At 63.5% G+C, this 47,073-nt stretch carries 48 protein-coding genes and 1 tRNA gene (1 of these 49 only partly in view); 23 read left to right on the top strand and 26 right to left on the bottom strand.

Features of this window, described 5'->3' with window-relative positions; all coding sequences use genetic code 11:
• Positions 1-215 (top strand): hypothetical protein (locus tag NMG80_RS37830; RefSeq protein WP_436798602.1); only part of this gene is annotated, 215 nt, incomplete at its 5' end.
• Here the strand turns inward: NMG80_RS37830 and prfA are convergent.
• The 3 genes from prfA to NMG80_RS12470 all read right to left on the bottom strand — a co-directional run bounded on the left by prfA (position 173) and on the right by NMG80_RS12470 (position 5,162).
• Positions 173-1,252 carry a peptide chain release factor 1 gene (gene prfA, locus NMG80_RS12480; RefSeq protein WP_254018360.1) on the bottom strand — a complete coding sequence of 360 codons (1,080 nt, stop codon included), beginning with the start codon at positions 1,250-1,252 and terminating at the stop codon, positions 173-175. The genes NMG80_RS37830 and prfA overlap by 43 nt on opposite strands.
• A gap of 204 nt (positions 1,253-1,456) precedes the next feature.
• Positions 1,457-3,727, bottom strand: coding sequence for a phosphoenolpyruvate--protein phosphotransferase (gene ptsP, locus NMG80_RS12475; RefSeq protein WP_254018359.1), 2,271 nt, complete (start codon positions 3,725-3,727; stop codon positions 1,457-1,459).
• A gap of 181 nt (positions 3,728-3,908) precedes the next feature.
• Complete coding sequence (locus tag NMG80_RS12470) at positions 3,909-5,162, bottom strand: aspartate kinase (RefSeq protein WP_254018358.1); 1,254 nt, start codon at positions 5,160-5,162, stop codon at positions 3,909-3,911.
• A gap of 357 nt (positions 5,163-5,519) precedes the next feature.
• On the opposite strand from NMG80_RS12470, the gene ubiG reads away from it, so the two are divergent.
• Complete coding sequence (gene ubiG / locus NMG80_RS12460) at positions 5,520-6,269, top strand: bifunctional 2-polyprenyl-6-hydroxyphenol methylase/3-demethylubiquinol 3-O-methyltransferase UbiG (protein ID WP_254018356.1); 750 nt, start codon at positions 5,520-5,522, stop codon at positions 6,267-6,269.
• 28 nt (positions 6,270-6,297) lie between these two features.
• Here ubiG and NMG80_RS12455 read toward each other — a convergent pair whose 3' ends face one another.
• On the bottom strand, positions 6,298-7,224 hold the full coding sequence (locus NMG80_RS12455; RefSeq protein ID WP_254018355.1) for a DMT family transporter: 927 nt from the start codon (positions 7,222-7,224) through the stop codon (positions 6,298-6,300).
• A 98-nt stretch (positions 7,225-7,322) separates the two neighbouring features.
• On the opposite strand from NMG80_RS12455, the gene NMG80_RS12450 reads away from it, so the two are divergent.
• Positions 7,323-7,808: a MarR family winged helix-turn-helix transcriptional regulator gene (locus NMG80_RS12450; RefSeq protein WP_254018354.1), complete on the top strand. Its 486-nt coding sequence runs from the start codon at positions 7,323-7,325 to the stop codon at positions 7,806-7,808.
• Between the two features lie 23 nt (positions 7,809-7,831).
• On the opposite strand, the gene NMG80_RS12445 is transcribed toward NMG80_RS12450, so the two are convergent.
• From NMG80_RS12445 to NMG80_RS12420, 6 genes are all read right to left on the bottom strand, one after another.
• Positions 7,832-8,110: a helix-turn-helix domain-containing protein gene (locus NMG80_RS12445; protein WP_027153345.1), complete on the bottom strand. Its 279-nt coding sequence runs from the start codon at positions 8,108-8,110 to the stop codon at positions 7,832-7,834.
• Positions 8,079-8,354, bottom strand: a complete 276-nt coding sequence (locus NMG80_RS12440) for a BrnT family toxin (protein ID WP_254018353.1) — start codon at positions 8,352-8,354, stop codon at positions 8,079-8,081. Before NMG80_RS12440 ends, NMG80_RS12445 begins: the two co-directional genes overlap by 32 nt.
• 248 nt (positions 8,355-8,602) lie before the next feature.
• Positions 8,603-9,028: a DUF1178 family protein gene (locus tag NMG80_RS12435; RefSeq protein WP_077372759.1), complete on the bottom strand. Its 426-nt coding sequence runs from the start codon at positions 9,026-9,028 to the stop codon at positions 8,603-8,605.
• A complete protein-coding gene (locus NMG80_RS12430) occupies positions 9,025-9,906 on the bottom strand; it encodes a carbon-nitrogen hydrolase family protein (RefSeq protein WP_254018352.1) in 882 nt (293 codons plus the stop codon). The genes NMG80_RS12435 and NMG80_RS12430 overlap by 4 nt, the downstream gene beginning before the upstream one ends.
• Before the next feature lie 2 nt (positions 9,907-9,908).
• Positions 9,909-10,187, bottom strand: a complete 279-nt coding sequence (grxC, locus tag NMG80_RS12425) for a glutaredoxin 3 (protein ID WP_254018351.1) — start codon at positions 10,185-10,187, stop codon at positions 9,909-9,911.
• 44 nt (positions 10,188-10,231) lie between these two features.
• Positions 10,232-11,017 (bottom strand): ComF family protein, encoded by a 786-nt coding sequence (locus NMG80_RS12420; protein WP_254018350.1) that lies wholly within the window; start codon positions 11,015-11,017, stop codon positions 10,232-10,234.
• A gap of 53 nt (positions 11,018-11,070) precedes the next feature.
• Between NMG80_RS12420 and NMG80_RS12415 the strand changes: the two genes are divergently transcribed.
• Positions 11,071-11,958: a methyltransferase domain-containing protein gene (locus NMG80_RS12415; protein ID WP_254018349.1), complete on the top strand. Its 888-nt coding sequence runs from the start codon at positions 11,071-11,073 to the stop codon at positions 11,956-11,958.
• Positions 11,959-11,991: 33 nt separating this feature from the next.
• Here the strand turns inward: NMG80_RS12415 and NMG80_RS12410 are convergent, their stop codons facing one another.
• The 5 genes from NMG80_RS12410 to argJ form a co-directional block, all read right to left on the bottom strand.
• Entirely contained in the window at positions 11,992-12,171 is a 180-nt protein-coding gene (locus NMG80_RS12410; RefSeq protein WP_254018348.1) for a Flp family type IVb pilin, read from the bottom strand.
• Between the two features lie 98 nt (positions 12,172-12,269).
• Entirely contained in the window at positions 12,270-12,605 is a 336-nt protein-coding gene (locus tag NMG80_RS12405; RefSeq protein ID WP_254018347.1) for a hypothetical protein, read from the bottom strand.
• 116 nt (positions 12,606-12,721) lie between these two features.
• Positions 12,722-13,144 carry a (deoxy)nucleoside triphosphate pyrophosphohydrolase gene (locus NMG80_RS12400; protein WP_254018346.1) on the bottom strand — a complete coding sequence of 141 codons (423 nt, stop codon included), beginning with the start codon at positions 13,142-13,144 and terminating at the stop codon, positions 12,722-12,724.
• Positions 13,141-13,920 (bottom strand): GNAT family N-acetyltransferase, encoded by a 780-nt coding sequence (locus NMG80_RS12395; RefSeq protein ID WP_254018345.1) that lies wholly within the window; start codon positions 13,918-13,920, stop codon positions 13,141-13,143. Before NMG80_RS12395 ends, NMG80_RS12400 begins: the two co-directional genes overlap by 4 nt.
• Positions 13,920-15,161, bottom strand: coding sequence for a bifunctional glutamate N-acetyltransferase/amino-acid acetyltransferase ArgJ (gene argJ, locus NMG80_RS12390; protein ID WP_254018344.1), 1,242 nt, complete (start codon positions 15,159-15,161; stop codon positions 13,920-13,922). The genes NMG80_RS12395 and argJ overlap by 1 nt, the downstream gene beginning before the upstream one ends.
• Positions 15,162-15,357: 196 nt before the next feature.
• Here argJ and NMG80_RS12385 point away from each other — a divergent pair, with 196 nt between their 5' ends.
• Positions 15,358-16,008, top strand: a complete 651-nt coding sequence (locus tag NMG80_RS12385; protein ID WP_254018343.1) for a TetR/AcrR family transcriptional regulator — start codon at positions 15,358-15,360, stop codon at positions 16,006-16,008.
• A 280-nt stretch (positions 16,009-16,288) separates the two neighbouring features.
• Here NMG80_RS12385 and NMG80_RS12380 read toward each other — a convergent pair whose 3' ends face one another.
• A complete protein-coding gene (locus NMG80_RS12380) occupies positions 16,289-17,221 on the bottom strand; it encodes a peptidylprolyl isomerase (RefSeq protein WP_254018342.1) in 933 nt (310 codons plus the stop codon).
• Between the two features lie 252 nt (positions 17,222-17,473).
• Between NMG80_RS12380 and secA the strand changes: the two genes are divergently transcribed.
• The 4 genes from secA (at position 17,474) to NMG80_RS12360 (ending at position 24,330) form a co-directional block, all read left to right on the top strand.
• Positions 17,474-20,206, top strand: a complete 2,733-nt coding sequence (gene secA, locus NMG80_RS12375; protein WP_254018341.1) for a preprotein translocase subunit SecA — start codon at positions 17,474-17,476, stop codon at positions 20,204-20,206.
• Positions 20,207-20,531: 325 nt separating this feature from the next.
• Positions 20,532-21,932, top strand: a complete 1,401-nt coding sequence (locus NMG80_RS12370) for a lipopolysaccharide biosynthesis protein (RefSeq protein ID WP_254018340.1) — start codon at positions 20,532-20,534, stop codon at positions 21,930-21,932.
• Positions 21,932-23,212, top strand: a complete 1,281-nt coding sequence (locus NMG80_RS12365; RefSeq protein ID WP_254018339.1) for a GNAT family N-acetyltransferase — start codon at positions 21,932-21,934, stop codon at positions 23,210-23,212. The genes NMG80_RS12370 and NMG80_RS12365 overlap by 1 nt, the downstream gene beginning before the upstream one ends.
• A 509-nt stretch (positions 23,213-23,721) precedes the next feature.
• Positions 23,722-24,330: a hypothetical protein gene (locus NMG80_RS12360; protein WP_436798600.1), complete on the top strand. Its 609-nt coding sequence runs from the start codon at positions 23,722-23,724 to the stop codon at positions 24,328-24,330.
• 100 nt (positions 24,331-24,430) lie between these two features.
• On the opposite strand, the gene NMG80_RS12355 is transcribed toward NMG80_RS12360, so the two are convergent.
• Positions 24,431-24,515: transfer RNA gene (locus NMG80_RS12355), tRNA-Leu, on the bottom strand.
• 287 nt (positions 24,516-24,802) lie between these two features.
• Here NMG80_RS12355 and NMG80_RS12350 point away from each other — a divergent pair.
• Together NMG80_RS12350 and NMG80_RS12345 are read left to right on the top strand one after the other, a co-directional pair.
• Positions 24,803-25,390: a YqaA family protein gene (locus NMG80_RS12350; RefSeq protein ID WP_254018337.1), complete on the top strand. Its 588-nt coding sequence runs from the start codon at positions 24,803-24,805 to the stop codon at positions 25,388-25,390.
• A gap of 87 nt (positions 25,391-25,477) precedes the next feature.
• Positions 25,478-25,996, top strand: coding sequence for a disulfide bond formation protein B (locus tag NMG80_RS12345; RefSeq protein ID WP_254018336.1), 519 nt, complete (start codon positions 25,478-25,480; stop codon positions 25,994-25,996).
• Between the two features lie 152 nt (positions 25,997-26,148).
• On the opposite strand, the gene NMG80_RS12340 is transcribed toward NMG80_RS12345, so the two are convergent.
• Both NMG80_RS12340 and NMG80_RS12335 read right to left on the bottom strand, forming a co-directional pair.
• Positions 26,149-26,706, bottom strand: coding sequence for an HNH endonuclease (locus tag NMG80_RS12340; protein WP_023797250.1), 558 nt, complete (start codon positions 26,704-26,706; stop codon positions 26,149-26,151).
• Positions 26,707-26,917: 211 nt separating this feature from the next.
• A complete protein-coding gene (locus tag NMG80_RS12335) occupies positions 26,918-27,577 on the bottom strand; it encodes a DNA-3-methyladenine glycosylase family protein (RefSeq protein ID WP_254018335.1) in 660 nt (219 codons plus the stop codon).
• 96 nt (positions 27,578-27,673) lie between these two features.
• On the opposite strand from NMG80_RS12335, the gene gluQRS reads away from it, so the two are divergent.
• On the top strand, positions 27,674-28,549 hold the full coding sequence (gene gluQRS, locus NMG80_RS12330) for a tRNA glutamyl-Q(34) synthetase GluQRS (protein WP_254018334.1): 876 nt from the start codon (positions 27,674-27,676) through the stop codon (positions 28,547-28,549).
• Between the two features lie 386 nt (positions 28,550-28,935).
• Positions 28,936-29,811, top strand: a complete 876-nt coding sequence (locus tag NMG80_RS12325) for a DMT family transporter (protein ID WP_254018333.1) — start codon at positions 28,936-28,938, stop codon at positions 29,809-29,811.
• A 54-nt stretch (positions 29,812-29,865) separates the two neighbouring features.
• On the opposite strand, the gene NMG80_RS12320 is transcribed toward NMG80_RS12325, so the two are convergent.
• Positions 29,866-30,717 carry a YihY/virulence factor BrkB family protein gene (locus NMG80_RS12320; RefSeq protein ID WP_254018332.1) on the bottom strand — a complete coding sequence of 284 codons (852 nt, stop codon included), beginning with the start codon at positions 30,715-30,717 and terminating at the stop codon, positions 29,866-29,868.
• Between the two features lie 57 nt (positions 30,718-30,774).
• Between NMG80_RS12320 and NMG80_RS12315 the strand changes: the two genes are divergently transcribed.
• From NMG80_RS12315 to NMG80_RS12285, 7 genes are all read left to right on the top strand, one after another.
• A complete protein-coding gene (locus tag NMG80_RS12315) occupies positions 30,775-31,641 on the top strand; it encodes an SDR family oxidoreductase (RefSeq protein WP_254018331.1) in 867 nt (288 codons plus the stop codon).
• A 23-nt stretch (positions 31,642-31,664) separates the two neighbouring features.
• A complete protein-coding gene (locus NMG80_RS12310) occupies positions 31,665-31,856 on the top strand; it encodes a twin transmembrane helix small protein (RefSeq protein ID WP_023797244.1) in 192 nt (63 codons plus the stop codon).
• Positions 31,857-31,876: 20 nt separating this feature from the next.
• The gene (locus tag NMG80_RS12305; protein WP_254018330.1) at positions 31,877-32,458 is read left to right on the top strand and encodes a cob(I)yrinic acid a,c-diamide adenosyltransferase; all 582 of its coding nucleotides are present in this window, start codon (positions 31,877-31,879) and stop codon (positions 32,456-32,458) included.
• 25 nt (positions 32,459-32,483) lie between these two features.
• Positions 32,484-33,287 carry a rhomboid family intramembrane serine protease gene (locus NMG80_RS12300; RefSeq protein ID WP_254018329.1) on the top strand — a complete coding sequence of 268 codons (804 nt, stop codon included), beginning with the start codon at positions 32,484-32,486 and terminating at the stop codon, positions 33,285-33,287.
• Positions 33,288-33,623: 336 nt separating this feature from the next.
• Entirely contained in the window at positions 33,624-34,373 is a 750-nt protein-coding gene (locus NMG80_RS12295; RefSeq protein WP_023797241.1) for an electron transfer flavoprotein subunit beta/FixA family protein, read from the top strand.
• 160 nt (positions 34,374-34,533) lie between these two features.
• Positions 34,534-35,463: an electron transfer flavoprotein subunit alpha/FixB family protein gene (locus NMG80_RS12290; protein WP_254018328.1), complete on the top strand. Its 930-nt coding sequence runs from the start codon at positions 34,534-34,536 to the stop codon at positions 35,461-35,463.
• Between the two features lie 117 nt (positions 35,464-35,580).
• Positions 35,581-36,459 (top strand): 3-hydroxybutyryl-CoA dehydrogenase, encoded by an 879-nt coding sequence (locus NMG80_RS12285; RefSeq protein ID WP_254018327.1) that lies wholly within the window; start codon positions 35,581-35,583, stop codon positions 36,457-36,459.
• 628 nt (positions 36,460-37,087) lie between these two features.
• On the opposite strand, the gene NMG80_RS12280 is transcribed toward NMG80_RS12285, so the two are convergent.
• The 4 genes from NMG80_RS12280 to NMG80_RS12265 all read right to left on the bottom strand — a co-directional run bounded on the left by NMG80_RS12280 (position 37,088) and on the right by NMG80_RS12265 (position 41,170).
• A complete protein-coding gene (locus NMG80_RS12280) occupies positions 37,088-38,953 on the bottom strand; it encodes a CHASE2 domain-containing protein (RefSeq protein WP_254018326.1) in 1,866 nt (621 codons plus the stop codon).
• Between the two features lie 5 nt (positions 38,954-38,958).
• The gene (locus NMG80_RS12275) at positions 38,959-39,495 is read right to left on the bottom strand and encodes a FecR domain-containing protein (RefSeq protein WP_254018325.1); all 537 of its coding nucleotides are present in this window, start codon (positions 39,493-39,495) and stop codon (positions 38,959-38,961) included.
• 483 nt (positions 39,496-39,978) lie between these two features.
• Positions 39,979-40,617 (bottom strand): NrsF family protein, encoded by a 639-nt coding sequence (locus NMG80_RS12270; protein ID WP_254018324.1) that lies wholly within the window; start codon positions 40,615-40,617, stop codon positions 39,979-39,981.
• Position 40,618: 1 nt separating this feature from the next.
• On the bottom strand, positions 40,619-41,170 hold the full coding sequence (locus tag NMG80_RS12265; protein ID WP_254018323.1) for a sigma-70 family RNA polymerase sigma factor: 552 nt from the start codon (positions 41,168-41,170) through the stop codon (positions 40,619-40,621).
• A gap of 206 nt (positions 41,171-41,376) precedes the next feature.
• On the opposite strand from NMG80_RS12265, the gene NMG80_RS12260 reads away from it, so the two are divergent.
• The 3 genes from NMG80_RS12260 (at position 41,377) to NMG80_RS12250 (ending at position 45,217) form a co-directional block, all read left to right on the top strand.
• Entirely contained in the window at positions 41,377-42,384 is a 1,008-nt protein-coding gene (locus NMG80_RS12260; RefSeq protein WP_254018322.1) for an iron ABC transporter substrate-binding protein, read from the top strand.
• A gap of 176 nt (positions 42,385-42,560) precedes the next feature.
• Positions 42,561-44,138, top strand: a complete 1,578-nt coding sequence (locus NMG80_RS12255) for an ABC transporter permease (protein ID WP_254018321.1) — start codon at positions 42,561-42,563, stop codon at positions 44,136-44,138.
• A complete protein-coding gene (locus NMG80_RS12250) occupies positions 44,135-45,217 on the top strand; it encodes an ABC transporter ATP-binding protein (protein WP_254018320.1) in 1,083 nt (360 codons plus the stop codon). The genes NMG80_RS12255 and NMG80_RS12250 overlap by 4 nt, the downstream gene beginning before the upstream one ends.
• Positions 45,218-45,265: 48 nt before the next feature.
• On the opposite strand, the gene NMG80_RS12245 is transcribed toward NMG80_RS12250, so the two are convergent.
• Together NMG80_RS12245 and ugpE are read right to left on the bottom strand one after the other, a co-directional pair.
• The gene (locus NMG80_RS12245) at positions 45,266-46,333 is read right to left on the bottom strand and encodes a sn-glycerol-3-phosphate import ATP-binding protein UgpC (RefSeq protein WP_254018319.1); all 1,068 of its coding nucleotides are present in this window, start codon (positions 46,331-46,333) and stop codon (positions 45,266-45,268) included.
• 7 nt (positions 46,334-46,340) lie between these two features.
• Positions 46,341-47,073: the 3' portion of a sn-glycerol-3-phosphate ABC transporter permease UgpE gene (ugpE, locus tag NMG80_RS12240; protein WP_254018318.1), read on the bottom strand. 116 nt of this gene lie beyond the right edge of the window; 733 of the gene's 849 nt are visible here — the last part of the coding sequence; the start codon falls outside the window, past its right edge; its stop codon occupies positions 46,341-46,343.

Raw genomic sequence — 47,073 nt, 5'->3', positions numbered from 1 at the left:
TGGATTTGAGGTTCCTGCTATTTGTTGGCATCAGCGTTCAGGAACCTCAAATCCACCACACTAGATACCAGCAACTTGCCGGTGTGACTTTGAATCCGAAATTCGTCATTGCGCTGCTCCAACGTGATACGAATTTCGAATTCAAAGCCACACCGGCCTACCGGGCAGCCTGTCAGCCATCGAGGCCGATATCGGCGAGCAGCTTCGACTGGTGATCGGCGATCAGCGCGTCGATGATCTCGTCGAGTTCGCCCATCATCACCCGGTCGAGCTTGTAGAGCGTCAGATTGATGCGATGGTCGGTGACGCGTCCCTGCGGGAAATTATAGGTGCGGATGCGCTCCGAGCGATCGCCCGAACCGACCTGCGATTTGCGCGATTCGGAGCGTTCCTCGTCAGCCTTGCTGCGCTCGAGGTCGTAAAGCCTGGCGCGCAGGATCTGCATGGCTTTTGCCCGGTTCTGGTGCTGCGACTTCTCCGCCTGCACGACCATGATGCCGGTCGGCAGATGGGTGATGCGCACTGCCGAATCGGTGGTATTGACGTGCTGGCCGCCCGAACCCGAGGCGCGCATCGTATCGATGCGGATGTCTTCGGCCCTGATTTCGATGTCGACCTCTTCCGCTTCGGGCAGCACCGCAACCGTCGCCGCCGACGTGTGGATGCGCCCGCCGGCCTCGGTCGCCGGCACGCGCTGCACGCGATGCACGCCGGACTCGAATTTCAGATGGGCAAAGACCCCCTTGCCTGAAATCGTGGCGATGATTTCCTTGTAGCCGCCGACCTCGCCCTCGCTGGCCGACGCCGTCTCGAAACGCCAGCCGCGTGCCGCGGCATAGCGTTCGTACATGCGAAACAGATCGCCGGCAAAGAGAGCCGCCTCGTCGCCGCCGGTGCCGGCGCGGATTTCGAGGATGGCGTTCTTGTCGTCGGCGGCATCCTTGGGCAGAAGCAGGATTTGGATGTCCTTCTGCAGCGCCTCGATGCGTTCCCTCACCTCGGGCAGATCGGCCTCGGCCAATGCCCGCATTTCGGCATCGATGCTTTTGTCGGCGAGCATCGCCTGCAGGTCGGCCTGTTCATGCTCAGCGGTGCGTAGCGCCCTGATCTTTGCCACCATCTCCTGCATGTCGGCATATTCCGACGCCATCCTGACATAGGCGTCCGCTGCCGGCCCGGCCGACATTTGCGCTTCGAGCATGTCGAAACGCTTGACGACTTGATCCATGCGGTCGCGGGGCAGGTTGATCATAATCCTGGAACTTCGATACGATTCACGTCAGGGCGAGTCGAAAATGGCGAGTTTCGAGAACCGGCCTACGCCGGCCGTAGCCTTCATAGGGCGGAGGCATCGATGAGGGCTTCGGCCGGCGAAGGCCGGCGCGGAATGTACATTTAGGTACATGAGCACCGGAAGCGCAGAAAATCGACATTTGCAGGCCGTCCTCACGTGAATCTATAACGGAATGGAGCGGTCGTCGGCAAAGGCCTGCAGCAGTGCCCGCATCGGCAACCCCTGTGCCGGCGCCATGAGATTGTCGTCGAAGAACGCTTCCAGCTCGGCCAACGGCAGTTCCGTCAGCATCGCCTTGACCGGACCGATCGAGGCCGGCGACATCGAGATCGATCGGTAGCCAAGGCCGATCAGCGCCATCGCCGAGATCGGCTTGCCGGCCAGCTCGCCGCACAAGGTCACCGGGGTTTGATTGCGCACCCCGGCATCGGCAATCTGCTTCAGCGCGCGCAGGAACGGCGTCGACAGCACATCGAAGCGGTCGGCAAGCTGCGTGTTGCCGCGATCGACCGCCATGACGAACTGGAACAGATCGTTCGAGCCGACCGAGACGAAATCGACGGCCATCATCAGCTCATCGAGCTGGAACAGCAGCGAAGGCACTTCCAGCATGGCCCCGAGCTTCAGGCTGGTCGGCAGATGATGGGCAAAACGCGACAGATGCCGCACTTCACGATCGATGATTTCGCGCGCCTGGGCGATCTCGCCGAGCTCCGTCACCATCGGCAGCATCAGCTTCAGTTCACGCCCGCCGCATGCTTTCAAAAGTGCGCGGATCTGGGTGCGCAACAGGCCCGGCCGGTCGAGCGTCAAGCGGATGGCGCGCCAGCCGAGCGCCGGGTTCTCTTCCTGAATCGTGTCCTTGAAATAGGGCAGCACCTTGTCGCCGCCGATATCGATGGTGCGGAAGGTCACCGGCTTGCCGCGCGCCGCGTCGAGCACGTCACGGTAGAGCCGTTCCTGGGCTTCCGCCCGCGGAAAGGTCGAGGCGACCATGAATTGCAGCTCGGTGCGGAACAGGCCGATGCCGGCGGCGCCGGCCTCCGCAAGCTGCGGCAGATCGACGGCCAGGCCTGCATTCATCAAAAGGTCGACCTGGACGCCGTCCCTGGTCATCGACGGCTTCTTGCGCAGCTCGCGATAGACCTCCTGCCGCCGCGCCCGGAAGCGGACCTTTTCGGCATAGGCGGCTTCGAGGTCGGGCTGGGGGCGAAGGTGGATCGCGCCTTCTTCGCCGTCGACAATGATGGCGTCGCCGTTTTCCGCCATGGAAACGGCGCCCCTCATCTGGCCCGCGGCCGGTATGCCCATGGCCCGCGCCACGATAACGACATGGCTGGTCGCCGCGCCGTCCTCGAGCACCAGTCCGCGCAGCTTGTCTCTGGGATAATCGAGCAGTTCGGCAGCCCCCATCGAGCGGGCGACGATAATGGCGTCCTTCGGCAGCGAGGCCGCGACATCGTCCGGCCCCCGCCCCATCAACTGGCGCAGCAACCGGTTGGCGAGATCGTCGAAATCGCTCATTCGCTCGCGCAGATACGGATCGGTCATGTGCAGCATGCGGGCACGCATGTCGCTCTGCACTTTTTCCACCGCTGCTTCCGCCGTCAGGCCGTTGCGGATCGCCTCTTCCAGCCGGCGCACCCAGCCGCTGTCGTTGGCGAACATGCGATAGGCTTCGAGCACCTGGCGGTGCTCACCCTCGAAGGCGACTTCGCGGCGTTCCAGCATGTCGTCGATGGAGAGCCTGAGCGAACCGAGGGATGCATCGAGCCGCCTGATCTCCTCATCGCTGTCCTCGTTGAACAGATTGGTGACGACGATGCGCGGCTCGTGCAGCACGACATGACCAAGCCCGACGCCCTCGTTGAAGGACAGGCCGGTAAAACTCACCGGGCGGCGCAGGTCGAGTTCGAGCCCGGGCCGGGTCAGCCGGGCAAGGTCACCGGTCGCGATCATCTCGGCGATCACCATCGCCGTCGTTTCCAGCGCCTCGACCTCGTCGTCGCGATAGTGGCGCATGGTCTTGTTTTGGACGACCAGCACACCGAGCGTGCGCCCTGCCCTGAGCACTGGCACGCCGAGGAAGGAATTGTAGATCTCTTCCCCCGTCTCCGGCAGGTAGGCGAAGGCTGGATGTTCCTGCGCGTTGGAGAGATTGAGCGGCCGTGCTGAGGCCGCGATCGTGCCGACGAGGCCTTCCCCCAGCCTGAGCTGCGCCAAATGGACGGCGTTCGGGTTCAGACCCTCGGTGGCATAGAGTTCGAGCACCGAATCGGCGCGCAGCACATAGAGCGAGCACACTTCGGCGACCATATTGGCGGCGATATCGCGCACAATGCGGTCGAGCCGCTCCTGCGGCTCCAGCGGCTCCTGCATGAGCTCGCGAAGCCGTTTCAGCAAAACGCGCGGGCCACTGGCCGTATCACGCATCGCGGCTTGTTCTCCAATGGACATTTTGCCCGCCGCAGTTTCCCCCGCGGCCGGCGCTCACGCAACAACTCAATTAGAGCGCCATGCGTCCAATTGGACGCCAAAGGACGCTCTAAGGCTTTCGATCTGCTGCATCGTGCTTTTCGAAGATCGACTCCGATTCTCGGGCCGATGCAGTCTGCTACTGCTTATCCAGACCGTAGACGGAATGCAAAGTGCGAACCGCAAGTTCGGTATAGGGACCGTCGATCAGGATCGAAATCTTGATCTCGGAGGTGGTGATCGCACGGATGTTGATCGCCTTGTCGGCCAGCGCCTTGAAAGCGGTGGCGGCGACGCCCGCATGGCTCCTCATGCCGATGCCGATGACGGAGACCTTCGACATGCCGGCTTCCGACTGCACGACGTCATAGCCGATCGTGGTCTTCAGCCGCTCGAGCACGGCAAGCGCCTTGTCGACATCGCCGGACGGCACGGTGAAGGTCATGTCGGTGAACTTGCCGTCTTCGGAAATGTTCTGCACGATCATGTCGACATTGATGTTGGCCTCGGCCAGCGGCCCGAAAATGCCGGCGGCGACGCCCGGCCGGTCGCCGACACGGCGCAATGAAATCTGCGCTTCGTCCTTGGCGTAGGCAATTCCGGTGACGACCTGCTGTTCCACGATCTCTTCCTCGTCGCAAATAAGCGTTCCGGGCGGATTGAGCAAATCCCCCATTCCGGGCGCGTCGGGATCGTCGAAGGACGACCGCACGAAAGTACGCACCCTGTGCACCATGGCAAGCTCGACCGAGCGCACCTGCAGGACCTTGGCGCCGAGCGAGGCCATTTCAAGCATTTCCTCGAAGGAAATCTTGGCCAGCCGCCGCGCTTTCGGCTCGATGCGCGGGTCGGTGGTGTAGACCCCATCGACATCGGTGTAGATGTCGCAGCGGTCGGCCTTGACCGCTGCCGCGATGGCGACAGCACTGGTGTCGGAGCCGCCGCGGCCGAGCGTCGCGATGCGATTGTCCGGCCCGATGCCCTGGAAGCCGGCGACCACCGCCACCTGGCCCTCGCCGAAGCGCTTGATCAGGAACGCGCCGTCGATGTCGAGAATGCGCGCCGCGCCATGCGCATTGTCGGTCTTGATCGGGATCTGCCAGCCTTGCCAGGAACGCGCATGGACGCCCATGTTCTGCAGGGCGATCGCCAGCAGGCCGGCGGTCACCTGCTCGCCGGAGGCGACGACGACGTCATATTCGCGCGCATCGTGCATGGGCGAGGCTTCGCGCGTCCACTGCACGAGCTCGTTGGTCTTGCCGGCCATCGCCGAGACGACCACCGCGACCTCATGGCCGGCATCGACCTCGCGTTTGACATGACGCGCCACATTGCGGATGCGGACGATGTCGGCGACGGAGGTTCCGCCGAATTTCATCACGATGCGCGCCATGGAAGCGAAATGCCTTTGACTGGGTGCCGGAGCGGCGGCCGAAAAACGGAAAGGCAGCGTCGGGCTGGGCCAGCCGCTGAATTCGCGGCCTCCTTAGCCAAATGCTTGGGGTTTCGCAAGGCGTGCCGCCGCTTGCCTGCCGCCTGCCACCTGGGCGACGAAGGCGACATGCGAGCGCAAAGCGCGTGCCCGAATGCCTGTCGCATAGGCGCAGCGGGCAGCAGCCGAAATTTGCTGCCTTGACATTCGCTGGCTCCCGACCGACTTCCTAGCGCACCAGAGCGCGATCAGCAAAAGTGGTATCCGGTTTTGCGCCCGATCGCGCTCTGAACTTTTGAGTCTGCGGGAGACCACACGATGCCAGAACCCCGACGATCGACGATCGATGCCGGAGAAGTGGAGCGCTTTTCCGCCCTTGCCGCCGAATGGTGGAATCCGAACGGCAAATTCCGCCCGCTGCACAAGTTCAATCCGATCCGCCTTGCCTATATACGCGACCAGGTTGCGGCGCGCTTCGGCCGCGACCCGCGCGCGGCGCGGCCTTTCGAGGGCCTGCGCTTCCTCGACATCGGCTGCGGCGGCGGGCTGTTGTGCGAGCCGATGGCGCGGCTTGGCGCCGAAGTGGTCGGCGCCGACGCATCCGCCACCAACATTGAAGTGGCCAAGCTGCATGCGGCGGAGGTGGGCGTAACGGTGGATTACCGTGCCACGACGGCGGAGGATCTGGCTGACGCCGGCGAGAAATTCGACGTCATCCTCAACATGGAAGTGGTCGAGCATGTTGCCGACATCGACCTGTTCGTGGCCAAATGCGGCGAGATGCTCAAACCCGGCGGCATCATGTTCGTCGCCACCATCAACCGCACGCTGAAGGCGCTGGGCCTGGCCATCATCGGCGCCGAATATGTGCTGCGCTGGTTGCCGCGCGGCACCCACCAGTTCGGCAAGCTGGTGCGGCCCGACGAACTGGAAAAGGCGCTAACCGGCGCTGGCCTGGCCATCATCGACCGCACCGGCGTCACCTACAATCCGCTCGCCGACCGCTGGCAGCGGTCGAAGGACATGGACGTCAACTACATGGTGCTGGCGGAGAAGGCACCAGCCTGAACTTTCTCAACGAAACGTCTGAACCTTCTCACGCCGCCGCCTTCTCACCCGTCTGGCTTTGCGCCTGTGTGATCTGGCTTTGCGCTTTGGTGGTGATGAACACGCCGGCGACAATGATGGCAGCACCGGCCCAAGTCAGCAATCGATAGTGCTCGCCAAGAAAGATCGTCCCGGCAAACAATCCGACCGCAGCTGCGACATAGCCGATCTGGCTGAGATAGACCGGGCCGCCGACCGCCTGCAGCCGGAAGAAGAAAGCGAACATCGCCGCGGCTGACGCGACCTGCCCGACGACCACCAGCGGCACGCCGGCGAGCAGGGCGAGCGAACCGCCGCCCTGCAGCGTGAAGATGCCGCAAACAAGCAGTGCAGCCGATGCCAGATGGCTGCCGACGGCAAGCTCGATCGGTCCGGTTCCTAAGGGCCAGTCGACCGAGCGGTAGATATTGCCGGCGGCAAGGCTGACCGGGATGAGCAGCCCCACCGCCACCCAGAAAAATTCGGCCGGCTGGCCGGCCTCGCCACGCGTCACCGCCACCATGACAGCTCCAACGAAGCCGACGACAATGCCGACGACGCCAAGCAGATTGGGGCGCCGAGCGCCGAGCAGGATCGAAAACACCAGTGTGACCACCGGCGACAGCGTGAACATGATACCGGTGTAGCCAGCACCGAGATGCGGAATGGCCGAGAACATCAAGAGATTGGGGAAGGCGTAGGACACCGCCGCGGTCACGAAGAAATAACGCAGCCTGTGCGGGTTGAGCCGGATGCGCTGCCCGCGCAGCAGCAGGACGCACAAAAGCACGCCGCCGGCGCCGAGCGAGATGACGAGGGCCCAGACCATGGCCGAAACGCCGGCCGCCGTGGCGATCTTACCGAACGGCAGCGTCAGGCCGAGCAGGCCGCCGGTGACGACCAAAAGGCCGAGCGCTGAATCCCAGAGAAATTTCATAACGAACCTTGTTGTCTTTGCGGCTCTTGGCCAGCATTGTGTCTTGAGGTAAGATAATGCAAAGATTCTTAACATCAAGATATTTAACGGTGATATAGATGGATCGCGCCGCGAAGGCCATCGAGCAGTGGAAACGAGAGCGGCCGGATTTGGATGTCTCTCCGATGGCCGTGCTTGGACGGTTGAACGAAGCCTCGTCGCTGATAGCACGAGAACGCCTCGCTCCGCTGTTTGCGCGTTTCGGGTTGCAGACCGGGGAATTCGATGTGCTGGCGACGCTGCGCCGTTCCGGATCACCTTACGCGCTGACGCCAACCGCTCTCTACGAAGCGACGATGGTGACGTCGGGCGCCATGACCAACCGGCTCGACCGGCTCGAAAAGTCAGGATTGATCATGCGCGGGCCGCATCCCAACGATCGGCGCGGGGTTGTCGTGCAACTGACCGGAAAAGGTCTGGCATTGGTCGATGAGGCGGTCGCCGCTCACGTCGCCAACGAACACGAGATACTTTCCGGCCTGTCGCGCGCCGAACAGGACACACTTGCTCGCCTGCTTGAGAAGTTGATAGGGAGCGTCAGCTAGTGGCGGCCGGCAGGCAACGCCAGCTATGCGACCGCTTTTGCCACCATGTCCGGATGCTGGCCGATCACCCGCACATAGGCGATGGCGAAATCCGGCGCCGTCGCCCGCGCCTGCTCCCAGTCGCGCAGCGTGCCGACCGGGACCCGGAAGCGGCTGGCGAATTCGGCTTGCGACAGGCCAAGCCCAGTCCTCGTCCTGCGGATCAGGCGGGCGCGCTGGCCCCGGTCCAGTGCTTCGGCCGTCACGTCGAAATCTTCGGCGTCGGTCGGGTCAGCAGGCAGCGTGATGTGCTCTTTCTTCACCCTTGTTGCTCCTTCTCACCGAGATGAACCGAGGCAAGTCGCCCCGCCAGACGAAAACGCCGGTGAACAGCTTCTCCCCGACGAAACCGACCACCTTGAACCGTTCCTCGCCGTCGATCTCGCGGATCGAGGGGATAATCAGGTGGTTGTCGTCCGCAAAAATCCGGTCGCCAAAGGCCAGCGGAAGCTTGTGCTTTTCGCGGTTGACCGCATCCTTGACGGGGTCGAACCTGTCTTCCGTCATGAGGCTCGACTCTACGGGATTCCCGTATTGGACGCAACCCTTTATCCGCTCGTGGGCTAACATCGGTTTTAGGATTTTGCGACGCGGCAGCTATGCAGATTTTGCGACTGTCGCGAAATCCCGATTAAAGCGACAGTTTAGCGCCCGATTTTTGCAACGTTCGCATAAATCGATTGTGCGACATGGTCCAAGGACTGCAACGGGTCGAAGCGGAATCCCTTCCCGGTACCAACCGTCACACCAGTCTGTCAGTTACGATCCTCCGGGAATACCGGCACCGGCATGAATTCGACGCCGTCCTCGGCCAGGCTCTTGGCCTCCTCCAGTGTCGCCTCGCCATAGATGCCGCGCGGATCGCTCTCGCCGAAATGGATCTTGCGGGCTTCCTCGGCAAACTTGTCGCCGACATAGTCGGCGTTCTCGCGCACCTTCTCGGCCATCGCCTTCAATTGCGCCAGCGCCTGCTTCTGGGCCTCGCCCATGGCGAGCGCGATCTTTTCTCGGCTGCGCCCGGTGGAGACGGCCGGTGCCATCAACGCCTTCTCGACCCTGTGCGAGCCGCAGGTCGGGCAATCGACGAAGCCACGCTTCTTCTGGGTATCGAAATCGTCGTTGCTGCGAAACCAGCCCTCGAATTCGTGCTCGTGCTCGCAGATCAGGGAAAACCGGATCAAGATGCTGCACTCCTGAGCGGCAGCGCCTCAGCCTGTCCGCCGTTTACGGCAAAATCCCGCGCATTCCTTAGGTTCGGGATTTTCTTGCGCGCGGCGGCCGACTGCGCCGGGTCGATCTCGGCGACGATCACCGCCGGTTCGTCATGTGCTGCTTCGGCGACGATGCGACCCCACGGATCGACGATCAGCGAATGGCCATAGGTCTCGCGGCCGTCCTCGTGCAGTCCGCCTTGCGCCGCGGCGACGACATAGGCGCCGTTCTCGATGGCGCGAGCCCGCAGCAGCACATGCCAGTGCGCCTCGCCGGTCTGGCGGGTGAAGGCAGCGGGCACCGAAAGCAGGTCGGCGCCGGCCAGCGCCTCGGCGCGGAAGAGCTGCGGAAAGCGCAGGTCGTAGCAGACGGCGAAACCCAGTCTCGCACCATCGATCCCGGCGCCGCTGATCTCGGTGACGACGGCCTCGGTGCCGGGCTCGTAGGCGGCGGATTCGCGCCAGCTCTCGCTATTATCGAGATCGACGTCGAACATGTGGATCTTATCGTAGGTGGCAATCGTGGCGCCATCCGGCCCGAACAGAAGCGCGCGGTTGGCGAGCTTGCCGTCGGCGCGCAGGATGGCGGTCGAGCCGATATGCAGGAAGATGCCAAGGTCTTTCGCCAGCTTGCGCGAGGTCGAGACGATGATGTCCTTGTCCTCGGCCGTGAAGGCGGCGGCCCGCGCTTGGCTGTCGCGGACCAGCGCACCGGTCATTTCCGGTGACTGGATATAGGTCGCACCCTGGCCCGCGGCCTCGCGCACCAGCCGTTCCAGATCGGCCGCGTTGCGCTCCGGGCTGGTGCCCGAACGCATCTGGATCGCCGCCACCTTGAAAGCACCCATCGTCATGTCCTCAAATTCGTCGAGCCATTGGCGAGCAGGCGGTCCAGCCGGCCCTCCGCCTCCAGTTCATGGAGATCGTCGCAGCCGCCGACATGGGTGTCGCCGATGAATATTTGCGGAAAGGTCGAGCGGCCGTTCGCGCGGGAAATCATTTCCCGGCGCAGGTCCGGCGAGAAGGAGGCGTCGTGCTCGGTGTAGGCGACACCCTTGCGCTCGAGCAGCCGCTTGGCCGCCGTGCAATAGCCGCACATCATCCGTGTATAGATCGTCACGTCGACCATCGGTCAGCAATCCTGCCTTTCCCAAGTCTATATAGTCGCAGAGTCTATATAGTCGCGGACTCGTCGGCCCGAAAGTCCCCTGGCAGCACGCGCGCAAAGGTCAGCACGTCGACCGTCCCGGCACCGCCCTTCTTCAGCGCCCTGGCGACCGCGCGGACAGTGGCGCCGGTGGTATAGACATCGTCGATCAGGAGCACCCGGTGGCCGGCGATCTCGATCTCGGCCTCCTCCGGCACTCTGAAGGCGGCACGCACATTCTCCTCGCGTTCCCGCCGCTCCAGCCCGACCTGCTGGCGGGTGAGTTTGACGCGCCTGACCGCGGAGGGCGCAAAAGGCAGGCCGCCAAGCTGCGATACCGCCCTTGCCAGTTCCGCCGACTGATTGAACTGGCGCCTGAAAAAGCGCCGCCAGTGCAGCGGCACCGGCACCACCACATCGGCTTCCTCGATCAGTTCGGCACCGGCGCGCAGCATCCAGCGCGCCATCCACGGCGCCAGATCGGTGCGATCCTGGTACTTCAGCCCCTGCACCATCTGGCGGGCGACACCGGAGTAAGCGACCGCAGCCCGTGCGCGCTCGAAGGGCGGCCGGTCGGCGATCGCCTCGGCCGACAGGAACCCCTCGCCCATGTGATGGGTGAACGGCGTGCACATCACCGGGCACCATGGCCGCTCCAGAAGCCTGAGCTTCGGCCAGCAGGCGCCGCACAGCACGCCGGGCTGCGAGACATGCCGCCGGCAGCCGGCGCAAACCGGCGGAAACAGGATGCGCGCCGGCCAGTCCAACGCCTTTCGAGCAATACTCTTGATATCCGGCATTGGATCGGCCACGTGGTTCTTTCTCCGCCGCCCTATATCAGAGTGCGCAAACCAGGAACCGTAAGTTGCAGCCCATAGTCGATACCTCTCTCTGGCTGGCGCACAAGCGCCGGGCGCTCGCCAGACCGGCTGCCGGTGCGGATTTCCTGATGCGGCGGGCGGCCGAGGAGCTTGCCGAGCGGCTGGGCGCGGTGGAACGCAAATTCGACAGGGCGGCCGTCCTGTTTTGCCAGACGTCGGCGGCAGTCGACGTGCTCGCGACAAGCGGCAAGGTGGCGGACATCGTGCGCGTCGAGGCGGATGCGGCGTTCCTGGGCGATGGAGCGGGGGGCGATGCCGCGGGACTGGTGGCGCCGCTGGAGACCGTGCCGTTCGAGCCGGAAAGCCTCGACCTCGCCGTGTCGCTTTTGTCGCTTCAGGCAATGAACGACATTCCCGGCATGCTGGTGCAGATCCGCCGCGCTCTGAAGCCGGACGGTCTTTTCCTCGGCGCATTTGCCGGCGCCGGCACGCTTTCCGAGCTGCGCGAATGCCTGCTCGCCGCCGAGACCGAGTTTTATGGCGGCGCCAGCCCGCGCGTCATCCCGTTCACCGACGTGCGCGACGCCGGCGCGCTTTTGCAACGCGCCGGCCTGGCCTTGCCCGTCGCCGACGTCGAGACGGTGACGGTGCGCTACGATTCCCTGTTCGGCCTGATGGCAGACCTGCGTGCGATGGGCGAGACCAGCGCTCTGATCGACCGCAGCAGGCGACCGGCCACACGAAAGCTGTTTGCCCGCGCCGCCGAGATCTATGACGAACAATTTTCGGATGCCGATGGCCGCGTCAGGGCGAGTTTTCCGATCGTCTGGATGTCAGGCTGGGCGCCCGACGTCTCGCAGCAAAAACCGCTGAAGCCGGGCTCGGCGAAAATATCGCTGAAGACAATCCTGGAAAACCCCGGCGGGCGTTGACCCGATGCCACGGGTCCCGGTGGCCGGTCGTGATCACTTCGCGAAAGCGTTCACAAGCTTGCTGGAATTGTCGCTGAACAGCCACGTGATTGCGTCGGCGGCCTTGCCGACACCGCCTACGATGGTAAGCGACAGCACGGCCACGATCAGCCCATATTCGACAGCCGTCGCGCCGGTCTTGTCTTCCCAAAATCGTTGCAGCAATGTTTTCATGGCCGTCGATCCCGCTTGCCGGAACCCTAGCGCGGACCTGTTAAGAAAGGTTAATGACACAGGCTTAACAGGCGATGAAAGCACCGCTTTGGCCGGTGTCAGCAGTCGCCGCTGCGCTGGCCATTGTCGCGTATCACGCAGATCGAAGTGGGCAGCGGCTGCAGCACGCTCCTGCGAAGCGTGTAGGTCTCACGACGGCCGGTCGAGCCCGTGCCTGTGCTCCCGACCGACCCCGTGCTCATCCTGTCGAGGCCGCCGGCAAAATCGTCGCGGCCGGATCGCATCCGGCTGTCGAGGAGGGGCGTCGCGATCAAGGCCAGCGCCACCGCGGCCGAGCCGAACAAAAGCGTGATTCGCAATATTCCCATGCCGGCATGGACAGCGCTGAAGCTGCGGTCGGGTCGGATCGAATCCCAGTCCCTGTCGAGGCTCATGCAACTGCCCTCCGGCGAAGGCCTGAACACGGCCTTCCCACGATTTCCACGCCTCAATTTTTCACAGCGAGATAAATCTTCCATTAACGCTGTTTAATCGGGCAGTGACGGCACGATTACAGAAGATCGATGAGAAACTGGATCAGCGGCGCGTCGGCCGGCGGCATCGGAAAATCGCGCATCTGGCGCGGCCGCACCCATTTCAGCACCTGCCCCTCCTTCGGCTGCGCTATGCCGCGGAAGCGACGGCAGACGAACAGCGGCATCAGCAGGTGAAAATCATCGTAGGAATGGCTGGCGAAGGTGAACGGCGCCAGGCAGGGAATATCGGTTTCGATGCCGACCTCCTCGTACAACTCGCGGATCAGGCATTCTTCCGGGGTCTCGCCGGGCTCGACCTTGCCGCCCGGAAATTCCCACAGGCCGGCCAGTTGCTTGCCTTCGGGGCGCTGCGCCAGAAGCACGCGGCCGTCGGTATCGACCAGCGCGCAGGCTGCGACCAGGAGCAGGCGCTTGCCGACAGGGTTTACGCCAGTCATGCGCCGGGCGGCCGGCGATAATGGTAACGATAGACTTCGTCGAACCCGAGCGAACGATAGAGCGCCAGCGCCGGCGCATTGTCGGCCTCGACCTGCAGCCAGGCTTCCCGGGCGCCGCGCAGCCGTGCCCATTTCAGCGCCGACAGGATGAGGTGGCGGCCATGGCCCTGGTTGCGCACCGATCTGTCGGTGGCGACCTCGAACAGCCCGGCAAGATCGCCATCATGGACGCAGATCAGCGTCGCCAGCGGTTCGGTGCCGTCTTCGAGCGCGAACAGCCCGGCCTCCGGCTGGATGGCGCCGATGATCTCCGACAGGCCCGGCCGCAGCGACACATCCGAGCCGCTTACCTTGAGCGCCGCGCCGATGAAGCGGCTGATGTCCTTCAGCGGGATCTGGTCCATGGCGGCATCGAGCTGGGCGTCCGCCAGCGGCAGCCGCATGACCAGCGATTCGTCGAATGTGCTCCAGCCGTCGCTGTCGAGATGTTTGGAGAGGATCGGCCCCGACAGCGGCGAAATGCGGAAGGTCAGCGGCCGGCCATAGGCGTCGAAACGACGGCTGGCGCGGCCGATGCGCTCGGCAATGTGCTGGATGTCGCCCGGATCGAGCGGGTTGACCGAATTCAGCCGCTTGGCAGGATGGCCCGCCGTCAGCCGCACCACCCAGGTGCCGTCATAATGGACGGCCGCCGCCGGCCAGGCGCGAAAGCCGGCCGCCTCGTAGCGGCGCACGATCGCAAGCACGCTTGCCGGATGTCTGGAAACCAATGCCATCAGCTCCGATAATCGCCGTTGATGGCGACATACTCCTTGGTGAGGTCGCAAGTCCACACCGTCGCCTTGCCGCGGCCGATGCCAATATCGGCACGGATGCGGATCTCGTCGCGCTTCATGTAGGCCGATGTCGCCTCCTCGGAGTAGGCGGCGTCGCGCTCGCCCTGATGCGCCAGCCTGATGTCGCCGAACCAGATCGACAGAAGGTCGCGGTCGGCCGGTTCGCCGGCCTTGCCGACGGCCATGACGACGCGGCCCCAATTGGCGTCCTCGCCGGCGACCGCCGTCTTGACCAGCGGCGAGTTGGCGATCGACAGCGCGATGCGCTTGGCCGAGCGGGCCGATTTCGCCCCGGTGACGGTGACCTCGACCTGCTTGCGCGCGCCCTCGCCGTCGCGCACAACTTGCAGCGCCAGCGCTTTCAGCACCTTGCCGAGGGCGCGGCGGAAGGCGCCGAGGCGCGCATCGCCGGCATTCGTGATATCAGGGGCGCCGCGCCGGGCGGCCGTGCCGGTGGCGAACATCAGCAGCGTGTCGCTGGTCGAGGTGTCGCTGTCGACGGTGACCGCATTGAAGGTCTTGGCGGTGCCGCGCGACAAAAGATCCTGCAGCACGGGGGCTGCGATAGGCGCGTCGGTGGCGATGAAGGAGAGCATCGTCGCCATGTCGGGCGCGATCATGCCGGCTCCCTTGGCAATGCCGTTGATGCTGACGTCGGCGCCGCCGAGTTTTACCGTCGCGGTCGCCAGTTTCGGATAGGTGTCGGTGGTCATGATCGCCTTGGCGGCTTCGGTCCACAGATCCGGCCTGCCGTCCTTGACCAGTCCGGCGAGCAGATGGCCGAACTTGCCGGCATCCAGCGGCTCGCCGATGACACCGGTCGAGGCCAGAAACACCTCGTCCGGCGTGCAGCCGGCAGCCTTGGCTGCAGCCTCGCCGGTCATTGCCGTGGAAGCTCGGCCCTTGTTGCCGGTGAAGGCATTGGCATTGCCGGAATTGACGACCAGAACGCGCGCCTTGCCCTGCCCGAGATTCTGCCGGCAGAAATCTACCGGCGCCGACGGGCATTTCGACTTGGTGAACACGCCGGCGACCGTGGTGCCGGCATCGAAGACCATGGTCAGCAGGTCGGTCCGGTTCTTGTACTTTATCCCGGCCTCGGCGGTGGCAATGCGGACGCCCTCGATGTCAGGCATTTCAGGATATTTCTTCGGCGCGAGCGGCGAAATCGTGGCTGACATGAAGGACCTCGGGCGGGAAAAACGCAAGGGGAACGCCGGTTTGCCCGATAGCGGGCGCCGGCGCAAGGGCGTTTGATGGTCGGGCAAATGCCTTTCTCATCGGAACGACACGCTCAGTCGCACGAAACGGGCCGTTTCGTTTCGCCGAGAAAGCGTGTACGATTTGCCGACGAAAATCATGGGCAGGGAAAACAGGATGGGCCTGGATCCGGGGCGCAGGTCGATCGGCGCGCGGCGCAATCCCGACAGCGCCGACGCCATTCTCGACGCCGCCGAGGCAGTTCTGGTCGAGGCCGGTTATTCCGGCTTCTCGATCGAAGCGGTGGCGCGGCGGGCGCGTGCGGGAAAGCCGACAATCTATCGCTGGTGGCCGAGCAAGGCCGCCTTGCTGTTCGACGTCTATCAACGGCTAAAGCGCGTCGACCATCCCGACACCGGCAACCTCGAGGACGATCTCGTCGGCTTCCTCAAAAGCCTGTTCTCGCACTGGCGCGAAACATCGTCAGGCAGCATCTTCAGATCGCTGATCGCCGAGGCGCAGTCGGACGCAACCGTCGCCGCCGTGCTTGCCGAATACACCAAAGGACGCCATGCCCATACCGGCCAGATGGTCGAACGCGCCAAGGCAAGAGGCGAAGTAGCGGCCGACGTCGATGCCACGCTCGTCGCCGACCTGGTCGCCTCTTTTGCCTGGACGCATCTTTTGACCAATCGCCTCGACGCAGACGAAACGACGCTGCGCAGGGCAGTTGGCTATGTGTTGAAGGGCATAGAAGCTGACGGCTCGGTCGACCCCGCGGCAGTCCGGCGGGGGCGTCGACGCGTCATCGGTCGCGTCACCGGGTAGGGCGACAGGGCCCCTGCCGTAGGGTACATCAGGCGATCAGTTGATGACGCCGGCGCTGCCCCTCATTGCCCTGCCGGGCATTTCTCCCCGTATAGTGACAGGGAGAAAGGGCTGACCGCAACCTCAGCACGTTTGCTGCAACGCTGGAGATTGGCGAAATCCTTTGCGAAGGCTGTCCTTCTCCCCGTCACTATACGGGGAGAAGATGCCGGCAGGCAGATGAGGGGCGGCGCCGGCGCCAACAATTAATTGGCACGATCACATGCGACGGCGCCCTAGACTACTTGGTGTTTTCCAGCGCGTCGACCGTCTTCTTCAGCTTCTCGTCCGGGATTTCGACCTTGGCCTCGGCGCGCAGCGACTTGACCAGCGCGATATATTTGTCGCGGATGACTGCCTGGCGGGCCTGGTCCTTGACCTGGTCGAAGGCCGGCGGCTGCTTGGCGCGCTTGTCCTCGACTTGAATGACGTGCCAGCCGAACTGCGACTGCACCGGCTGCTCGGTGTATTTGCCGACCGCCAGCGCGAAGACCGCCTTGTCGAATTCCGGCACCATCTGGCCGGGTCCGAACCAGCCGAGATCGCCGCCGCTGGTCTTGCCGCTCGGATCGCTGGTGTGCTCGTTGGCGAGTTTCTGGAAATCGGCGCCGCCGTCGAGCTGCTTGATGATCGCATCGGCCTCTTCCTTCGTCTTCACGAGGATGTGACGGGCATGCACCTCGTTGGCCGGCGGCGTGTTGGCGATTTCCTGGTCGTAGCGGGCGCGAACCTCGGCATCGGTGATCTTGCCGACGACATCCTTCTCGACCATTTCGCCATGCAGGGCGCGCTGCTGCAGGAATGCCATGCGGCGCTGGAAGTCGGGATCCTTGTCGAGGCCGGTGGTGACCGCCTGGGCGGCCATGACCTTGATTTCGATCGCCGCCGAAAGTGCCGCGGCGCGGCGCTGTTCGGGCGGCATCTGCGCGAACTGCTGCGACAGCTCGCCTTCGGCAAGCGCAAGGTCTGCCTCGGTCAGCTTCTGGCCGTTGATCGTGGCGACCACGGCGTTCGGATCGACCGGCGCGGCCGGTTGGGCGGGGGCACCTGGTTGGGCCGGGGCTGGTTGGGCAGGCGCGGTGTCCTGCGCCATCGCTGGCGACAGCGACAGCGCCGACAGCCCGAATGCCATGCCGAGGCTGGCGAGCGACGCGCGGCGGAACAATGAGGACATACGATTAACTCCAATGGGGGATAGCTAGGGCGGGATGGCTTCCAGACCAGCCGGATTGTGGCGGAATTTGGCACGGTCGACAGGGCCAGCGCGCCGTTGACATCGATTGAGCCCCCTCTTATCTGTCCAACGACTTTGCGTCCAGAACCGTTTTCCGGGCGCTTTTTGCGTTCGTCCGCGTTTCACGTGGATTTGACGGGGCCGGCCGGCACCCGTCGTAACGACTTGGAATACTATCGAAAGGACCATTGAATGGTCAGTTTTGGCGGTCTCGCCCGTAAGGTTTTCGGCTCCTCCAACGATCGCCGGGTCAAGTCGACCCGACCGCGCGTCGAAGCGATCAACGCCATGGAAAACGAGATGCGGGCGCTCTCCGACGCCGAGCTGACCGCCCGCACGGAGAAATTCCGCCAGGACGTCGCCAACGGCGCCAGCCTCGATGATCTCCTGGTGCCGGCCTTCGCCACCGTGCGCGAAGCGGCGCGCCGCGTGCTCGGCATGCGCCCGTTCGACGTCCAGCTGATCGGCGGCATGGTGCTGCACAATGGCGGCATCGCCGAGATGCGCACCGGCGAGGGTAAGACGCTGGTCGCCACGCTGCCCGTCTATCTCAACGCGCTTGCCGGCAAGGGCGTCCATGTCGTCACCGTCAACGACTATCTTGCCAAACGCGACTCCGAGTGGATGGGCCGCGTCTACAAATTCCTCGGCCTTAGCGTCGGCGTCATCGTCCATGGCCTGTCCGACGAGGAACGCCACGCCGCCTATGCCGCCGACGTCACCTACGCCACCAACAACGAGCTCGGCTTCGACTATCTGCGCGACAACATGAAATACGAGCGCGCCCAGATGGTGCAGCGCGGCCACAGCTACGCGATCGTCGACGAGGTCGATTCCATCCTGGTCGACGAGGCGCGCACGCCGCTGATCATTTCCGGTCCGCTCGAGGACCGCTCGGAAATGTACAACACCATCGACGCCTTCATGCTGAAGCTCGAGCCGGCCGACTATGAGATCGACGAGAAGCAGAAGACCTCGATCTTCACCGAGGAGGGCACCGAGAAGCTGGAAAACCTTTTACGTGACGCCGGCCTGCTCAAGGGCGAGTCGCTCTACGACGTCGAGAACGTCGCCATCGTCCACCACGTCAACAATGCGCTCAAGGCGCACCAGCTGTTCCAGAAGGACAAAGACTACATCGTGCGCAACGGCGAGATCGTCATCATCGACGAATTCACCGGCCGCATGATGCCGGGCCGCCGCTATTCGGAAGGCCTGCACCAGGCGCTCGAGGCCAAGGAGCATGTGGCGATCCAGCCGGAGAACCAGACGCTCGCCTCCGTCACCTTCCAGAACTATTTCCGCCTCTACAAGAAGCTCGCCGGCATGACCGGCACGGCGCTGACCGAGGCCGAGGAATTCGCCAACATCTACAATCTCGACGTCACCGAGATCCCGACCAATCTGCCGGTCATCCGCATTGACGAGGACGACGAGGTCTACCGGACCGTCGAGGAGAAGTACAAGGCGATCGTCAGGGAGATCAAGGAAGCCCGCGCCAAGGGACAGCCTACCTTGGTCGGCACCACCTCGATCGAGAAATCCGAGCTGCTGGCCGAACGCCTGCGCAAGGAAGGTTTTACCGATTTCGAGGTGCTGAACGCCCGCCACCATGAGCGTGAGGCGGCGATCGTCGCCCAGGCCGGGAAACCCGGCGCCATCACCATTGCCACCAACATGGCCGGCCGCGGCACCGACATCCAGCTCGGCGGCAATGCCGACATGCGCATCGCCGAGGAGCTTGGCGACATGCCGGCCGGCCCCGATCGCGACGCCAGGGAAAAGGCAATTCGCGACGACATCGCCCGGCTGAAGGAGAAGGCGCTCGCCGCCGGCGGCCTCTACGTGCTCGCCACCGAGCGCCATGAGTCGCGCCGCATCGACAACCAGTTGCGCGGCCGCTCAGGCCGCCAGGGCGATCCCGGGCGCTCAAAATTCTTCCTGTCGCTGCAGGACGATCTGATGCGCATCTTCGGCTCCGAGCGCATGGATGGCATGCTGCAGAAGCTTGGCCTCAAGGAAGACGAGGCGATCATCCACCCGTGGATCAACAAGGCGCTGGAAAAGGCGCAGAAGAAGGTCGAGGCGCGCAACTTCGATATCCGCAAGAACCTGCTGAAATATGACGACGTGTCCAACGACCAGCGCAAGGTGGTGTTCGAGCAGCGCCTCGAACTGATGGACGGCGAAGGCCTGTCCGAGACCATCGCCGAGATGCGCGAGGGCGTCATCGAGGAGATCGTTGCCAAGGCCATTCCCGAAAACGCCTATGCCGAGCAGTGGAACGTCGCCGGCCTCAAGGCCGAGGTCGCCGAATTCCTCAATCTCGACCTGCCGGTCGAGGACTGGGTCAAGGAAGAGGGCATTGCCGAGGACGACATCCGCGAGCGCATCAGCCAGGCCGCCGAGACTGCCGCGAAAGAGCGTGCCGAGCGCTTCGGCCCCGACGTGATGGCCTATGTCGAGCGCTCCGTGGTGCTGCAGACGCTCGACCATCTGTGGCGCGAGCACATCGTCAACCTCGACCACCTGCGCTCGGTCGTCGGCTTCCGCGGCTACGCCCAGCGCGATCCGCTGCAGGAATACAAGGGCGAGGCGTTCGAGCTGTTCCAGGCGATGCTGGGCAATCTGCGCCAGGCCGTCACCGCGCAATTGATGCGCGTCGAACTGGTCCGCCAAGCCGCCGAAGCGCCGCCGCCCGAGGCGCCCGACATGTTCGGCAGCCATCTCGACGGCACCACCGGCGAGGACGATTTTAACGGCGGCGACACCGGACTTCTGGTTCGCCAGGAGACCCACGCCACCGTCGCCCCCGAAAACCGCGACCCCAAGAACCCCGCCACCTGGGGCAAGGTCGGCCGCAACGAGGCCTGCCCGTGCGGGTCAGGGAAAAAATACAAGCATTGCCACGGGGCGTTCGCGTAAGTTTCCTTCGCCCCGTTCACGGGGAGAAGGTGCCCGAAGGGCGGATGAGGGGCAGAGCCGGCCTACGCGATTGGCCAATCTCCCCACCTGAGGGGGGAGATATCAGGCGGCCAGAGGGGGGTGCTGTCCTGCCGGCCTGCCCTCGTGAAAGCGTATAAGTAGCGCCAACCTTTCGTCCGCTCGCGCTGCCCCTCATCCGCCTGCCGGCACCTTCTCCCCGTGAACGGGGAGAAGGGAGCACTCCCTCCTCTCCACCCAACCGTTTCTTAATGTGTTTTCGTTAGACGCAGAGCCAGAAAGAGGCGGAAAACGGAGTGTAATCAGGGTGCGCTTTTCCGCGGCGACGACAGCCGGGCGGTTCCTGCCGCAGCGCCTTGCGCTGCGCGCAAAGCCGCTGCTTACCCGCGTCGATGCCGTGCTGTTCACCGCCGACGAGCGCGGCGAAGCCAGCCGCATGTCGCTGATTGCCTTTTCCATCCGCATCGTCAGCGCCGTCATCGCCTTCGTCAGCCAGGTGCTGATGGCGCGCTGGATGGGCTCGTTCGAATACGGCATTTTTGTCCTTGTCTGGGTGACGATGGTCATCGTCGGCAACCTCGCCTGCCTCGGCTTCCACACCTCTGTCATCCGCTTCATTCCCGAATATCGCGAGCGCAACATGCTGGCCGAACTGCGCGGCATCGTGCTGACCAGCCGCCTGTTCGTGCTGGTTGCCTCGACGGCGATCGCCGGGCTGGGCGCGCTCGGCGTCTGGCTGCTCTCGCCCTTTATCGAGAACTACTATGTCGTGCCGTTCATTCTCGGCCTCATCTGCATGCCGATGATCGCCATGTCCGACCTGCTCCAGGGGCTGGCGCGGGCCAACTCATGGGCGCTGTTTGCGCTGGCGCCGACCTATCTGGTGCGGCCGGTGCTGATCCTGGCGCTGATGGCGCTGATGCTTCTGGTCGGCTTTGCGGCCGACGCCAGGACGGCGATCTTCGCCTCGATCGCCGCCGCCTATGCCACCACGCTCGGCCAGCTCATCGGCATCACCGCGCGGATGGACAGGAATGTTTCGGCCGGGCCGATGAAGCTGCATTTCGCGCAGTGGTTCCTCGTGTCGCTGCCGATCTTCCTGGTCGAAGGCTTCTTTTTCCTGCTCACCAATGCCGACGTGCTGATGGTCGGCGCCTATATGAACCCTAACGACGTCGCCGTCTATTTCGCCACGGTCAAGACGCTGGCGCTGGTGCATTTCGTCTATTTTGCGGTCAAGGCGGGCGTTGCCCAGCGCTACGCGCAATTCACCCATGGCGAGCCCGAAAAACTAGCCGCCTTCGCCCGCGAAACCGTGTCGTGGACGTTCTGGCCATCGCTGCTGATGGCGCTGATGGTGCTGGTGCTGGGCGAGCCGATGCTGAGCTTGTTCGGGCCTGAATTCGTTGCCGGCTACCCGCTGTTGTTCCTGCTGGTCGTCGGCGTCGTCGCCCGCGCCGCCGTCGGCCCCTGCGAAAGCCTGCTCACCATGAGCGGCAACCAGAACATCTGCGCCGCCGTCTACGCCATGACGCTGGCCTTCAACATCGGCCTCAGTCTGGTGCTGATCCCGCTTTTCGGCCTGTGGGGCGCGGCGATGGCCACCGCCTTTGCCATGATCTTCGAGGCCGGCGCGCTGGCCTTCACGGTCTGGCGCAGGCTCGGCATCGTCATGGTCATCTTCGTAGCCGCCAAAGGAGCCGCCTGATGGCCGCCATCCCGTTGCTCGAGGAAACCAGCGGCGGCCCGGCCGGCGCCCTGGTGTCGGGCCTCGCCGGGCTCGCGCGCGAAGCCGACCCCGCCCAAATCGAATTGTTGGCCAACGGCCGGCCCCAGCGCAAACTGGCTATTTACGCCGCCTCCGCCGGCTTCGACCTGGTCGAGGAACTCGACTTTCTCTGCGCCCGCACGATCGAGCCCAACGTCTTCTTCAATCCGCGCTTCCTGGCACCCGCCATGCCGCGACTGGAAGACCGCGAGGTGCGGCTGGCGGTCATCCGCGACGGCGACGAATACCGCAACCGGCTGCGCTTGCTGGTGCCGTTCTCGGTGGAGCGGCCGGCGACGCCGCTCGGCGTGCGGGTGATGCGCACATGGTCGAGCCCGTTCGGGCCGATCGGCACGCCGCTGGTCGACCGTGACGATCCCGTCGGCGTCATCGAGGATTTCTTCGCGATGCTGTCGCGGCCGCATCTCAAACTGCCAAAAGTCTTCGTGCTGCCCGACATCCGGCTCGACGGCCCGGTGGCCAGCCTGCTGGCCACCGTCGCCGAGACGCGTGGCCTGACGCTGGTCACCACCGGCAAGGCCGAACGCCCGATGCTCGAAAGCGAGATCGACGGCGATGAGTATCTGAAGGCCTCGCTGCGCTCGCACCATTATCGCGAGTTCCGCCGCCTGAAGCGCCGCCTCGCCGACCTCGGCAGGCTGGAGCATCTGGTGGCGCGCGGACCGGAAAACATCCGCCATGCCATCGAGCGTTTTTTGACGCTCGAGGCCGCCGGCTGGAAAGGCCGCGAGCGCACCGCCATGGCCATCGACCGCTACCGCGCCGCCTTTGCCCGCGAGGCCGTGCACCGGCTGGCCGAACGGGATCTGTGCCGCATCCATTCGCTGACGCTCGATGACCGCACCATCGCCAGCCTGATCGTCTTTGTCGAGGCCGGCGTCGCCTACACCTGGAAGACGGCCTATGACGAGACGCTCGCCGCCTATTCGCCGGGCACGCTGCTGATGATCGAGGTGACCAGGCAGCATCTCGACGACCCCAACATCATGATCAGCGATTCCTGCGCCGTGCCCGACCATCCGGTGATGAGCCGGCTGTGGATGGAGCGCAGGCCGATCGGCACGCTGGTCATCGGCCTGACGCCGGACGCCGACCGCCTCGCCCGCCAGGCGGCGTCGCAGATCCACCTCTATCGCGAAACCCTCAACATGGCGCGCCTGTTGCGCAACCGGGTGAAGAGCTTGCTGGGACGGCGGTAGGGCAAAGGCTGCTCTCCCTTCTCCCCTTCTTGTGGGAGAAGGTGGCCGCGAAGCGGTCGGATGAGGGGTGCTCCAGCTTGGCACCGACTGCGCTCCGTCCAGCACCCCTCAACCGTCGTGGCGCTGCGCGCCAATCCACCTTCTCCCACAAAAGGGGAGAAGGAAGAGAGGGGCAGCGCCGGCTGGTGGGCGCGGCGCATCATCCAGGACCATCACCTGGTCTACCGCGCCGCCGCAACGCTTAGCTCCTTGGTCCGGCCTGGGAATGACGAAGGCGCAGGGGCTTACGGCTAATCACCAGCGTGGGAGATTGGCAGCCGCAGGCCGGTCGGCAGCGGACCGTCGACAGTCCCCTTCAGGCTCAGTCGAAGAACCAAATCCCCTGTGGACCTAGGTCATGAGGGTTAATTCTCCCGAACAGCGGAAAGGATTAGCATCGGAGACAATCTCGGCCGCGCAACCAGCATCATTGCCGTCGCAGGGCCAGAACAAAAATCCGGGAGGAACGCATGACGAAAACAACTCACTTCAAGCGTCGCAGCATTCTCGCTTTGGCTGGCCTCATCGGCGCCTGCCTGACTGCGGCCGCAGGTCAGGCCGCCGAGCCAGACAAGGCCGAGATCGAGGCCCTGAAAAAATCGCTATCCAAGTACGAAGACTACAAGGCCGCCATCCGCGACCTCTATCTGTCGACAGTCGGATGCGTTTATTACAGCGGCGAAAAAGTGGCTGGAGCTATGGATTACCCTAAGGGCGCGATGGGCATTCATTTCGTCAACGTCGCGAGCGTCAGCCCGACACCAGATCCGACGCGCCCCAATGTCCTTATCTATGAGCCGTTCGACGGCGGCTTGCGCCTGGTGGCCGTGGAATGGCTTGTTCCGCTGACGCCCGACACCAAGGAGCCGCCGAAACTGTTTGGACAGACGTTCCAGGGGCCGATGGAGGGGCATTATCCGCTTATTCCGACGGAGTTCTACCATTACGATCTTCACGCCTGGCTGTTCAAAGACAACCCGCTCGGAATGTTCAGCCCGACGAACCCTGACGTGAAATGCGACAATTACGCGTTTCCGATGCCGGAGCAGCCGACCAAGATGGTGCCGGGGCCGATGTGAGGGCGACTTAGTACGCAATGGCCCGGCCTCAATTGCAGCTGTCCCAAGTTGCGCCTGGGATGACCTCCCACCGAGCTTTCCAACGTTCTCGGGTGGGAAATGGTGCCCCTAGCCGGGATCGAACCAGCACTCCTTGCGGAACTCGATTTTGAGTCGAGCGCGTCTACCAATTCCGCCATAGGGGCTCAGGCCGGGCGGCCTGGATGGGCGCGGACTATACGGTTGGAGGCCTGTTCGTCAACTGGCCAATTCGGGGTGGCCAATTCCAGGCATGTGGCCTTCGCTCGGCCGCGGCCTTTCGATTTCGTGAAGCGGCGGCCATTGTGCGGCGCAGAAAATCTTTCTAGACAGGCAGCGCATTGAAGCGCACCGCGTCTGGAGAGATTGATGTGGCGCGCTTTTGATCTTGGTTTTTATGCATTGTTGTCCCAAAGGCGCTGCGCTTTTTGGGCGACGTGCATCAGGAGTGCCGATGCTTCGCGGACTTTACGACTGGACCTTGTCGCTGGCGGCGAAGAAATCCGCCGAATGGTGGCTGGCCTTCATCGCTTTTGTCGAAAGCTCGGTATTTCTCGTGCCGGCCGACGTGCTCTATTTGCCGATGGCGCTGTCGCGGCCGGATCGCGCCTATCGCTACGCGCTGGTCGCCACGCTGGCCTCCGTTCTGGGTGGCATAGCCGGCTGGTACATCGGCCACTATGCCTATGACACGGTGGCGCGGCCGATCCTTGAATTCTACGGCAAGTATGACGACTTCGAGACACTACGCGTCTCGGCGGGCACAGGATTCATCGTCCTGATGCTGATCACCTCCGGCCTCGCCCATCTGCCGCCGATCAAGGTGGTGACGATCCTGTCCGGCGTCATCGGCACGCCTTTGCTGCTGTTCATCGTGCTGGCGATCGTGGCGCGCGGCGCCCGCTTCCTGTTCCTCGCCTGGCTGCTGCGCCGCTATGGCGAACCGATCCGCGAGTTCATCGAAAAGCGCCTCGGCATGATCGCCGGCGCCGCCGCCGCTGCCCTGATTTCGCTCTATATCGTCGTCAAATACGCGTTTTAGAGCACGATCCCGAACCGAAGGTCAGCGTAGCAAAAAGTGGGAACCGGTTTTCTGGATCATGCTCAAAAGAAGGCGAACGGCAGATCGATGACAGCGACCGTGAATGCCCACACTGGACGCCAGCGCATGCGGACGGCGTTGTTCCTCGCCGCCGCCATGGCCGCCACCGTCGGCTCGGCGCTGGCCTTCCAGCATCTCGGCGGCTACATCCCCTGCAAGCTCTGCCTCGAGCAACGCACCCCCTATTACATCGGCGTGCCGCTGATGCTGCTGGCGGCGCTTGCGTCGACCTTGCGCTGGCCGGCTTGGCTGACACGCGGCCTGCTGGCCGTCGGCGGCCTGCTGATGGTCTACGGCGTCTATCTCGGCGTCTATCATTCCGGCGTCGAATGGGCATGGTGGCCGGGGCCGACCGATTGTGCGGCGGCTGCCGGACCGATCGACACCGGTGGCAAGGGCGTGCTCGACGCCCTCGACCAATTCGTCCCGCCCTCCTGCGACAAGGCGGCACTGCGCATCCTCGGCCTGTCGCTGGCCGGCTGGAACGCCATCGCCAGTTTTGTCCTGGCCGTCATCGCCTTTCGCGGCGCCTTTGCACGCGACTGAGCGGCACAGCGCAGAGTTCGTCCAGAAATTCGTAGGGCCGGAGCGCATGACGTGGGTTTCGAGAACCGGAGCGGAGCGTACTTACAGTACGTGAGCACCGGAAGCGCAGAAAGCTGCGTCAGGCGACCGGCATGGCGGATTTCTGCCGAACTCTATGGTTCGAGTTCGACATCCCAGTAAAGATAATCCATCCAGCTTTCATGCAAATGGTTGGGCGGGAACAGGCGGCCATTGTTGTGCAAATCGTGCACCGTCGGCTGAAAAGGCTTCTGCAGCGGCCACATCTTGGCGTGCGCCGGCATCATGCCGCCCTTCCTCAGATTGCAGGGTGAGCAGGCGGCGACGACATTCTCCCACGTCGTCGCGCCGCCGCGGTGGCGGGGAACGACATGGTCGAAGGTCAGATCCTCCGGCGTGCCGCAATACTGGCACTGGAAACGGTCGCGCAGGAAGACGTTGAAGCGGGTGAAGGCCGGATGCCGCGATGGCTTCACATAGGCTTTCAGGCTGACGACGCTCGGCAGTTTCATCGAGAAGGTCGGCGACGACACCGCGTGCTCATATTCGGCGACGATGTTGACCCGCTCGAGGAACACCGCCTTGATGGCGTCCTGCCACGACCAGAGCGACAGGGGGTAATAGCTGAGCGGACGGTAATCCGCGTTCAGCACCAGTGCTGGAAGCCCATCCGGAGATACGGCAACCGTCACGTCATTGACCTCCTTGGTTCAGCGCATGACCCCGAAATCGGTTCGATTTTCGGAAAGGATCATGCGCGGCTTCAAAAAGTCCTACGGCGTCCTTTGCGCACCCAACCGGATGCGCGGCGCTGTAGCCTGTCGGCGCGGATACTGTAAGCCCGACATGACAGGGATGTGAAGCGGCTTGTCGATCAATCGAAGCGCTAAAAATGCATGATTTTCATGCTTTTTTGCGGATTGAGCTAGGGGGCGCGGCGTCCCTGCCCCGGGTCTCACGATAATACGCCCAAAAAAGCCGTGATGCGACACCGCGCCACGGACTCCATGATTCGGCGAGCTTGATCAGCGTTTTCTCGGGCGGACGCGGGTCGATGCCGAGCGCGTGACCGACCGCGCTCTGCAGGGCAACGTCGCATGCCGGGAAGACGTCGGGGTGGCCGGCGGCGAACAGAAGATAGACTTCCGCCGTCCATGGGCCGATGCCTGACACCTTGGTCATCGCCGTGATCGCCTGCGTGGCATCGAGCAAGCAGAGTTGATCGAGGTCGAGGCCGTCGACCACCGCCTGGGCGACGGCGATCAGGCCGCGCTGCTTCGGCCGCGACAGTCCGGCCTCGCGAAAAATGGCTTCGTCGGCGGCAAGGATTGCCTGCGGGGTCAGCGGATCGACGAGTTTTGTCAGCCGCCCGAAGATGGCGTCGGCGCTGGTGCGGGAAACCTGCTGCGAGACGATGATCGAGGCAAGGCTTCTGAACCCCGGCTCGGACAGCCGAAGCGGCACCTCACCGGCCATGCCCCGCACCTTTTCAAGGCGGGGGTCGAGCCGGCAGAGCGCGTCGAGCCCTTGCGAAATGTCGTCGAGCGTGGCGATGCGTTGCATGTTTTCTGTTCCAGAACCAAGCGCAAAGTGGCAATTGATAATCAGCGCAAAGTAGCAACTGGCGAAAGCGCCGCACAACCCGATTGCCGCCGAACGATGACACTCCTGACATTCCGTTTCGCGCCGAGCCCGAATGGCGAACTGCATCTCGGCCACGCCTATTCGGCGCTGCTCAATCAAAAATTGGCCGGCGCAACCGGCGGGCGGCTGTTGCTGCGCATCGAGGACATCGACACGACGCGCTGCACGCCGGAATTCGAGGCCGGCATTTTTCGCGACCTGGAATGGCTCGGGCTTGGCTGGGGAGGACCGGTGCGCCGTCAGTCCGAGCATTTTTCGGACTATCAAGCGGTGCTCGATCGGCTGATCAGGGAAGAGCTCGTCTACCCGGCGTTCATGAGCCGTGGCGAAATCCGCGCCTTCATTGCCGACAGCGAAAAGTGCGGCCGCGACTGGCCGCGCGACCCGGACGGGGTGCCGCTCTATCCCGCCGTCGACAAGGCGTTGCCGATGAGGGAACGCCAGCGACTGATGGCCGAGAATACGCCTTTCGCCTGGCGGCTCGACGTCGATGCTGCGATGGCGCGCGTCGGCACAGACCTGTCATGGCTGGAATTTTCGGATGAGAGGCTTTCCGCAACACGTGCGGTGAAAGCCCGGCCGCAGGACTGGGGCGACGTGATCGTGGCGCGCCGTGAAATCCCGACAAGCTATCATCTCGCCGTCGTCGTCGACGACGCGCTGCAGGGGATCAGCCATGTGGTGCGCGGCCAGGACCTCTATTCCGCCACCGGCGTGCAGCGCCTGCTCCAGGAGATCCTCGGCCTGCCGCAACCAGGCTACTTCCACCATCGCCTAGTCTTCGGCCCGGACGGTCGAAAGCTGTCGAAGAGTTTCGGGGATACGAGCCTTGCCGCCTTGCGCGAGGTCGGCGCATCACCGGATAACGTCCGGCGGCTGGTTGGGATTTAATCCATTCCGTACATCAGAGCGTCACGACGTACAGAACCTTTGATGGCAGAGCGAGGCGCCCCCCTCTGTCCTGCCGGACATCTCCCCCACAAGGGGGAGATCGGCCGTCATTGCGGCTTTCGCCAATGTCCAACGTTGATGAACAGGCGCCGTCAGCGAAGCTGCCAATCTCCGCCCAAGTGGGGGAGATGTCCGGCAGGACAGAGGGGGGCGCGAAGGATCACTACAGATCAGCATTTATCCGAGCCGCTGCATTCTTCGGCGGAGTCACGATCGTCTTCAACTCGGATAAGCCTATGGATCAATCGTTTGGTTTTGCGTGTCGGGTTGAACCGCATTAGAGCATCGCCCGGTCAACTCTCACCAAACGCGGCAGCCTTTCAAAAATGCACAGCGTCAAGCGGTTCATCCCCGCCTCCTTCGTCGTCTTGTGGGCGACCGGCTTCATTGGCGCGCGTTATGCCATGCCGTGGGCCGAGCCTTTCACCTTCCTGGCCGCGCGCTTCGTTCTGGCCGCCGTCCTGTTGGCCGCCTTGATGGCAGCGCTAGGCTCCAGGCGAGCGACGCGCAAGGAGGCGCTTCACGCCAGCGGCGCCGGCATCCTGATGCATGGGGTCTATCTCGGCGGCGTGTTCTGGGCCATCCACAGGGGCATGCCGGCCGGGTTATCGGCCTTGATCGTCGGGCTGCAGCCGCTGATCACCGCGGTGATGGCCGGCCGGTATCTCGGCGAGGCGATCCTGCCGCGCCATTGGGCAGGCCTGGCCATAGGACTTGCCGGCGTGATCATCGTGCTTTGGCCGAAGCTCGGAACGCTCGGCGGCGGCGTGACGGCCGAAACGCTTGCCGCCTCGCTTGTCTCGGTGCTTGGCATGAGCGCCGGCACGATCTGGCAGAAGCGCTTCGCCTCCGGCGGTGATCTGGTGGCGGCCACCACTTGGCAATATGTCGGCGGTGCATCGGTGATGGTCCTCGCCTCGCTCGCTTTCGAGACGCGAACCGTCGTCGTCAACGGCGAGTTGATCTTCGCCATGGCATGGCTGGTGCTGGTGCTGTCGATCGGCGCCATCTTCCTGTTGATGGTGATGATCCGCGGCGGCGAAATGTCGAAAGTCGCTTCGCTGTTCTATCTGGTCCCGGCCGTCACCGCGGTGATCGCCTGGATACTGTTCGGCGAACAGTTGAACCTGGTCCAGGTCGTCGGCATGGCGATCGCGACCCTCGGCGTCGGGCTGGCAACCGCTCAGCCGACCAAAGCATGATCCCAAAAAGGTCGGCGGGAACCGGTTTCGCTGGAGATCATGCTCAAACAAGGATCAGCCAACTCGGGCGCGTGCCTCCAGATAGCGGCTGATCGCGGCATTGAGCTCACCGCCGAGGATGAAGATCGCCGAGACCATATAGAGGAAGACGACCGCGACCATGATCGAGGCAAGGCCGGCATAGGTCGTCACATAGGACGAGAAACGGTCGAGATAGGCGGCGAAGATGGTCGATCCGATAAGCCAGGCAATCAGCGTGAAGATGATGCCCGGTATGATCGATACGAAGCGGCGCTTGCCCGCAGGCAGCCAGTAATGCACCGCGAACAGCCCGCCGACGATGACGATCGAGGCGATGATGTAACGCCACAGCGTGATCGTTCCCATATAGGGTTTTACCCATTCGAAATTGGCCTCGGCCAGCCGCGCCAGCAACGGCGCAAACACCAGAAGCACGCTGATCACCAGAAAACCTGCCGTGGCGATCAGCACGAATGCGATGCTCTGCACCCGGCGGTAGATGATGCCGCGCGTTTCGGAAACGCGGTAGGCGCGGTTAAGCGAGGTGCGCAGCGCCTCGATGCCGTTCGAGGCGAAGAAGGCGGCAAGCAGCACGCCATAGGTCAATAAGTCGGTGCGCTGCACGGTGAGCACATTGAGCACCTCGCGCGCGATCGGCTTGGCAATCTGCTCGGGCCAGGTGTCGAAGACGAGGTGCACGGCGGTGTCGGCAAAGGCCTGTGCGCCGAGGAAGCTGGCCAGCGTCGTGGCGAAAATCAGAAAAGGGAATAGCGCCATCAGCGCCGTGATCGCCAGATGACTGGCCATTGCCCAGCCATCGTCTGCATCGAAATGGCCGAACGCGTCATAGAGCACGCGTTTGAGGGCTACGATCTTCCGCAACAAGAACCGCGTTCCCTTCGATTGTCTCGACGCCGCGAATATGGGAAGGGATTGCAGCAAATGGCAAGCCTGGCTCAAACAACGCTTCCTCCCGGAGAAAAGTTGCGCACCATCATCGTCACCGGAGCTTCTTCCGGGATAGGCGCCTATTGCACCCGGGCGCTGAAGGCGGAAGGCTGGCGGGTGTTCGCGACGGCACGCAAGCCGGAGGACATCGCCGCCCTCGAGGCCGATGGCATCGAGGCTTTCTATCTGGACTACCGCGAACCGGAATCCATCGAGACGCTGGTGGCGTCGGTGCTGGAGCGGACAGGCGGACGGCTCGATGCCCTGTTCAACAACGGCGCCTACGCCCAGCCCGGCGCCGTCGAGGACCTGCCGGTGGCAGCGCTCAGGGAGCAATTCGAGGCGAATGTCTTCGGCTGGCATGACCTCACCCGCCGTGTCGTGCCGGTGATGCGCCGCCAAGGCCATGGCCGTCTTGTCCACTGCTCCTCGATCCTCGGCCTGGCGCCGCTGCCCTTTCGCGGCGCCTATTCGGCGTCGAAGCACGCGATCGAAGGGCTGATGCTATGCATGCATCAGGAACTCCAGGGCAGCGGCATCCATGTCTCGCTGATCGAGCCGGGGCCGGTGACATCGAAGATCGCCAGCAACGGCCTTGTGTGGTTTCTCAGCAATATCGACCGTGAGAATTCCGTCCACCGCCTCGCCTACGAGGCGCAGCTGCAACGGCTGCAGGCCGGCGGCAGCACGTCACGGCTGAAGCCCGGGCCGGAGGTGGTTCATGCCGCCTTGCGCCATGCGCTTCTGTCGCGGCGCCCGCGTCCGCATTATGTGGTAACGGTGCCGGCCAGGATCGGCGTTGTCCTCAAACGCATCCTGCCGGCATCAATGCTCTACCGCCTGCTTGCCAAACGCGCCTGAACGCAATCGACTGGAAACACACTATGGCAACCGTCTTCAACATCCTCGCTGTCCTCGTCATGGTCGCCGTGGTGATCGTGCTGATCCGCGGCCTCATCAACATGATGCGCGGCGGCTCCGGCATGACCTCCAACAAGCTGATGCAGACGCGCGTGCTGCTGCAGTTCGTGGCATTGGTGCTGATCATGCTGGCGGTGTATTTCACCCGCAAGTGAGGGCTTTTAGGAGGCGGAGCGTGGTCAAGCTCAACAAGATCTACACCCGCACCGGCGACGACGGCACCACCGGCCTTGGCACCGGCGAGCGGCGGCTGAAATCCGATCTGCGCATCGACGCCTATGGCACGATCGACGAGGCCAATGCCTGCATCGGCATGGCCCGCATCCACACCGCGGCAAAACATCCTGCGATCGACGCGATGCTCGGCCGCATCCAGAACGATCTTTTCGACCTCGGCGCCGATCTGGCGGTGCCGGACGACGGCAAGCCGCTCGGTTATGAGCCGCTGCGCATCACCGCCGTGCAGACCGACCGCGTCGAAAAGGACATCGACCTGCTCAACAAGGATTTGCAGCCGCTCAAATCCTTCGTGCTCAACGGCGGCACGCCGGCAGCGGCGGCCCTTCACCTCGCCCGCACGGTGGCGCGGCGAGCCGAGCGCATCATGGTGGATTTGACGCAGGCCCCAGGCGAGCACGTCAGCCGCGAGGCGATAAGATACATCAACCGCGTGTCGGACTTTCTGTTCGTCGCCGCACGCGCGGTCAATGACAATGGAAACGCCGACGTGCTATGGGTTCCCGGCAAGAACCGCTGAATCTGCCGAGGCGGGAGGGGGTCCGATGTTCATCCCGCTTTATGACACCAACCGGCTGCGCCACATCAAGCAGCAATATGTCACGATCGGCCTGATCGCGTTCAATACGCTCATCTACTTCGCCACCGCGCTTGGTGGCGAGCAGTTCACCAACGCCGCTGTGCTGGGCCTCGGCTTCATCCCGTCGGTCGTCCACGACAGCGCCGAACTGGCTCCGCAGTTTGTCGTGATCCCGGAGAGCCTGAGCTACGTCACCTATTCCTTCCTGCATGCCGATATTTTCCATCTCGGCGGCAACATGCTGTTCCTCTGGGTCTTCGGCGACAATGTCGAGGACGCGCTCGGTCACATCCGCTTTCTCATCTTCTACCTGCTCTGCGCCATCGCCGGCGCCTTCTTCCAGGGCCTGATCGCGTGGAACTCGCAGGTCCCGCTGATCGGCGCCTCAGGCGCCATTGCCGGCGTGGTCGCCGCCTATCTGATCCTCTATCCCAGGGTGAAGGTATGGGTGCTGGCCTTCGCCCGCATCCCGCTGCGCATCCCGGCCTTCATCCCGCTCATCCTGTGGATCCTGTTCCAGATCGTGATGTTCGCCGCCGGTGGCGAGGATCAGATTTCCTGGGCCTGTCATGTCGGCGGCATCATCGCCGGGGCCGTGCTGGTGCTCATCCTGCGCAACCGCGCCGTGCCACTGCTTGCCGGCGCGGACGAAGAGGCAGTGGTGGTGGCCGGCCAAATGCCTGTTGCGGCAGAGCCCGCGCCAGGCGAGCCGCTGCCGGCGCAGCCGGCGCCGCACTGGGGACGGGGAAGCGCCTCCAGTACGGACTGAACCGATTTGAGTGCGGCGCGGATGATTTGGGCGCGCACCGGATATTGACGCGCGGGGTCGCCGCAACTACGGAAGCTTTCCCACACGAATGCATGTCGCGCAAAACTGTGCAGCGGTCTTGCGATAACGACATGCATAAGACACACAACCTGAAGCGCGTCGCGCGTGAGGCCGGTCAAATGCGACGCGCTTTAGACGGTCGGAGACCAGAATTCCGTCCGGAATGTCGGCTTTCGACAACTCTGAAGAGGCGCGCACTGCTATAGCGCGCGCGACGATCTTGAAAGAGGTGACTATCTTGAAAGAGGTGGCTATCGTGAAAGAGGTGACAGGCAAATGAAGATCCTTGTGCCCGTGAAGCGGGTTGTGGATGCGAATGTGAAGGTTCGTGTGAAGGCTGACGGTTCGGCGGTGGAACTCGCCAACGTCAAGATGGCGATGAACCCGTTCGACGAGATCGCGGTCGAAGAGGCGATCCGGCTGAAGGAGGCCGGCAAGGCGGAGGAGATCATCGTTGTCTCGATCGGGCCGCAGCAGGCGCAGGAGACCTTGCGCACCGCGCTCGCCATGGGCGCCGACCGCGCCATCCTGGTCAAGACCGACGAGCAGACCGAGCCGCTGGGCGTCGCCAAGGTGCTGAAGGGCGTGGTCGAGGCGGAAAAGCCCGGTCTCGTCATTCTCGGCAAGCAGGCGATCGATGACGATTCGAACCAGACCGGCCAGATGCTGGCCGCACTTCTGGGCTGGGCGCAAGGCACTTTTGCATCCAAGGTCGTTATCGATGGCGACAAGGCCAAGGTGACGCGCGAGGTCGATGGCGGCCTGCAGACGGTGGAGCTGAAGATGCCCGCGATCGTCACCGCGGATCTTCGCCTAAACCAGCCGCGCTATGCGTCGCTGCCCAACATCATGAAGGCCAAGAAGAAGCCGCTCGACGAGAAATCTCCCGCTGATTACGGCGCCGACGTCAAGCCACGGCTGAAGGTGATCAAGACCGAGGAGCCGGGCGGCCGCAAGGCGGGCGTCAAGGTCAAGAGCGTCGCCGAGTTGGTCGACAAGCTGAAGAACGAAGCCGGCGTGCTCTAATGAAATCCGATGAGGCCGGCCTGCAAACGGCCGGTTTCTCCGCTCACCTAGGCTCACGTAGTGAAGTACGCTCCGCTCCGGTTCTCGAACCCAATCGTTTTCGACTCGGCCCGACATGAATCCGAGACGTCCCCACTGAAGTGGATCAAGGAATAGAGAGATGACAATTCTTCTGATTGCCGAACACGACAATGCGACGCTTTCCGACCAGACCGCCAAGGCACTTTCGGCTGCACTGCAGATCGGCTCGGACGTGCATGTGCTGGTCGCCGGCAAGGGCGCGAAGGGCGCAGCCGACGCCGCCGCCAAGCTCAAAGGCGTGAGCAAGGTGCTGCTCGCCGAAGCCGACGAACTCACCGAGCGTCTCGCCGAGCCGCTGGCGGCGCTCGTCGTCGGCATCGCCGACGCCTATGACACGATCGTCGCGCCGGCGACCTCGTCGGGCAAGAACGTCGCGCCACGCGTGGCAGCCCTGCTCGATGTCGCGCAAGTGTCGGAGATCATCGAAGTTGTCTCGCCCGACACCTTCAAGCGGCCGATCTATGCCGGCAACGCCATCCAGACGGTGCAGTCGAGCGACGCCAAGAAGGTGATCACCGTGCGCACCGCCTCCTTTCAGGCTGCAGCCGAGGGCGGTTCAGCCCCGGTCGAGACGGTTCAGGCCGCAGTCAATCCCGGCCTGTCGAGCTTCGTCGAGAACAAGCTTTCCGAGACCGATCGTCCGGAGCTGACTTCGGCCAAGATCATCATCTCGGGCGGCCGCGCGCTGGGCTCCTCGGAAAAATTCCAGGAAGTCATCTTGCCGATCGCCGACAAGCTCGGCGCCGCCGTCGGCGCCTCGCGTGCCGCCGTCGATGCCGGCTATGCGCCAAACGACTGGCAGGTCGGCCAGACCGGCAAGGTGGTCGCCCCCGATCTCTACATCGCCGTCGGCATCTCCGGTGCCATCCAGCATCTTGCCGGCATGAAGGATTCGAAGGTCATTGTCGCCATCAACAAGGACGAGGAAGCGCCGATCTTCCAGGTTGCCGACTACGGCCTCGTCGGCGACCTTTTCGTCATACTGCCGGAACTGCAAAAGGCGCTTTGACGCCTTCTGCCAAAGCGTATTAAATTGTGAAGGGCGGGGTAGACGAAGTTGCCCCGCCCTTTTAGTTTGCACCGCACAAAAAGCAGGCCGCAAAGGCCTTTTGACGGGATCGGTGTAATGAACAAGATCGAGACGATCGGCATCATCGGCGCGGGCCAGATGGGCGGCGGCATCGCCCATGTGTCCGCGCTTGCGGGCTACAAGGTGCTGGTTTACGACATCTCATCCGAGCGCATCGAAAAGGGCATCGCCACGATCAGCGGCAACATGGCCCGCCAGGTCGGCTCCGGCAAGCTCGAGGAAAAACTGCGCAACGAGGCGATGGCGCGCATTTCGGCAGCACCGGCCATGGCCGACCTTGCCGGTGCCGATCTGGTGATCGAGGCAGCGACCGAGGACGAGACGGTCAAGCGCAAGATCTACGCCCAGCTCTGTCCGCAGCTCAATCCGGAAGCTATCCTGGCGACGAACACCTCGTCGATCTCGATCACACGCCTCGCCGCGCAGACCGACAGGCCGGAGCGTTTCATCGGAATCCATTTCATGAATCCGGTTCCAGTGATGAAGCTGGTCGAACTGGTGCGCGGCATCGCCACCGAGGACCAGACCTTCGAAGCGGCAAAGGCCTATGTGAACCATCTCGACAAGACGATTACCGTCTCGGAGGATTTTCCGGCCTTCATCGTCAACCGCATCCTGCTGCCGATGATCAACGAGGCGATCTACACGCTCTATGAAGGGGTCGGCTCGGTCGACGCGATAGACACCGCCATGCGGCTCGGCGCCAACCATCCGATGGGACCGCTGCAGCTTGCCGATTTCATCGGCCTCGACACCTGCCTGTCGATCATGCAGGTGCTGCATGACGGCCTGTCGGATTCGAAATACCGCCCCTGCCCGCTGCTGGTGAAATATGTCGAGGCCGGCTGGCTCGGCCGCAAGACCGGACGCGGCTTCTACGACTATCGCGGCGAGCATCCCGTTCCGACGCGCTGACCGGCGATACGAGCCAATGGGCATCGCGCGCGGTCGCGCTGAGTGAAGACCATGCGGCTGTTCCGTCGACAGCTTCGTGGCCGCTGATAAGACCGCAGCGGGGCCGATCCTTGCCCGTTTGCTCGCCGACCGCCGAAGCCCGATGGATTCGGCTCAAACCAGCCCGGCAGAGTGTTCCACGTCGGGCATTTTGCAGCCAGTGGAACCACTTGGCGTCGAACAAATACGGCTGAAGCAAAGAGATAGAGCGGAATGCCGGTTCAATCCAAACGCATTCCGCTTTAGGGTCAAAACTCAATCAGCGGGCTGCCGCCAACGGCCGAGATGGGTGTTTTCTGCCCTCCGCCTCGCCAATCGGAACGAGCAGGCAGCGCCATTTGCCGACCTTCATTGCGTTTCTCCAAACCTGCCGTTCGCGCTACAGCCTGATACGACCCTAACTAAGCGGAAGCTCGTTCGCCCCCGGCCGAATTCACGCCCATGACCCGAAGCTGCCTTCCATCAATGCGGATTTTTTCAGAATCTCCCGTTCGGTTGGCCGAGGCCTCAGGCAGGATTTGAAGTGTCGCGGCCAAACGGGCGCCATTCAGACATTCCGGTACCATCATTGTTCAAGGGGCCCGGTATCCTACAGCGTCTGCGAACTCTGCCACAGCCAGATTGCGAGCGAGCCTGAACGCCCGCGGACCTGTGCTTCCACAGGTCCTCTTAGAGCACCAGATTTGAACAACTCGCAGTCGCGGCCGGCGACTTGCAGCATTTTGTCGCTCACCGCGACTTCGGCATTTTGGTCGGCCGCGATCTCCATCAAGCGACTGGCGACGTTAACCGTATCACCCGTAGTCGCGATGTGCTGACGGCGTTTGCCACCGAGTCTCGACGCAACGATTGTTCCGTAATGCGCTCCGATCTTGAAGCCGAGCCTAGATGCAGTTGATGCGGGCAACGAGACGCGCCAGTTGTTGGTACGGCTGGAGAGCGCTGCGCAGCAGCGGGCAGCATTGAAGGCATCATCTGTCGCTGCTTCCGGTAGACCGAACAGGATCATGGCTCCGTCGCCCATGAAATTCGTGACAACGCCACCGCAGCTTGTCACCTCTTCGTCCACCAACGCATGGAACGTGTTCAAAAGTTCGCGTGTGGCGTTCGGCCCCAATGTTTCGCTCAGTCCGGTGAAACCGGACAGGTCAATGAATATGATGGCGGCGTCCCTCCGGACAGGTTCCAGGAGAAAGTCGCCATGCTTCGCAAGCCACCCCGCAAAGCCCGGGGCCTGAACTCGTTGAAGCAATTCGCTCTGCGTGGCGAAATACTGGGCCTGGTTCCTGCCCAACCAAAGCTGCGCGGCCCCGAACAAAATAGCTGGCGGAACGGCGGCGGCCATCGGCAACGCCGCGCTCAGCCAGATATGCTGTGAGAATGCGGTCATATTGACCACGAACCAGATCACAACCACGCCGACGATCGCTGCAAGGCCGATGGCGTTGCGACGCCATGCCAACAGCCCCACAAGAACCACTGGCAGCACCACTGCAAAGCCGGCATCTGCAAGGCGAACGTACTGATCTCGCACTAAGCCGTCGCCGGTCATCAGATGGGCAATGGCCGTCGACATGACCTCGACGCCTGGGAGCACGGGATCAAACGGTGTCGGGAAAACATCGCCGGCGCCGGTTGCAGTTGCTCCGATCACAACAATTCGATCCCGAATAATGCCGCCATCGACTTGGCCCCCCAGCACCGTCGTGGCGCTGATCGTGCGGATCGTGCCGCGGGGGCCATAGAATGTCAGAGGGAGTATGTGACCAATGTCCGTCCGAATCCGCCGTCCGCCCAGAGATAGATAGTCGGGCGCAATTCCCGGATCCTCTCCCACCGCCATGGCGGCAACGCGCAGGGAGAAAGACGCTTCCGTCCGATCTCCGGCCCGAAACAGCAACGGGACGAACCGAGGCGTTCCCGTCCAGTCGGTAACCACGTTCACGACGCCGACAGCGGCGATATCCGAGAACGCTTTCAGGGGCCACAGAAACCGCTGGGCATTCGGCACTCGGGCGAGAGGGCCATCGCCCTCGGCTGCAATCGATTGTTTGCCTCCCGAGTAGACCGCTGCAGCAGCGATTACGCTTGAAGTCCCACGCAGCGAACGCGCGAGCGCCTCATCATCACCTTTTTTCCCGGGATCGACCAGCAGCACGTCGACCGCAATGGCTTTCGGTCCAAAGCGAGCTATCGTATCGACAATCCGGGCAAGCGTGGCGCGGCTGAGGGGATAGCGGCCCTCGTTTCGGACCGCTTCGTCGTCTATTGCGACAATGGTAATCAGGTCCGGCGGCTTTGCCGTTCCCCGAACAAGCGTTCGAAGATCCGTCATCGTTGCTTCGACGCGATCGAGGGACCACGTGTTGCCGCGCCAGTGCGCAAAGCCAAGGCCGGCTCCCCAAAGACCCGCCAGAACGAGCGCGATCAGCGTCTGAAGCGCTCGCTCGCTCATTTAGCTTACTGACCGAAACGGGCCATCAAAGCCGAAACACGTGCGGCGGGCCAGCGCTTGACCGTCAGTGTGCCTGTTCCGGCTTCCACATCGACGCCTTCGCCCGGACCGAGGACTACGCCAGCATTGGACGCCGGCCTTTGCACGGCGACGCGACCTTTGACGACGAAAACAGACGTCTTACCTCGGGCAACGTCGACTGCCCATTTTGTACCTCGCACCGCGGCGATCGCCTGCGGGGTGACGACAGCGAAGCCACCCCTGACCCTGCCGGCTGGAGCATCGAGCAACAGCGCCTTGCGCCGTAATCTGACCGCATCGGCACTACCATTTCGATCACGGTCCACCAGTGCAAAACGAGCGCCATCTTCCGCAATGATAATAAGGCCTTCCCGGCATCTCAGAATTTGTCGGGACGTACCTGCTACCAGTTCGAACGTACAGCCGGCGTTACTCGACTGCGCTGAAGCGGTATCCACCCAGAAGACACAGGCAAGCATGCATGCCACCAGGCTCCGGAGATATCGGCCACTTGCGCTCATGAACGTCTCCTTGCTTTTGCGAAAATCTGCGGCAAGAAAATCTTTGCATTGTCTTCTGCGGTCAGCTTGGCAGTATACTCATGCGTACGAACCGGCACTTGCAGCCGCGTTGCCCTAAAGGTAGCACGGTGCCGACCAGCGATCTTAACACGATAGCTTGCTCCAACACCAAATAAGACGACAACAAGCCGTTTGAAGCGGCCGCGATGCGAATGTCGCGAACGTCACACGGCGACGCTGCCGTTCGGCTCATCTGCCAGAACGAGCAGGTCGCGCCAGAAGCGGACGGCGATCGTACCTCTGCTGAGCGACCGGTTTTTGGCGCATTGCTGCCATTCGCAACGCGGACAATGAATGTCACCGTTGGGTCAGGGCTTGCTGTAGAAGTTCTCCGAACGAAAGGCCGAGAAGGGTCGAACCAGGTCGTTCAGAAATGAATGCGTTTTGACGTTAGAGCATACGGTCTCCGGTAGCGGCCGGCCGCTACCAGCGCACGAAAAGCCGCCCGCCGAGCGCGCCGAGCGCGCCGAGGATGGCAATCGCGATCGTGTACCAGGTAGCGACGAAAAGCGGCGAGTCGTCAAAGCAGTGCGCGGCATAGAAAGTTGCCGCCAGCCCGCCGGCGAGCAGGCCCGCCACGGCTCCGGCAAGCACCGGCCGCGTCGGCGCGCCATAGCGCAGCACCGCCAGGAAGATGGCAAGCGGACCGATGCCGATCAGCGGAATGAAGGTTAGGCAGATAAGCATGTTGCTGCCGACCAGCCGCCTGCCCCAGTCGGCCGCAGGCACGGAAAAGAGCTCCAGAACCACCGCCACGGCCACCAGCAGCGGTGCGGCAATCATCCAGGCCGCCCTCCTGCTCGTCGATGCACCGGGTGTCGACAGGGCGCGGCTCAAGGCGAAGGCGCTGACCGCCAGCGCCATCGTGAAGACGAACTTGGCAAGGAAGCGCATCGTATGGATGGCGGTGGCGATGTCAGTGCGTGGGCCGATCGCCAGCCAGAACACGACCGCCGCGATCAGCGTAGCCGCACCTGCGCCTATCCACCAGGCCGAGCCAAGCGGCATCGCCGTGCTGCGGGCATCGGCGTCGAGCGCCTTGATGAGATCGTCTGTCCTCATGTCATTCTCGCCCGAACTGCTTTGCCGCGAACCGTTTGGCAATGGCTGCGAGACCACGATGCAGCGACACGCGCACCGCCGTCTCGCTGATGCCGAACTTCGCTGCCGTTTCACCAATGGAACGGCCTTCGACCGACACCGACGAAACCACCGAACGCTGCGCCGGCGGCAGCCCGTCCAGGGCCCGGTTGATGTCGCGCCCGCTGACTGTCTCGGCCTCCGGCTCGGCAAAGGTCTCGGCGATCTCGTCGATCTCGATCTCGACGCGCCGCCCGCGCCGTCGAAAGGCGTCGATCAGCTTGAAACGCGCTATGGCGTAGACCCAGGGCAGCACAGGTAAATCCTGCCGCCAGGTATGCCGTTTCACATGAATGGCCAGCAAGGTTTCCTGCACGACATCCTCGGGATCGACCCCGCCCTGCACGATCTTGCGCCTGATAAAGCCGCGAACGAGAGCAGCCGTCCGGCGCAGAAAGTCGGCGTAAGCTTTTTCATCTCCCGCGATCGCGGCCTGCATCAGCCGGGAAAGCTCGGCCTCGTCCTTGCCGGTCACAAGAGTTCACTCCCCGATATTCGCGCCACGGCGCTGATTTGTTACGTGCCGGAGAAATAATGTCCAAGCCAAAATATGGGAACATCACGAAGGTTTCACCTCCGGCGCCCAATTGCGCAGCTCATCAATGTTGACTACACCGGTCATGAATTGATAGGTGCAGCCTTGTTAAATCAAGACCATCGAGATCGAGAGGGATGACGTCCATGAAAATTGCTCTTTCGGCCCTTGCCGGTGCCACGGCACTTGCAATCAGCCTGGTCGCCGGCCCGGCGATGGCCCAGGACGGCGGCATCGTCGTTTACAATGCCCAGCATGAGAGCCTGACCAATGCCTGGGTGGAAGGTTTCACCAAGGAAACCGGCATCAACGTGACCGTTCGTCACGGCGGTGACAGCGATTTCTCCAACCAGATCGTCGCCGAAGGCGCCGCCTCGCCGGCCGATGTGTTCCTGACGGAAAATTCTCCCGCCATGGTGCTGGTAGAATCCGCCGGCCTGTTCGCGCCGGTCGACGCCGACACGCTGGCGCAGATTCCCAAGGAGTACCAGCCGGCCAGCGGCAAGTGGGTGGGCATCGCTGCGCGCAGCACCGTCTTTGCCTACAACAAGACCAAGCTGACCACCGAGCAGTTGCCCAAGTCGCTGCTTGAACTCGCCGATCCGAGCTGGAAGGGACGCTGGGCCGCTTCGCCGTCCGGCGCCGATTTCCAGGCGATCGTCAGCGCGCTTTTGCAGCTCAAGGGTGAGGCCTCAACGGCCGACTGGCTGAAGGCGATGAAGGAGAATTTCACCGCCTACAAAGGCAACAGCACGGTGATGAAGGCGGTCAATGCCGGCGAGATCGAAGGCGGCGTGATCTATCACTATTACTACTACGGCGACCAGGCCAAGACCGGCGAGAACAGCAAGAACATCGGGCTCCACTATTTCAAGAACCAGGATCCGGGCGCGTTCGTCTCGGTTTCCGGCGGTGGCGTGCTGGCCTCCAGCAAGCACCAGAAGGAAGCCCGGGCCTTCCTGAAATGGGTGACCGGCAAGGGTGGTCAGGACGTGCTGAAGACCGGCAATTCCTTCGAATACGCGGTCGGCAAGGGCGCGGATTCCAATCCGGCGCTGGTGCCGCTGGCCGATCTGCAGGCGCCGAAGGTCGACGCGACGACGCTGAACTCCAAGAAGGTGACCGACCTGATGACGGCAGCCGGCTTGCTTTAGTTCGCGTTCGTCCTAAAACGGCAACCGACTGCGCTTCTGCGGGAATTCGCTTTCCGCAGGAGCGCTCTGTTTTTCGAGGTGGCATTCGTCGATGACGACAAGCTGCATTTTTGGCCGTGTTTGCGGCCCTTCGATCGTTACCGCCACCGGGCGGCAACGGCTCGGCGTCTGAGCTGATGCAGTCTGCGGCCGAACTTGCACGTTCACCGACCGGCATGGCGGCTGGGCTATGGACGCGCCGGCGGCTATCCTGGATTTCGCTCGCCGCCATCCTGGTCTCACTTTTCTCGCTGCTGCCGCTCGCCTTCATCATCTGGATTGCCGTGCAGACCGGCTGGGAAAGCGTATCGGCACTGGTCTTCCGGCCGCGCGTCGGCGAACTTCTGGCCAACACCCTGCTTTTGGTGGTGCTGGCGGTACCGATCTGCATCGTGCTCTCGGTGGCGCTGGCCTGGCTGACCGAACGCAGCAGCCTTCCCGGTGCCCGCCTGTGGGCCTGGCTGTCGGTGGCGCCGCTGGCCATCCCCGCCTTCGTCCACAGCTACGCCTGGATCACTCTGGTGCCGGGACTGCATGGGCTGTGGGCCGGCGTTCTGGTTTCCGTCGTCGCCTATTTCCCGTTCCTCTATCTGCCGGTGGCAGCAGCCTTGCGCCGGCTCGATCCCGCTCTCGAAGATGCCGCGGCAGCCGTCGGCCTTGGGCCGTGGCGCGTGTTCCGGCGGGTGGTGCTGCCGCAGCTCAGGCTCGCCATTTGCGGCGGCTCGCTGCTGGTCGGCCTGCATCTCCTGGCGGAATACGGCCTCTACGTGTTCATCCGCTTCGACACCTTCACCACGGCGATCGTCGACCAGTTCCAGTCGACCTTCAACGGCCCTGCCGCCAACATGCTGGCTGCGGTGCTGGTGACATGCTGTTTCGTGCTGCTCGGGATCGAAGTGCTGGTGCGCGGCGAGGAGCGCTATGCCCGCGTCGGCTCGGGCGCCGCGCGGCAGCAGCAACGCACAAGGCTCGGCCGCGCCACCATCCCGTGCCTGCTGCTGCCGGTCGTCACCGCCCTGCTGGCGCTCGGCGTGCCGTTCGTCACCATCAGCCGCTGGCTTGTAGCCGGCGGCGCCGATGTCTGGCGCCTCGACGAGATCGGCCTGGCGCTCGGCCAGACCCTGTTCCTGGCGCTCGCCGGCGCCCTGCTCGCCACCATCGCCGCCATGCCGATGGCCTGGATCTCGATCCGCGCGCCGGGGCCGCTGCAGCGGCTTCTGGAGGGCTGCAACTACATCGTCGGCTCGCTGCCCGGCGTCGTCGTGGCGCTGGCGCTGGTCACCATCACTGTGCGCATCGCTCTGCCGCTCTACCAGACCCTGTTCACGATCCTCGTTGCCTATGCGCTGATGTTCCTGCCACGCGCCCTGATCAGCCTGCGAGCGTCGATCGCGCAGGCGCCGGTCGAGCTCGAGCGCGCCGCCGCCAGTCTCGGCCGGTCGCCGCTCAAGGCGCTGTGGTCGACGACGATCCGCCTGTCGGCGCCGGGTGCAGCGGCAGGCATGGCGCTGGTGGCGCTCGGCATTATGAACGAGTTGACCGCCACGCAGATGCTGGCGCCCAACGGCACCCGCACGCTGGCGATGGCGTTCTGGGCCCACAGCGGCGAGATCGACTATGCCTCCGCCGCACCCTACGCGCTCATCATGGTGGCGATGTCGCTGCCCCTGACCTGGCTGCTCTATGTCCAGTCGAAGCGGATGGCCGGACGATGAGCTTCCTCGAACTCACCGATGTGCACAAGCACTACGGCCCGGTGGCCGCACTGGCCGGCGTCGACCTCAGCGTGGCTAGCGGCAGCCGCACGGCGATCGTCGGACCGTCCGGCTGCGGCAAGACGACCTTGCTGCGGCTGATCGCCGGCTTCGAAGCGCCGGACCAGGGTCGCATCGTGCTCGACGGCGAGGTGCTGGCCAATGGCGGCGCCGCCGTGCCGGCATATCGGCGCGGCATTGGCGTGGTGGCGCAGGACGGCGCCCTGTTCCCGCATCTGAGCATCGCCGCCAATATCGGCTTCGGCATGCGGCATCACGAGGACAGGCGCACCGAGCGCATCGTCGAACTCGCCTATATCGTCGGGCTCGACAAGGCGATCCTGAAACGCCGGCCGCACGAGCTCTCCGGCGGCCAGCAGCAGCGTGTGGCGCTGGCCCGCGCCATGGCCATGAAGCCGCGGCTGATGCTGCTCGACGAGCCGTTCTCGGCGCTCGACACCGGTTTGCGCGCCTCGATGCGCAAGGCGGTGGCCGAGCTTCTGGAGACCGCCGGCATCACCACGATCCTGGTCACCCACGACCAGGCCGAGGCGCTGTCCTTTGCCAGCAAGGTCGCGGTGATGCGCGACGGCAAATTCTCGCAGGTCGGCACGCCGCGCGAGCTCTATCTCAAACCGAAGGACCGGATGGTCGCCGAATTCCTCGGCGACGCCATCATCCTGCCGGCCAAGATCGCGGACGGTTTCGCCAACTCGCCGCTCGGCCGCATCGCCGTCGACAGCACCGAACGGCGCGATGTCGCCCGCATCATGCTGCGGCCGGAACAGGTACTGCTGAAACGGACATCGCGCGAGGGCATGTCGGGCACGCCGGACATGCTGTTCGGCGAAGTGACGGAGTCCGAATTCGCCGGCTCGATGTGCACCATCGCGGTGCGGCTCTTGAATAGTCCCGATCCGCCGGACGCAGCCGCGATCGGCAACACGCCTTTGATCCTGCGCAAGCCGGGCATGGACACACCGATGGTTGGCGAGATCGTCCGGCTGACGGTGTCGGGCAAGGCGCATGTGTTTGCCTGAACGGTCTTGCGCCTCTCGCGGTTCGCTGGTCAGGATGACAGGGCGACTTCAATCGACCCGTTTTCCGGCCTGATCGAACCAGTGCAGCTTTTCGGCTTTGGCCACGACACGCAACTGGTCGCCGGGCTTTGCGGTGGCGCGCCCTGATACGCGCACGATGATACGGCTGCCGGCTGCGACACAGTGAAGAAAGCTTTCGGCACCGACCGGCTCGACCGCCTCGACTGTCGCCGGCAGGACGAGCGCACCGGGCAGTGCCTCCGCATTGAAGGTGACGTCGGCATCTTCCGGGCGAAAACCGAGTGTCACGGCTGGTGTTTCGCGAGCCGCAAAGCCGATCGCGGTGCCGTCAGCCAGCATCGGGCCTGAGGAACTTCCGGTCAGCGCCAGAAGATTCATCGGCGGCGCGCCGATGAAGGAAGCGACAAAGATCGAGGCCGGCTTTTCGTAGACGTCGAGCGGCGCGCCCGTTTGCTCGACCAGTCCGGCGTTCATGACGACAAGGATGTCGGCCAGCGTCATCGCCTCGAGCTGGTCGTGGGTGACATAGACCGAGGTGACGCCAAGCGTGCGCTGCAAATTCTTGATCTCGACCCGCATCTGGCCGCGCAATTTGGCATCGAGATTGCTGAGCGGCTCGTCGAACAGGAAGACTTTCGGGTTGCGCACGATGGCGCGGCCCATTGCGACCCGCTGGCGCTGGCCGCCGGAAAGCTCGCGCGGCCGCCGGTCGAGCAGCGCCGAAAGCTCCAGCACCTTGGCGGTCGAACGCACCCTGCTGTCGATCTCGTCCTTCGGCGTGCCGCGATTGCGCAGGCCATAGGCCATGTTGTCATAGACTTTCATATGCGGGTAGAGCGCATAGTTCTGGAACACCATGGCGATGTCGCGCTCGGTCGGGCCGATGGCGTTGACCACCTTGCCGTCGATGGCGACCGTGCCGGCAGAAATGGTCTCCAACCCGGCGATCATCCTCAGCAGGGTGGACTTGCCGCAGCCGGAGGGGCCGACCAGCACGCAAAGCTCCTTGTCGGGAATGGCGATGGAGACCCCCTTCACGGCTTCGACGCCGCTGGGATAGACCTTCTTCACGTCCTTTAGATCGACGGTCGCCATCAGCTTCTCACTTTTCGGATTCGACCAGGCCGCGCACGAACCAGCGTTGCATCAGCACCACCACCAGGATCGGCGGCACGATGGCCAGCATCGCCGTGACCATGACCAGGTGCCATTCGGTATCGGCATCGGCGAAGGAAACCATCTTTCTCAACGCGATGACGATGGTGTTCATGTCGTTGCTGTTGGTGACCAGCAGCGGCCAAAGATACTGCGTCCAGCCGTAGATGAAGAGGATCACGAACAGCGCCGCGATGTTGGTGCGCGACACCGGCAGCAGAATATCGATGAAGAAGCGCCATGGCCCGGCGCCGTCGACGCGCGCCGCCTCGACCAATTCGCCCGGTATGGTCATGAAGAACTGGCGGAACAGCAGCGTCGCGGTGGCCGAGGCGATCAGCGGTATGATCAGGCCGGCATAGGTGTCGATCATGCCGAGATCGACCATCACCTTATAGGTCGGCAGGATGCGCACCTCCACCGGAAGCATCAAGGTGATGAAGATCAGCCAGAAGAAGGTCATGCGCAGGGGAAAGCGGAAGAACACGATCGCATAGGCCGACAGGATCGAGATGCAGATCTTTCCCACCGCAACGCCGAGCGCCATGATCGTGGTGTTGAGGAGCAATTGGCCGACGCTGACACCGCCGATGCGGCCAATGCCGCCGAACAGCGCCTCGCTGTAATTGTTCCAGAGCTGGCCGCCGGGCAACAGCGGCAGCGGCGGCCTGAGAATGGTT

The sequence above is a fragment of the Mesorhizobium escarrei genome (assembly GCF_935825525.1).
GTDB classification, from domain to species: domain Bacteria; phylum Pseudomonadota; class Alphaproteobacteria; order Rhizobiales; family Rhizobiaceae; genus Mesorhizobium; species Mesorhizobium escarrei.
Note: the sequence above shows the minus strand (reverse complement) of the source record. Positions and strands in the feature narration are given on the sequence as shown.

What these genes read in the sequence shown, in the direction of transcription:
- prfA (WP_254018360.1), bottom strand. Translation starts at nt 1,252, where the DNA reads ATGATCAACCTGCCCCGCGACCGCATGGATCAAGTCGTCAAGCGTTTC.
- ptsP (WP_254018359.1), bottom strand. Translation starts at nt 3,727, where the DNA reads ATGCGTGATACGGCCAGTGGCCCGCGCGTTTTGCTGAAACGGCTTCGC.
- NMG80_RS12470 (WP_254018358.1), bottom strand. Translation starts at nt 5,162, where the DNA reads ATGGCGCGCATCGTGATGAAATTCGGCGGAACCTCCGTCGCCGACATC.
- ubiG (WP_254018356.1), top strand. Translation starts at nt 5,520, where the DNA reads ATGCCAGAACCCCGACGATCGACGATCGATGCCGGAGAAGTGGAGCGC.
- NMG80_RS12455 (WP_254018355.1), bottom strand. Translation starts at nt 7,224, where the DNA reads ATGAAATTTCTCTGGGATTCAGCGCTCGGCCTTTTGGTCGTCACCGGC.
- NMG80_RS12450 (WP_254018354.1), top strand. Translation starts at nt 7,323, where the DNA reads ATGGATCGCGCCGCGAAGGCCATCGAGCAGTGGAAACGAGAGCGGCCG.
- NMG80_RS12440 (WP_254018353.1), bottom strand. Translation starts at nt 8,354, where the DNA reads ATGACGGAAGACAGGTTCGACCCCGTCAAGGATGCGGTCAACCGCGAA.
- NMG80_RS12430 (WP_254018352.1), bottom strand. Translation starts at nt 9,906, where the DNA reads ATGGGTGCTTTCAAGGTGGCGGCGATCCAGATGCGTTCGGGCACCAGC.
- grxC (WP_254018351.1), bottom strand. Translation starts at nt 10,187, where the DNA reads ATGGTCGACGTGACGATCTATACACGGATGATGTGCGGCTATTGCACG.
- NMG80_RS12410 (WP_254018348.1), bottom strand. Translation starts at nt 12,171, where the DNA reads ATGAAAACATTGCTGCAACGATTTTGGGAAGACAAGACCGGCGCGACG.
- NMG80_RS12405 (WP_254018347.1), bottom strand. Translation starts at nt 12,605, where the DNA reads ATGAGCCTCGACAGGGACTGGGATTCGATCCGACCCGACCGCAGCTTC.
- NMG80_RS12400 (WP_254018346.1), bottom strand. Translation starts at nt 13,144, where the DNA reads ATGACTGGCGTAAACCCTGTCGGCAAGCGCCTGCTCCTGGTCGCAGCC.
- NMG80_RS12395 (WP_254018345.1), bottom strand. Translation starts at nt 13,920, where the DNA reads ATGGCATTGGTTTCCAGACATCCGGCAAGCGTGCTTGCGATCGTGCGC.
- argJ (WP_254018344.1), bottom strand. Translation starts at nt 15,161, where the DNA reads ATGTCAGCCACGATTTCGCCGCTCGCGCCGAAGAAATATCCTGAAATG.
- NMG80_RS12385 (WP_254018343.1), top strand. Translation starts at nt 15,358, where the DNA reads ATGGGCCTGGATCCGGGGCGCAGGTCGATCGGCGCGCGGCGCAATCCC.
- NMG80_RS12380 (WP_254018342.1), bottom strand. Translation starts at nt 17,221, where the DNA reads ATGTCCTCATTGTTCCGCCGCGCGTCGCTCGCCAGCCTCGGCATGGCA.
- secA (WP_254018341.1), top strand. Translation starts at nt 17,474, where the DNA reads ATGGTCAGTTTTGGCGGTCTCGCCCGTAAGGTTTTCGGCTCCTCCAAC.
- NMG80_RS12365 (WP_254018339.1), top strand. Translation starts at nt 21,932, where the DNA reads ATGGCCGCCATCCCGTTGCTCGAGGAAACCAGCGGCGGCCCGGCCGGC.
- NMG80_RS12360 (WP_436798600.1), top strand. Translation starts at nt 23,722, where the DNA reads ATGACGAAAACAACTCACTTCAAGCGTCGCAGCATTCTCGCTTTGGCT.
- NMG80_RS12350 (WP_254018337.1), top strand. Translation starts at nt 24,803, where the DNA reads ATGCTTCGCGGACTTTACGACTGGACCTTGTCGCTGGCGGCGAAGAAA.
- NMG80_RS12345 (WP_254018336.1), top strand. Translation starts at nt 25,478, where the DNA reads ATGACAGCGACCGTGAATGCCCACACTGGACGCCAGCGCATGCGGACG.
- NMG80_RS12335 (WP_254018335.1), bottom strand. Translation starts at nt 27,577, where the DNA reads ATGCAACGCATCGCCACGCTCGACGACATTTCGCAAGGGCTCGACGCG.
- gluQRS (WP_254018334.1), top strand. Translation starts at nt 27,674, where the DNA reads ATGACACTCCTGACATTCCGTTTCGCGCCGAGCCCGAATGGCGAACTG.
- NMG80_RS12325 (WP_254018333.1), top strand. Translation starts at nt 28,936, where the DNA reads ATGCACAGCGTCAAGCGGTTCATCCCCGCCTCCTTCGTCGTCTTGTGG.
- NMG80_RS12315 (WP_254018331.1), top strand. Translation starts at nt 30,775, where the DNA reads ATGGCAAGCCTGGCTCAAACAACGCTTCCTCCCGGAGAAAAGTTGCGC.
- NMG80_RS12310 (WP_023797244.1), top strand. Translation starts at nt 31,665, where the DNA reads ATGGCAACCGTCTTCAACATCCTCGCTGTCCTCGTCATGGTCGCCGTG.
- NMG80_RS12300 (WP_254018329.1), top strand. Translation starts at nt 32,484, where the DNA reads ATGTTCATCCCGCTTTATGACACCAACCGGCTGCGCCACATCAAGCAG.
- NMG80_RS12295 (WP_023797241.1), top strand. Translation starts at nt 33,624, where the DNA reads ATGAAGATCCTTGTGCCCGTGAAGCGGGTTGTGGATGCGAATGTGAAG.
- NMG80_RS12290 (WP_254018328.1), top strand. Translation starts at nt 34,534, where the DNA reads ATGACAATTCTTCTGATTGCCGAACACGACAATGCGACGCTTTCCGAC.
- NMG80_RS12285 (WP_254018327.1), top strand. Translation starts at nt 35,581, where the DNA reads ATGAACAAGATCGAGACGATCGGCATCATCGGCGCGGGCCAGATGGGC.
- NMG80_RS12280 (WP_254018326.1), bottom strand. Translation starts at nt 38,953, where the DNA reads ATGAGCGAGCGAGCGCTTCAGACGCTGATCGCGCTCGTTCTGGCGGGT.
- NMG80_RS12275 (WP_254018325.1), bottom strand. Translation starts at nt 39,495, where the DNA reads ATGAGCGCAAGTGGCCGATATCTCCGGAGCCTGGTGGCATGCATGCTT.
- NMG80_RS12270 (WP_254018324.1), bottom strand. Translation starts at nt 40,617, where the DNA reads ATGAGGACAGACGATCTCATCAAGGCGCTCGACGCCGATGCCCGCAGC.
- NMG80_RS12260 (WP_254018322.1), top strand. Translation starts at nt 41,377, where the DNA reads ATGAAAATTGCTCTTTCGGCCCTTGCCGGTGCCACGGCACTTGCAATC.
- NMG80_RS12255 (WP_254018321.1), top strand. Translation starts at nt 42,561, where the DNA reads ATGCAGTCTGCGGCCGAACTTGCACGTTCACCGACCGGCATGGCGGCT.
- NMG80_RS12250 (WP_254018320.1), top strand. Translation starts at nt 44,135, where the DNA reads ATGAGCTTCCTCGAACTCACCGATGTGCACAAGCACTACGGCCCGGTG.
- NMG80_RS12245 (WP_254018319.1), bottom strand. Translation starts at nt 46,333, where the DNA reads ATGGCGACCGTCGATCTAAAGGACGTGAAGAAGGTCTATCCCAGCGGC.